The organism is Hymenobacter lapidarius (genome assembly GCF_001816145.1).
In the GTDB taxonomy this organism is placed as follows: domain Bacteria; phylum Bacteroidota; class Bacteroidia; order Cytophagales; family Hymenobacteraceae; genus Hymenobacter; species Hymenobacter lapidarius.
The window spans coordinates 1-57,671 of record NZ_MDZB01000067.1 but is presented as its reverse complement, the minus strand read 5'-3'; the positions used below and the strand labels follow the sequence as shown (position 1 = coordinate 57,671).

Annotated in this window: 47 protein-coding genes (1 of these 47 running past the window's edge); 6 read left to right on the top strand and 41 right to left on the bottom strand. The window is 60.1% G+C overall.

All coding sequences use genetic code 11. The features are described 5' to 3' along the window. Window positions 1-131, top strand: the end of a protein-coding gene (locus BEN47_RS03570) for a hypothetical protein (protein ID WP_070725176.1). It extends 454 nt beyond the left edge of the window; only the last 131 of its 585 coding nucleotides appear in the window; the start codon falls outside the window, past its left edge; it ends in the stop codon at window positions 129-131. Window positions 132-170: 39 nt separating this feature from the next. Here BEN47_RS03570 and recJ read toward each other — a convergent pair whose 3' ends face one another. The 12 genes from recJ to pdhA form a co-directional block, all read right to left on the bottom strand. Beyond that, window positions 171-1,910 carry a single-stranded-DNA-specific exonuclease RecJ gene (gene recJ / locus BEN47_RS03565; protein ID WP_070725174.1) on the bottom strand — a complete coding sequence of 580 codons (1,740 nt, stop codon included), beginning with the start codon at window positions 1,908-1,910 and terminating at the stop codon, window positions 171-173. A 231-nt stretch (window positions 1,911-2,141) separates the two neighbouring features. Next, window positions 2,142-3,968 (bottom strand): tetratricopeptide repeat protein, encoded by a 1,827-nt coding sequence (locus BEN47_RS03560; RefSeq protein WP_070725172.1) that lies wholly within the window; start codon window positions 3,966-3,968, stop codon window positions 2,142-2,144. 193 nt (window positions 3,969-4,161) lie between these two features. Further along, window positions 4,162-6,288, bottom strand: coding sequence for a peptidylprolyl isomerase (locus tag BEN47_RS03555; protein WP_070725170.1), 2,127 nt, complete (start codon window positions 6,286-6,288; stop codon window positions 4,162-4,164). Window positions 6,289-6,523: 235 nt separating this feature from the next. Beyond that, window positions 6,524-6,787, bottom strand: coding sequence for a hypothetical protein (locus BEN47_RS03550; RefSeq protein ID WP_070725167.1), 264 nt, complete (start codon window positions 6,785-6,787; stop codon window positions 6,524-6,526). 61 nt (window positions 6,788-6,848) lie between these two features. Next, on the bottom strand, window positions 6,849-7,433 hold the full coding sequence (lptC, locus tag BEN47_RS03545; RefSeq protein ID WP_158010822.1) for an LPS export ABC transporter periplasmic protein LptC: 585 nt from the start codon (window positions 7,431-7,433) through the stop codon (window positions 6,849-6,851). Window positions 7,434-7,461: 28 nt separating this feature from the next. Then, window positions 7,462-8,796: a BamG family beta-barrel-assembly machinery protein gene (bamG, locus tag BEN47_RS03540; protein ID WP_125921473.1), complete on the bottom strand. Its 1,335-nt coding sequence runs from the start codon at window positions 8,794-8,796 to the stop codon at window positions 7,462-7,464. Next, window positions 8,783-9,523: a type III pantothenate kinase gene (locus BEN47_RS03535; protein WP_070725163.1), complete on the bottom strand. Its 741-nt coding sequence runs from the start codon at window positions 9,521-9,523 to the stop codon at window positions 8,783-8,785. Before BEN47_RS03535 ends, bamG begins: the two co-directional genes overlap by 14 nt. A gap of 171 nt (window positions 9,524-9,694) precedes the next feature. After that, window positions 9,695-11,065: a pseudouridine synthase gene (locus BEN47_RS03530; RefSeq protein WP_070725161.1), complete on the bottom strand. Its 1,371-nt coding sequence runs from the start codon at window positions 11,063-11,065 to the stop codon at window positions 9,695-9,697. Between the two features lie 836 nt (window positions 11,066-11,901). Continuing rightward, window positions 11,902-12,285: a TraR/DksA family transcriptional regulator gene (locus BEN47_RS03520; RefSeq protein ID WP_070725157.1), complete on the bottom strand. Its 384-nt coding sequence runs from the start codon at window positions 12,283-12,285 to the stop codon at window positions 11,902-11,904. A gap of 185 nt (window positions 12,286-12,470) precedes the next feature. Next, on the bottom strand, window positions 12,471-12,947 hold the full coding sequence (gene ribH / locus BEN47_RS03515; RefSeq protein ID WP_035559585.1) for a 6,7-dimethyl-8-ribityllumazine synthase: 477 nt from the start codon (window positions 12,945-12,947) through the stop codon (window positions 12,471-12,473). Window positions 12,948-13,072: 125 nt separating this feature from the next. Further along, window positions 13,073-13,846 (bottom strand): tetratricopeptide repeat protein, encoded by a 774-nt coding sequence (locus tag BEN47_RS03510; protein ID WP_125921472.1) that lies wholly within the window; start codon window positions 13,844-13,846, stop codon window positions 13,073-13,075. 117 nt (window positions 13,847-13,963) lie between these two features. Continuing rightward, a complete protein-coding gene (gene pdhA / locus BEN47_RS03505) occupies window positions 13,964-14,995 on the bottom strand; it encodes a pyruvate dehydrogenase (acetyl-transferring) E1 component subunit alpha (protein WP_070725235.1) in 1,032 nt (343 codons plus the stop codon). 221 nt (window positions 14,996-15,216) lie between these two features. On the opposite strand from pdhA, the gene recF reads away from it, so the two are divergent. Together recF and BEN47_RS03495 are read left to right on the top strand one after the other, a co-directional pair. Continuing rightward, entirely contained in the window at window positions 15,217-16,329 is a 1,113-nt protein-coding gene (gene recF / locus BEN47_RS03500; protein WP_070725155.1) for a DNA replication/repair protein RecF, read from the top strand. A 69-nt stretch (window positions 16,330-16,398) separates the two neighbouring features. Continuing rightward, window positions 16,399-16,710, top strand: a complete 312-nt coding sequence (locus BEN47_RS03495; RefSeq protein WP_070725153.1) for a DciA family protein — start codon at window positions 16,399-16,401, stop codon at window positions 16,708-16,710. Between the two features lie 600 nt (window positions 16,711-17,310). On the opposite strand, the gene BEN47_RS20070 is transcribed toward BEN47_RS03495, so the two are convergent. Next, window positions 17,311-17,697 (bottom strand): helix-turn-helix domain-containing protein, encoded by a 387-nt coding sequence (locus tag BEN47_RS20070; protein WP_083322074.1) that lies wholly within the window; start codon window positions 17,695-17,697, stop codon window positions 17,311-17,313. 281 nt (window positions 17,698-17,978) lie between these two features. Then, entirely contained in the window at window positions 17,979-18,842 is an 864-nt protein-coding gene (locus BEN47_RS03490; protein ID WP_070725151.1) for a glycerophosphodiester phosphodiesterase family protein, read from the bottom strand. Between the two features lie 173 nt (window positions 18,843-19,015). Between BEN47_RS03490 and BEN47_RS03485 the strand changes: the two genes are divergently transcribed. Further along, complete coding sequence (locus BEN47_RS03485; protein ID WP_070725149.1) at window positions 19,016-19,639, top strand: hypothetical protein; 624 nt, start codon at window positions 19,016-19,018, stop codon at window positions 19,637-19,639. A 110-nt stretch (window positions 19,640-19,749) separates the two neighbouring features. Here BEN47_RS03485 and BEN47_RS03480 read toward each other — a convergent pair whose 3' ends face one another. The 12 genes from BEN47_RS03480 to BEN47_RS03420 form a co-directional block, all read right to left on the bottom strand. Then, window positions 19,750-20,019 (bottom strand): PLD nuclease N-terminal domain-containing protein, encoded by a 270-nt coding sequence (locus BEN47_RS03480; protein WP_070725147.1) that lies wholly within the window; start codon window positions 20,017-20,019, stop codon window positions 19,750-19,752. Window positions 20,020-20,114: 95 nt separating this feature from the next. Further along, window positions 20,115-20,768 carry a rhomboid family intramembrane serine protease gene (locus tag BEN47_RS03475; RefSeq protein WP_239691491.1) on the bottom strand — a complete coding sequence of 218 codons (654 nt, stop codon included), beginning with the start codon at window positions 20,766-20,768 and terminating at the stop codon, window positions 20,115-20,117. A 92-nt stretch (window positions 20,769-20,860) separates the two neighbouring features. Further along, window positions 20,861-21,832: a polyprenyl synthetase family protein gene (locus tag BEN47_RS03470; RefSeq protein WP_070725142.1), complete on the bottom strand. Its 972-nt coding sequence runs from the start codon at window positions 21,830-21,832 to the stop codon at window positions 20,861-20,863. A 250-nt stretch (window positions 21,833-22,082) separates the two neighbouring features. Continuing rightward, a complete protein-coding gene (gene rnr, locus BEN47_RS03465) occupies window positions 22,083-24,563 on the bottom strand; it encodes a ribonuclease R (RefSeq protein WP_070725139.1) in 2,481 nt (826 codons plus the stop codon). A 227-nt stretch (window positions 24,564-24,790) separates the two neighbouring features. Beyond that, window positions 24,791-26,869, bottom strand: a complete 2,079-nt coding sequence (locus BEN47_RS03460) for an ABC transporter ATP-binding protein (RefSeq protein WP_070725138.1) — start codon at window positions 26,867-26,869, stop codon at window positions 24,791-24,793. 515 nt (window positions 26,870-27,384) lie between these two features. After that, the gene (locus BEN47_RS03450; RefSeq protein WP_070725134.1) at window positions 27,385-28,056 is read right to left on the bottom strand and encodes a lipoprotein signal peptidase; all 672 of its coding nucleotides are present in this window, start codon (window positions 28,054-28,056) and stop codon (window positions 27,385-27,387) included. 273 nt (window positions 28,057-28,329) lie between these two features. Further along, a complete protein-coding gene (locus BEN47_RS03445) occupies window positions 28,330-28,992 on the bottom strand; it encodes a lipoprotein signal peptidase (protein ID WP_070725132.1) in 663 nt (220 codons plus the stop codon). Window positions 28,993-29,159: 167 nt separating this feature from the next. Further along, the gene (ileS, locus tag BEN47_RS03440; RefSeq protein ID WP_070725234.1) at window positions 29,160-32,648 is read right to left on the bottom strand and encodes an isoleucine--tRNA ligase; all 3,489 of its coding nucleotides are present in this window, start codon (window positions 32,646-32,648) and stop codon (window positions 29,160-29,162) included. Between the two features lie 191 nt (window positions 32,649-32,839). Further along, window positions 32,840-35,284: an efflux RND transporter permease subunit gene (locus BEN47_RS03435; protein ID WP_070725130.1), complete on the bottom strand. Its 2,445-nt coding sequence runs from the start codon at window positions 35,282-35,284 to the stop codon at window positions 32,840-32,842. A 41-nt stretch (window positions 35,285-35,325) separates the two neighbouring features. After that, the gene (locus tag BEN47_RS03430) at window positions 35,326-35,661 is read right to left on the bottom strand and encodes a DUF5615 family PIN-like protein (RefSeq protein ID WP_070725129.1); all 336 of its coding nucleotides are present in this window, start codon (window positions 35,659-35,661) and stop codon (window positions 35,326-35,328) included. A 61-nt stretch (window positions 35,662-35,722) separates the two neighbouring features. Continuing rightward, a complete protein-coding gene (locus BEN47_RS03425) occupies window positions 35,723-35,959 on the bottom strand; it encodes a DUF433 domain-containing protein (protein WP_070725126.1) in 237 nt (78 codons plus the stop codon). Window positions 35,960-36,023: 64 nt separating this feature from the next. After that, window positions 36,024-37,526, bottom strand: coding sequence for a glycine--tRNA ligase (locus tag BEN47_RS03420; protein ID WP_070725124.1), 1,503 nt, complete (start codon window positions 37,524-37,526; stop codon window positions 36,024-36,026). Between the two features lie 279 nt (window positions 37,527-37,805). On the opposite strand from BEN47_RS03420, the gene BEN47_RS03415 reads away from it, so the two are divergent. After that, window positions 37,806-39,209: an inorganic phosphate transporter gene (locus BEN47_RS03415; RefSeq protein WP_070725121.1), complete on the top strand. Its 1,404-nt coding sequence runs from the start codon at window positions 37,806-37,808 to the stop codon at window positions 39,207-39,209. 185 nt (window positions 39,210-39,394) lie between these two features. Here the strand turns inward: BEN47_RS03415 and BEN47_RS03410 are convergent, their stop codons facing one another. The 12 genes from BEN47_RS03410 to BEN47_RS03355 form a co-directional block, all read right to left on the bottom strand. Continuing rightward, window positions 39,395-39,880 (bottom strand): hypothetical protein, encoded by a 486-nt coding sequence (locus BEN47_RS03410; protein ID WP_070725119.1) that lies wholly within the window; start codon window positions 39,878-39,880, stop codon window positions 39,395-39,397. A gap of 41 nt (window positions 39,881-39,921) precedes the next feature. Further along, window positions 39,922-40,416 (bottom strand): DUF4385 domain-containing protein, encoded by a 495-nt coding sequence (locus BEN47_RS03405; protein WP_070725116.1) that lies wholly within the window; start codon window positions 40,414-40,416, stop codon window positions 39,922-39,924. Between the two features lie 873 nt (window positions 40,417-41,289). Further along, entirely contained in the window at window positions 41,290-43,053 is a 1,764-nt protein-coding gene (locus tag BEN47_RS03400) for an Ig-like domain-containing protein (protein ID WP_070725114.1), read from the bottom strand. A gap of 242 nt (window positions 43,054-43,295) precedes the next feature. Further along, window positions 43,296-44,201 carry a class I SAM-dependent methyltransferase gene (locus BEN47_RS03395; RefSeq protein WP_070725112.1) on the bottom strand — a complete coding sequence of 302 codons (906 nt, stop codon included), beginning with the start codon at window positions 44,199-44,201 and terminating at the stop codon, window positions 43,296-43,298. A gap of 106 nt (window positions 44,202-44,307) precedes the next feature. Continuing rightward, entirely contained in the window at window positions 44,308-46,176 is a 1,869-nt protein-coding gene (mnmG, locus tag BEN47_RS03390) for a tRNA uridine-5-carboxymethylaminomethyl(34) synthesis enzyme MnmG (protein ID WP_070725110.1), read from the bottom strand. 116 nt (window positions 46,177-46,292) lie between these two features. Beyond that, window positions 46,293-47,015, bottom strand: a complete 723-nt coding sequence (locus BEN47_RS03385) for an arginine-tRNA-protein transferase (RefSeq protein WP_239691490.1) — start codon at window positions 47,013-47,015, stop codon at window positions 46,293-46,295. 141 nt (window positions 47,016-47,156) lie between these two features. Then, a complete protein-coding gene (gene ybeY, locus BEN47_RS03380; RefSeq protein WP_083322071.1) occupies window positions 47,157-47,651 on the bottom strand; it encodes an rRNA maturation RNase YbeY in 495 nt (164 codons plus the stop codon). A gap of 6 nt (window positions 47,652-47,657) precedes the next feature. Beyond that, window positions 47,658-48,104, bottom strand: coding sequence for an ATP-binding protein (locus BEN47_RS03375; RefSeq protein WP_070725109.1), 447 nt, complete (start codon window positions 48,102-48,104; stop codon window positions 47,658-47,660). Window positions 48,105-48,269: 165 nt separating this feature from the next. Continuing rightward, entirely contained in the window at window positions 48,270-51,782 is a 3,513-nt protein-coding gene (locus BEN47_RS03370; RefSeq protein WP_239691489.1) for a DUF4175 family protein, read from the bottom strand. A 163-nt stretch (window positions 51,783-51,945) separates the two neighbouring features. Beyond that, on the bottom strand, window positions 51,946-52,716 hold the full coding sequence (locus BEN47_RS03365; protein WP_070725228.1) for an exodeoxyribonuclease III: 771 nt from the start codon (window positions 52,714-52,716) through the stop codon (window positions 51,946-51,948). 135 nt (window positions 52,717-52,851) lie between these two features. Next, window positions 52,852-53,244, bottom strand: coding sequence for a hypothetical protein (locus tag BEN47_RS03360; RefSeq protein ID WP_094122996.1), 393 nt, complete (start codon window positions 53,242-53,244; stop codon window positions 52,852-52,854). Next, window positions 53,241-53,621, bottom strand: coding sequence for a carboxymuconolactone decarboxylase family protein (locus BEN47_RS03355; protein WP_070725105.1), 381 nt, complete (start codon window positions 53,619-53,621; stop codon window positions 53,241-53,243). The genes BEN47_RS03360 and BEN47_RS03355 overlap by 4 nt, the downstream gene beginning before the upstream one ends. A 200-nt stretch (window positions 53,622-53,821) precedes the next feature. Between BEN47_RS03355 and BEN47_RS03350 the strand changes: the two genes are divergently transcribed. After that, window positions 53,822-54,523 (top strand): ComF family protein, encoded by a 702-nt coding sequence (locus BEN47_RS03350; RefSeq protein WP_083322069.1) that lies wholly within the window; start codon window positions 53,822-53,824, stop codon window positions 54,521-54,523. Between the two features lie 82 nt (window positions 54,524-54,605). Here BEN47_RS03350 and gldJ read toward each other — a convergent pair whose 3' ends face one another. The 3 genes from gldJ to BEN47_RS03335 all read right to left on the bottom strand — a co-directional run. After that, complete coding sequence (gldJ, locus tag BEN47_RS03345; protein ID WP_070725103.1) at window positions 54,606-55,862, bottom strand: gliding motility lipoprotein GldJ; 1,257 nt, start codon at window positions 55,860-55,862, stop codon at window positions 54,606-54,608. 69 nt (window positions 55,863-55,931) lie between these two features. After that, window positions 55,932-56,945, bottom strand: a complete 1,014-nt coding sequence (locus BEN47_RS03340; protein WP_070725101.1) for a PorP/SprF family type IX secretion system membrane protein — start codon at window positions 56,943-56,945, stop codon at window positions 55,932-55,934. Between the two features lie 127 nt (window positions 56,946-57,072). Further along, window positions 57,073-57,671, bottom strand: a 599-nt coding sequence (locus tag BEN47_RS03335) for an OmpA family protein (RefSeq protein ID WP_139147341.1), incomplete at its 5' end; no start/stop codon positions are given.

Below are 57,671 nucleotides of genomic sequence, written 5' to 3'. Positions count from 1 at the left end.
ATAATGCCCCTGCCGCCACGTGGGTGTTTGTGCGCGGCAATTACCTGAAGCGCACCAGCAACCGCGCCTTCAACAGCGGCAAGGGCCGCAAGACCAGCTACTTCTTTAACCCCCTTCCCGCCACCAAGTAGCCCGACCAGAAATGGCCCGGCTTTTTATGGCACCCGTACCTACTCCCAGCGCACGTCCAGCAGGCGCAGCTGCACGCTACGCTGGCCGCGGTACTCGTTCAGCTCCACCGTGTAGCAGGCGCTGAAGGGCTGGCCCTGCTCGATTTCGGGCAGGTAGTCGGCCAGGCCGAAGCCGATGGCATCCACGGCCGGGCCCTGGGCATCGGCCGAGGCCAAGCGGAGCTTGAGGTGGCCCTGGCCCACCACGCGGGCGCTGTTGGGCACGGCCAGCAGACGTTTTGAGGCGAATACCGGGTTGGGGTTGCCGGGGCCGAAAGGCTCCATGCGGCGCAGCTCAGTAAAAAACTCCTCGTTTATCCGGCTCAAGGGCAGTACCGCCGCTATTTCCACCGGGCGCACCAGGTGCTCGGTGGTAAGTGTTTTGGCCACTATCTCCTCAAAACAGCGCTGGAAAGCGGGTACGTTTTCTACCTTCAGGGTGAGGCCGGCCGCCGCGCGGTGCCCACCAAACTGGTCGAGCAGGGAGGAGCAGGACTCCAGGGCTTCGTGCACATCGAACCCGGCCACCGAGCGGGCCGAGCCCGTGGCCTTGCCATCGCGCTGGGTGAGGATGACGGTGGGGCGGTAGTACTGGTCGAGGCAGCGCGAGGCCACAATGCCCAGCACGCCTTGGTGCCAGTCGGCCTTGTAGAGCACGGTGGCGCGGGCGTTTTGCAGCGTGGTGCTGCCGGCAATCATATCCAGGGCTTCCTGGGTGGTGTGCTGGTCGGAGCCGCGGCGCTGCTGGTTCATCTGGTCCACCACTTCGGCGGTGTAGCGCGCTTCCTGCTGGTCGGGAGCCAGCAGCATGGCCACGGCCCGGCGGGCGTCGCCCATGCGGCCGGCGGCGTTGATGCGCGGCGCAAAGCCGAATATGAGGCTGCTGATGCCCAAGGGGCCCTCGCGCAGGGTGGCCAGCTCGCGCAGCGCGGCCAGGCCGGGGCGCAGCAGCTCCGCGTCTTCGTTGAAGCGCTTCAGGCCGTGGGCCGCCAGAATGCGGTTTTCGCCGGTGATGGGTACAATGTCGGCCGCAATGCTGACCGTGGCCAGGTCCAGCAGGTCGTGCAGCGGGGCCTCGGGCAGACCCAGGTGCTCGCCCAGGGCCTGCATCAGCTTGAAGCCCACGCCGCAGCCCGACAGCTCTTTGTAGGGGTACTCGCAGTCGGCCCGCTTGGGGTCGAGCACGGCCACCGCAGCGGGCAGCTCCTCACCGGGCAGGTGGTGGTCGCAGATGATGAAATCGACGCCTTGGCTGGTGGCGTAGGCCACCTGCTCCACGGCCTTGATGCCACAGTCGAGCGCCACAATGAGGGTGAAGCCGTTAGTGGCCGCAAAATCAATGGCTTTCTGGGAAATGCCGTAGCCCTCGGTGTAGCGGTCGGGGATGTAGTCGCGCAGCCGCTCCACGCCGAAGAGCGGCGTGAGGTAGCTCATCACCGTGGCCACGGAGGTGATGCCGTCCACGTCGTAGTCGCCCAGTACCATCACCTTTTCGCCCGCGCTGAGGGCGTGGCTGAGGCGGGCCACGGCTTGCTCCATGCCACGCATCAGCAGCGGGTTGGGCAGCTGGCGCAGGTCGGGATTGAAGAAGGCGGCGGCGGCTTCGGGCGTGTCAATGCCGCGCTGCACCAGCAGGGCGGCTATCTCGGGGGCAATGAATAAGGCCTGGGTGAGGCGGTGAACCGGTTGAGGGTCTGAGTCGGGGATAAAATTCCAGCGCTTACTAGCGGATATGGGCATTTGATACGTCGTAGAAATGGCCCCAAAAGTACGACCAAACCCCTCCCCCACGCCAGCCGGCTTATCTTTGGACCCGGCTCTCCCGCTGCCGTTTTCTATGCACAAGCTCCAGGAATTTTACCGCAAATACCGCCAGTACATCCTCTCCGATGGCTTGATGTACGGAGTATTTATCCTGGCGCTGGCCCTGATGTTCGTGTTTTTCGGGTAGGAACGCGCCTTGGTGCGTTCCTACACCCCGTCGCCGCGCAGCTTGCGGAAGCGCTTGCGGGCTTCGGCCACGTAAATGCTGCCGGGGTATTTGGTAATTACCTGGTTGTAGAGCTCCTGGGCCTTGGTTTTGTCCTTCACGTCCTCTTCCTGAATGCGGGCGAGCAGAAACAGCGCGTCGTCGCTCAGCACGTCGTATTTGGGGTTGCCGGTGATGCGCTCCAGCGTAGCAATGGCGCCGGGGAAGTCGCCGGTGCGCCGCTGCATCTGGGCTTTGAGGTAGTAGGTATCGTCGGAGAGCGAATGGCCGGGGAACTTGTCCAGCAGCGCATCCAGGCCCATGATGGCCTCTTTAATCTTATTCTGGAACACCAGCTGCTCCACGGCGGCGTAGGCGCGCAGGCCCAGGCCCAGCGTGTCTTCCACGGTGTTGTCCTGAATGAGCAGCGAAAGCTGCATGGCGTCGTTGGCAATTTCGCGGGTGGTGGCCTCCTTCAGAATATCGAGGTGACTTTGGGCCAGCTTAAAATCGCCGGCGTAGTAGCTCAGGCGGGCATTGCGCAGCTTGGCTTCGTAGCCCAGCGGCGAGTCTTTGTGGGACTTTTCTACCTGCGAATACAACAAGGTGGCCTCCCAGGGCTCGGCCTTCAGCAGGTACAGGTCGCCCTGGGTCACCTTGGCCTCGTCCACCACGTCGCTACTCACGCGGGGCATGTCAATAACCTCTTGCAACAGGGCCATGGCCTTGGCGCGGTCATTCAGCTGGAAAGCGTGCAGGTTGGCCAGGTTGCGGAGCACAGGGGCCGTTTCGGGCGTGCGACCCAATTCGGCCAGGAGTTGCTCATAGTCGGCCACTAGGGCGCGCACCTTGGCGGCATCCACGGGATAGGTTTCGCGCACCTGGGCCTCGCGCACTTGCAGGAGGCGCTGCCGGGCGGCGTTGCCGTAGGGGCCGCCGCGGTATTCTTTGGCCACGTAAGCATAGCCCTCAATGGCGCTTTCGTAGTCCTTGTTTTGCTGGGCAATGCTGGCCAGCTCCATCACGCGTATGCCTTCGCCGCGACTGCGGCGGTCTAGGGCCCGCGCCTGCACCAGGGCCCCGCCAAAATCCTTGCGCTGCACCTGCAGCCACAGCAGCAGCTCGCTGTAGGACGCCTGCTCGGGGTGCTGCTGCACGGCGGCCAGCAGCAGCTTTTCCAGCGCATCAAAGTCCTTTTCCTCGCGCAGAGCGTTCTGCAGCATGTTGCGCACAAAGGGCAGCTGCTTTTCATCCTGCGCCACTAGGCGCAGGGTTTCGGCCAATACCTGGGGCTGGTTCTGGCTCTGGGTGTAGAGCTGAATCAGCTGCGGAGCGTACTCGGAGTCGTTTTTGGCCAGGACGCGACCGCGCAGATAGGTGCGCTCGGCCCACTGGGGCAGCTCGCGGCGGCCAAATTCGACGGCTACCGGCAGCACCTGCGGGGGCGTGAGCTGGGCCAGCACTTTTTGCCATTGCTTTTCGGCGGCGGGGGCATCGCCGGCGGCGGCGTACACTCCCCCCAGCGCCACGCCCATGCCCGCATCTTCCGGCCGCAGCTTCACGGCTTTCCTGGCTAGCTTTTCGGCTTCCTTGTGGCGCTTCAAGGCCTGCAGCGACGCGAGGTAGACGGGAAATACCGCCAGGCTGGTCTGCTCCTCAACTGATAGCCGCTCAAACAGAAACACCACTTTCTCGTGCTCGCCGCGGCGGGCGTAGTCGTTGGCCAGGGCGGTACCGCTCACGGGTGCCCAGCCCTTGGGGGGCGCCTGGGCGTGCACTGGCATGGCCAGCAACAAAGAGAACGCCACTGCTAGGGAATGCGAACGCATAGCGGGTATTGAGTAGTCAGTATTCAACAAAGAGCCGTGAGGCTAGGGCTTGAACGCTGGCGTTGCGGCCGTTCGTTCAACGTACAACCGGCCTGCGTAGTGCACTTGTTTGCGCGGCATTTGCAAAGTCGCTGAGAACGGAAAAGGGCCGCCCCCGAAGGTACGGCCCTTTTCAAACGAAGGGATTGACTTCCTAGAAAAACTTCGTGCGGTTGTCTTTCACGTTGGCGTGGGCCTTGATGGCCTCGTAAATCTTGCCGTCCTGCTGCTGGGCACGCTGCTGCGCGAGCTGCGTCTGCAGGGCTTTCAGGTCGGCGGCAGGCGCCTGGGGCGCGGCCACGTTCACGGGCTCAATCACCAGCACGCCTTGCTCGCCCTGGATGGCGGCCGACTTCTGGCCGGGCTTCAAACCGAAGGCTTTGCCCACGGCCAACGGCTCGAAGCCGATGCTGGGGAAGTTGCCCTGGCCGAGAACGATGTCAGTAGAAGTACCTACCTGAGCGGTAGAACCGTACTTGGCGGCCATTTCTTCCAAAGTGCCGGTTTTCGGCAGCTTGGCCATAATCTGTTTGGCCTTCTCCTCGTTGCGCACCATAGCCGACAGCTCGGGCTTCAGGTTGGCCACGCTGGCGGTGCCTTTGGCACGCTGGTCGGTGAGGGCAGCAATTACGTACTGGTCGCCCATCTCGTACACTTCCGAAACGTCGCCAACTTTGGTGTCGTCGCCGGTTTGGTTGAAGCCGAAGGCCCAACGCACCAGCTCGCGCGCGTTCTGCAGGTTGTTGACGCTGCGCGCGGCGCGGTCCAGGTTTTTGGCTTCCTGCCGCACCAGGGTCTTGTCCTTGGTCGACAGGGCCCGGAAGCTTTCCAGGTTGGTGGCTTCGCCTTTCAGCTGCTGGGCTTTGGCATAAGCCACCTCGCGGGTAGCGTCGCTGGGCACAATGGTTTTCTTCACCTCGGCTACTTGGTAGGTCTGCTTGGTGGGAGCCGCCGTTATCTTGATGACGTGGTAGCCAAACGAAGTTTCTACTACGTTGGGGAGCAGGCCGGTAGCACCAGCGCCAAAAATGGCTTTTTCGAACTCGGGTACCATGCGGCCCTGGCCGAACCAGCCCAGGTCGCCGCCCTGGTCCTTGGTGCCATCCGTACCGAACTGACGGGCCATGGCGCCAAAATCAGCCCCGGCTTTGATTTTGCTCAGGATGTCCTGCGCCTTGGCTTTCGCGGCGGCTTTGGCTTCGGGCGTTGCGCCATCGGCCTTGATGAGGATGTGGCTGGCGCGAGCAGCCGACTGCGTGCCGGTACCCACGGCGCTCACTTTATAAAGCGAGTAGGTGCCGTTTTCGGCGAAAGGACCGTAGATGCGGCCCTGGGTCAGGGGCAGCTGCTTGCGCAGCTCTTCGGGCAGGTCGGCGGGGCTGCGGAGGGCCTTGTTATAGGGCTGCTCCGAGTTAGCAGTCACAAACAGCGAGTCTACCGGAGCCGAAGCAAACTGGGTGGCCAGCTCGGCAATGGTGGTCTTTACGCTGGTGCTGTCCTCTTTCGACGCCAGCACCGGTATGGCTACGTACTCCACCGAGCGGCCGTCTTCTACTCGGTACTTGCTCTGGTTCTTGTCGAGGTAGGCCTGCAGCTGCGCGTCGGTCACTTTCACGGCCGAGTCGGAGATGCTGGCGTAAGGCACAAACAGGTACTTCACCGTGGCCTTGGTATTCTGCATCGTGTTGTAGCGCTTGGCTTCGGCCGTGGTCACGTACACCGAGTTTTTCAGCAGGGCGTTGTACTTGTTGGCGAGGCGCTCGGCGGGCAGGTTGGCTTCAAAGTTCTGCCAGGCGGCCTGATTTTCGGGGGGCAGCTTGTCGAGGTTTTTCAGGTACTCAATCAGCCGTGCCTTGTCGAACTGGCCCGTCTGCTGGTCGGTGAAGGCCTGCTTGATGCCGGGGTTGATGTTGTCGCCCTGCACCATGTCCACCAATTCGTCGTCTGACACGGTCAGGCCCAGCTTCTCCCACTCCGGCTGAAACGCCAGGCGGTAGATGGTCTGGTTCCAGGCCTGGTCGCGCAGATAGCCCAGGGCCTGGTCGTCGGGCTGGCGCTGCTGCTGCGTGATGAAGGCCTGCTTGGCCTGCTCCAGCGAGTTGTTATATTCGTCGAGCTCCACCTTCTGGCCGGCTACCTCGCCCACCACAGTTTGGTTGCGGTTAAAGAGGCGGCTGTTGCCGCCCACTAGGTCGCCGCCCACAATAAAGAGCACCATGCCTACCGCCACGAGGCCGACTGCCACGCCTGATTTTTCTCGAATCGTGTTAATTAAAGCCATTTACTGGGTATCCGTTATTGAGTATCCGTTGTCAGGGCCGGGCAGCGGTTCAGCCTAAACTGACAACTGGCAACCGACAACCGTTGTAGGTGGTCAAAAGAGGCGCAAAATAACCAGAATTTGACCGGCAATCAAAGTTTTACCTGATTTTAAGTACCGAAGCCGGCTGGTAAAACCGCTGGGGTCTGCCTGGTTGCGGCCACGGGCGGGGGGCGGGGGGCGCGCTCAGCCGCGTCTAGCGGCGCTTTTTAGTTGATTTGGCCGGCGTTCTGGCTTGGGCCTTCTTCGCCAATTTTGCTTGTTCCTCGGCCACTTTCGCGGCCAGCCGCTCCTGCTGCCGCCAGTACAGCAGCGGCAGCCAGCAGAACATCGAAATCATGAAAATCCAGTAGTTACGGGCGATGTCGTTGTACAGAATGGTCTCGTACACGCCGATAACAAACGAGACCACGCCCAAGGCGAAAAGCACGGTGCGCAGGAGGGATTTGTCGAAAGTCATGGGGCTGAGGGGTTGGGGCAATAAGCGGATTACCGCCGAAGAAAGTGCCGGCCTGGGTGCGCTATTTCACCGGCTGCGGCGCGGGCGCGGCCTGGATGGCCGGCGCTGCAAATACGCCCTTGGGGTCGATGATGCCGTAGCGGGAGAAGTCCTGGTTGGCCGTCAGGCCGTAGCCGGTCAGCAGCTCGGTGGGCGTGGTGACTTTCACGTACATGGCCGAGTCGGTGTAAATGAGCTGCTTGTTCTGGTCAAAGAACAGCTCTTCGGTATCCAGGCGCTGGGCCTGCGGCACGTTCACCACCTCCACCTGGCCGCGCATGGTGTAGATGTTGGTGGCCTTGTCCGACTTGCCGTACTTCGCCGTGAGGGTGTTCACCACGTTCCGCTTGCCATCCGACGAATAGAATATCACCTTCACGCCCTTGGGGTAAATCACATTCCCGTTTTCGAACTGTTGCTGCAACGGGGCGGTCAGCTGGAATTTCAGCTTGGCCGAGTCGCTGAATAGCGTCTTCACGTTGGTGGTTTCCGTGAGCGGGCCGTTGTAGACCAGCTTGGGGCCGGTCGCGGTTTTTTTTTCGCAGCCGGCCAGGGCCAGCAATGCCACCACCAGTGCGCTTCCGGCCAGTTGTCTGAAATCGTGCAAGGTGCTGAAGCTGGTTAAACCCGGTGGACTACTGCAAGCGCCGCTTGATGAACCAGCGGTTGTTGAGCGTGACGCCCAGCTGCCCGCGGATGTAGGTTTCCTGCACGTTGCTGCTGCCGGTGGCCGCATTCAGGATGTCGGTGTTGCCGCGCACGCCGTAGGTGAAACCCAGGCTGAACGTAGTAGCCTCCAGTGCCGTAGCCGTGGGCAGCGGGAACGCAAAGCCCCAGCTCACGGCCCGGTCATACAGCATTTTGCCGCCGGGCTGGTAGGGCAGTTGGGCCACGTTCAGGCCGGCCCGGTACGTCACGCGCTGGAAGTAATGGTCCACCGAACCCGGGTCGGGCGTGATTTCGCCGCCTAGGCCCACGCGCATCGTATTATTTAGCGGTACGCCTTCCGAGCCGAAGGAATTGAATTTCGACCACTGCTGCTGCGAAGCATCGAGGTTGAGGCTCCAGTTCTTGTCGTTGTCGAAGCTGACGCCGACCTGGGCCAGCGCGGGCACATAGGTGCTGCCGCGTTCGTCGCTCACCGTGGTGGGCGTGCTAATCAGGCCCCCCGAGCTATTTTCCTGCTCCTGCGTGATGGTCTTCTGCCCGTTGAGGTTGTGGCCAAAGCCGTACACGCCGGCCACGTTCATGTTGAGGGTCTTGCCCACTTTGCGGCGGTAGTGCACGCCGGTGCGGAAGGCAAAGTCTGAGTAGCGCGTGTGCGACCGGTTCACGGCGTTCACCAGCGTGTCGACGCGGTTATTAATCTGCACCGTGGAGCCGCTGGTTTCGTCGATAACGCCGAACACGTAGGAGGCGGTAAAGCCCGCCGTCAGGCCCTTGGCCAGGCGAATGCCCTGGCCTAGGTACGCCTCCGAAATACCGCCTTCGCCCTTCGATTGAGTGAAAACCCGGGTAGGCACCGGCGTACCGGCCACGTCCTGGATGCCGTTGGTTTCGTAGTCCACGGCGGTCAGGGACTTCAGGCCCACGGCGGCGCCCCAGCGGGTGCTCAGCGGCACCGATAGCGCGAGGTAGCCTAGGTTGCCGCTGCCGCTCTGGTTGGACGCTCTGGCATTTTTAATGGTTTTATACTGCCCGTTGAAGCCGGCTTCGAACGTGGTTCGGCCGGTGTAGTACAGCAGCGCCGGGTTCAATTCGTTCACGTTCGTAGCGTTGGGTGCCGCCAGGCCCACACCGCCCATGCCCATCTGGCGTACACCGCCGGTGTTGGGAGTGAATTCGCCCAGGCCGATGCGCGAGTAGGGCGAATTGCCCAAGCCTTGCGCCTGCACGCCACCCATTGCAACTACTACGCCCGCCACCACCAAGCCCAAACGCAGGCAACCCATCTCTTTATTTGACAACATGATAAGCTAAAATCCGATTAAGGCCGAGCAGCACCAGCTCAGGCACCACAAAGATACGAGCCGGGAGCCGGGCCGCTAGAAAAGCAGCATCGCCTCCCGTCAGCAACACCCCGAGGCCGGGATAGAGTTGCTGATACTGAGCAATAAACTCCCTGATTTCGGCCACCATGCCGTTCACCACGCCGCTCAGCAGGCTTCCCGTAGTGGAGTCGCCCACGAGCGGAATCGTTGCATCGGCGGCGGGCCGCTCCAGCAACGGCAGCCGCCCCGTAAACGTGTGCAACGCCCGAAAGCGCATGCTCAGGCCCGGCGCAATGCTGCCGCCGTGGTAGGTCTCATCGGCCGTGACTACGTCAAACTTTAAAGCCGTGCCCGCGTCGATGATGAGCGTGGGCCGCCCCGGCCGCAGCCCGGCCGCTCCTACTGCTGCCGCCAGCCGGTCGGCGCCCAGGGTGTGGGGCGTGGCGTAGGCGTTGCGCAGCGGGACGGCCGTAGTGGCCGGCGAAAACGTCAGGATTTCCCCCGGCACCAGTTTTCGCAGCTCGTCGGCCCGCAAAGCCGCATCTTCCGCCACGGAGGCCACGATGACGTGCGCCGGCTGCCACCGCCGCACGAGCGCCAGCACGTCGGCGGCCGGGAGGCCCGCCTGCATCTCGCGGAGCAACGAGCCCTCAAAGCAGCCGGTTTTCACCGCGGTATTGCCAATGTCGAGAGCGAGGGTACGCAAATATTTTTTTTTACAAAGGTGAGATAAAAGAAGAACGTCATGCTGAGCGAGCCGAAGCATCTCTACCGGGTAAGTAATCCTGATGAATGGATTTACTATTGCAGTAGAGATGCTTCGACTTCGCTCAGCATGACGTTCTTTTTGAGTTCTTCCAAACTCATTTTATACTGGCTACAGGAAGTACTTCATCCGAATAACCTCCTGCTCGCTCAGGAAGCGCCACTTGCCGCGGGGCAAGTCCTTTTTGGTGAGGCCGGCGTACTGCACGCGGTCCAGGGCCACCACTTCGTAGCCGAGGTGCTCAAAAATGCGGCGCACAATGCGGTTGCGGCCAATGTGGATTTCGATGCCCACGAAGTGCGGGTTGCCGGCCACTACGGCCACGTCGTCTACCACGGCTTTGCCGTCTTCCAGCTCGATGCCGGCGGCAATCTGGCGCAGGTCCTCTTCGGCCAGGGGCTGGCTCAGCTCAACCTGGTAAATTTTCTTGTTTTTGTGCGAAGGGTGCGACAGTTTTTGGGCTACTTCGCCGTCGTTGGTGAAGAGCAGCAGGCCCGTGGTGTTGCGGTCGAGCCGGCCCACAGGGAAAATCCGCTCCTTCGAGGCGCTGGCCACCAGCTCCATTACCGTGCGGCGGCCTTCGGGGTCTTCCGTGGTGGTGATGAAGTCCTTGGGCTTGTTCAGCAGCACATACACCGACTTCTCGCGGTTGAGGTTGGTCTTGCCGTACTGCACGGTGTCTTCGGGCTGCACTTTGTAGCCCATTTCCGTCACCACTTCGCCGTTTACCTTGATTTCACCAGCAGCAATCAGCGTATCGGCCTCGCGACGCGAGCAGATGCCGGCGTTGGCGATGTAGCGGTTCAGGCGCAGCTCGTCGGTGCCGAAATCTTCCTCTTCCTCGCGGCGGCGCTTGTTGCCGCGGGTTTTGTCGTTTTCGTAGTGCTTCAGGTTTTTGTAATCAGGCGCCTCACCGGGACGCTCGCCAAAGCGGGGCTTGTCGGCGCGGTTTTCCTGCACGGCCGGGCGGGCGGCGCGGGGCTTGTCGGCGCTGGCGCCGTAGCCGGTGCCCGAGCGGCGCACGCCGCGCTCCTGCGCCTTCAGGGCCTCGCGGCGCTCGGCAAAGCTGCCGGGCGCGGGCGCCCACTTCTCGGTGCTGCGCTTCTCGTAGGCACCGGGGCGTTCGCCGGTGCTGCGGCTGGCGCCGAAGGTGGTGTTCTCGCGCTTGCCAAATGCCCCGGGCGTAAACTTCCGGCCAAACGCGGCTTCGTCGCCGCGGCGGTCGGCATCGCTGCCCCCGGCAAAGTCGGGGCGCCGCTCGCTGCGCTCCTCGCGGGGCTGCGGCGGGTTGGCCTCAAAAGGACGGGCCGACCGGATGGGCCGGTTCGGGCCGCGCTCCTCGCTGCGCTGGAAATCTTCCGGCTCGCGGGGCGTGCTCCGGCCAAAGCTGCCGCTGTTGCGGGGCGCGCTGGTTTCGGGCTGCTCGTTGGGGTTGCTTTTCTCAAACTTGCGGTTGCGCTCGCCGGGCTGGCCGCGGGGCACGGCCTTCTCGCCGTCGCGGCGGTAGGGCTGGCCGCTCCAGTTTTCTTTGGCCTGGTACGGACGGATAGGACGGGCATCGGGCGATGCCGGGCTACGCTGCTCGCCACGGTCATTGCCGAAGCCACCACGCTCGCCGCGGTCGTTGCCACGCTCGGGGCGCTCGGCCGTGCGGCCGTAGCTGGTGCCGGTGCGCTGCTCCTTGCCCAGGCGCGGGGCGCTCGGGGGCGGTCGCCGCCGGGGCGGAAGCCACCGGGCTCGCGCTGGCTGTATTCCTTATTGCCGCCGAAGCTCTTACCACTAAAGCCGCTGCCGCCTTCGCGGTTGCCACCGCCATAGCTGCTGCCGTAGGGGCGCTTCTCGCCGTCGCCGGAATTGCTGCGGCCACCACCGAAGGCGCCGTTGGTAGGGCGGCCAAAGGCGCCATTGGTGGCCGGACGGCCATTGCCGGGGCGGGCCGCGGAGTAGCCGCCGCGGTCACGGTCGCCGCCGCGGTCGTTACCACGGTCACGGTCGCCGCCGCGGCCTGCGGGGCCACCGGGGCTCGAACGCTCGTTTTTGTTGCCGCCGAAGCCTCCGGGGCCGCCTGCGTTGCGGCCGCCGCGACGGTCCGACTTATCGTCTGAAAAATGTTTCTTGCCCATGGCTTGAAGAGGTGCTTGCCGTATCGCTACGGTATGATGAAAAACGTGGTTGTCGGAGTTGAATTCTCAGCTGCTGACCGGATAAAGCCCCCAGTAGCCGAAATGATTCACTTAAGATAAAAGCAAAAGCCCGAACCTGCCAGCCGGCCGCCGCAGCGCCGGCCCACAGATTCGGGCCTCTAGCCTTCGCGAGGACTAGTCGCGACGCGCCATTTTGGCTTCGATGGAGTGCTGGGTGTGGGGCACGGCCCGCAGGCGCTCCTTCGGAATAAGCTTGCCCGTGCCGATGCACACGCCGTAGGTGCCGTTTTTGATGCGAACCTGGGCGTTTTCGAGCTGCTGAATGAACTTCATCTGGCGCGAGGCCAGCTGGTTCATGCTTTCCTTTTCGGCGGTGTCGGCGCCGTCCTCCAGCACTTTGGCCGAAGACGCGGTGGTGTCGGTGCCGGAATCGTTGCTGCGGGTCAGGGTTTCCTTGATGAACGCCAACTCTTTGCGGGCCGCCGTCAGTTTATCCTGAATAATCTGGTCGAACTCGCTCAGGTCTTCCCGGGAATAGCGGATGTTTTCTTCGTTCATCGAAAGGGTAAATAGTAATTATGAAATTGAAAAGGAAGCGCCATTCGGCAATGGAGCGGCAACATCGCCAGCTGCTAAATGGTTTGGGAGCACTTGTATGCGCCTGCCGCCTCAATTTAAAGCATTTGCGGGCTTGTTTTTGCGGCTGCAAAGTTAGGGATTTAGGGCCGCTTTTCCTTCGAATGCTAAAAACCTAACATTTGGATGGCCGCCACGGCGGCTTCCACACCCTTGTTGCCGTGCTTGCCGCCGGCGCGGTCCCAGGCTTGCTCCAGGGTATTGGTGGTCACGAGACCAAAAATGACGGGTTTGTTGAACTTCAGCCCTACCTGGGTAATGCCCTGGGCCACGGCGTGGCAGATGTAGTCGTCGTGCTTAGTCTCGCCCTGAATGACGACGCCGAGGCAAATCACGGCGTCCATTTCGTCGTGCTGCGCCAGGAACTGGGCGCCCAGCGTTAGCTCGAAGCTGCCGGGCACAGTGTTGCGGTAGATGTTGTCGGCGGTGGCGCCGTGCTTGAGCAGGGTGTCGTAGGCGCCGGCGCTCAGCACGTCGGTAATCTCGCGGTTCCAGTCGGCCACCACCAGCCCGAAGCGCTTCTCGCTGATGTCGATGAAAGTAGAGGCGTCGTAGTCGCTGAGGTTTTGAAGGGAAGTAGCCATGGGAGTGGGGTTAAAAGCAGTCATCCTGAGTGCGGCGGCGGACCTTGGCACAATGGAACGGGTTGCGTTCTGGTGCGGTAAGGTCCTTCGCTGCGCTCAGGATGACAAGTAGAGGGACTGGTTGGTTATTTGGCGCCTTCCAGCTTAGCCTTGAACTGGCGGGCTTCCGCTACCTCCTGGGCCGTTGGGAATTCGTTGATGATGCGGTCGTAGGCTTTAATGGCGCCTTCGTTATCGTTGGCCAGCTCGCGGGCCGTGCCTTCCTTCAGCAGGTAGCCGGGCGAGAAGTACTCGTTGGCGTTGTGGTCGGCAGCTTTGGCGTAGAGGTCGGCGGCTTCCTTGGATTTGTTCATCTCCAATTGGGCGTCGCCCATCAGGGCGTAGGCGCGGCTCTGCACCAGGTAGTCGTCGGAGCTGAAGTCTTCGAGGTAATCGAGGGCTTCTTTGAACTTGCCCTGCTTCAGCGAGGCCACGCCGGCGTAGAAGTTGGCGAGGTTACCGGCTTTGGTGCTGCCGTACTCGTTGGCCACGGTGGTCAGGCCGGGGGCCTTGCCGTCGCCCTTGATGGCTTTGCTGAGCGAGTCGGCTTCCCAGTTGTTCACGGCGCGGAACATGGTGGCCTGTGCTTTCTCGTTCTGCGTGGTGCGCCAGTAGTAAAAGCCGAAAGCTCCCACCACCGCCAGCACCACCACCGCCAAAATGCCCAGGAGCACGTTGCGGTTGTTGCGCACGAAGTCTTCCGACTCCACCAAGCGGGCGGCCAAGGCGTCCGGGTCTTCGAGCAGCGGGTTTTCCGGTGCCAGGTTTTCGGCGGGCGCCAGCGGGTCGGCCGAAACGTCCTGAACGGGTTGCCCCTGGCGGGCCTGCTGGCTTTTGCCAGTAAATGGAATCTTCGACATAGTTAAGAAGCTGCTAGCTATTAGCTGTCAGCTGCTAGCTTTTTATGGGGGAAATCAGGATTATTGGCGTCTGCAGAAGCTAGTGCCCAACGGCTGGTAGCTTGTAGCTATTCCAACTTAGTCGTGGATGTAAGGGTAGTCGGCTTGCACGTAAACGTCCTTGTACAATTCGTCGGGCGTGGGGTAAGGTGAGTTCTCGGCAAACTCCACCGACTCGGCTACCTGGGCTTTGATTTTTTCGTCGATGGCTTCGAGGTCGGCCTCGGTGGCCATGTTGTTGGTCAGAATGGTGTGGCGCACGCTTTCGATGGCGTCGCGGTGCCGGTAGTCTTCCAGCTCCTCTTTGGTGCGGTACTTGGCGGGGTCGCTCATGGAGTGGCCCTTGTAGCGGTAGGTTTTGAACTCGAGCAGCGTGGGGCCTTCGCCGGCGCGGGCGCGCTCGGCGGCGCGGGACACGGCCTCGTGCACGTCTTCCACGCGCATGCCGTTCACCGCCTCCGACGGCATGTCGTAGCTCAGGCCAATCTTGTAGAGGTCGTGCACGTTAGAAGTGCGCTCCACCGACGTGCCCATGGCGTAGCCGTTGTTCTCAATCACGAAGATGACCGGGAGCTTCCACAGCATGGCCATGTTGAAGGCTTCGTGCAGGGCGCCCTGGCGCACGGCGCCGTCGCCCATCGAGCAGATACAAAGCTTGCCGGTCTTGTTGTACTTCTCGGCAAAGGCAATGCCCGCCCCCATTGGCACCTGGGCACCCACGATGCCGTGGCCGCCCATGAAGCCCACCTCTTTGTCGAACATGTGCATCGAGCCGCCCTTGCCTTTCGAGCAGCCGGTGGCTTTGGCATACAGTTCAGCCATCACGGCATTGGGCGAGGTACCCAGCGCCAGCGGGTGGGCGTGGTCGCGGTAGGCGGTGATGTACTTGTCGCCTTTTTCCAGCGCCGACACCTGCCCCGCTACGCAAGCCTCCTGGCCAATGTAGAGGTGGCAGAAACCTTTAATCTTCTGCTGGCCGTAGAGCTGGCCGGCCTTGTCCTCGAATTTGCGCATGAGCTGCATTTGCTCATACCACTGCAGATAGGTTTCCTTGGGAAAGGAAGTACCGGCCTTGGCCTGCTTCGACAAGTCGGTGCCGGAAGCGGCCATTTCGGGCGCGTCGGTGCCGGGCAGCACGGGGTCGGGCTGACCGCCGGTAGCGGCCGCTTTGCTCTTGGCTTTGCCGTTGGTCGCAGGTACTGCGCCCTTGGTTGCCGTCGATTTTTTAGAAGCAGCTTTTACTTTCGTATCTGCCATAGCTCGTTAAAGGAAAATAACATTTCGCGTTGGGAGGGCGAAATTACGTAAAAGTGCTGGCAATACCGAACCTTATGACCCTTGACTCCCTGCAGCTGCTTTTTTTTAAAAATTACGACGACGCGGCGCTGCGTTTATCTCCCGGCCTGAACTGCTTCATCGGCGACAACGGCAGCGGAAAAACCAACTTGCTGGATGCCATTCACTATTTGTCGCTGACTAAGAGCGCAATAACTGCCTCGGACGCCCTTTGCATAAAGCAAGGTGCTGATTTCTTTGTAGTTAAGGGCAATTTCTCTTCAGGTTCCGATTCCGAACCGGAAACCATTCAGGTGAGCCTACGCCTGGGCCAGAAAAAGACGCTCACTCATAACAAGCAGCCGTACGAGCGCATGGCCGACCACATCGGCAAGTACCCCGCCGTACTCATCTCGCCCTACGACACGGACCTGATTCGGCAGGGCAGTGAGGACCGCCGCAAATATTTCGATAGCCTGATGGCGCAGCTCGACCACGAATTCCTGGAGCTGCTCATCTCCTACAACGCCCTGCTCCGCCAGCGCAACGCCGTGCTTAAGCAGGGCGAACGCCCCAGCCATGGTTTTGACCGCGACTACTTATTGGCGCTTGATGAGCAGCTGGCTCCCATCGGCACCCAGCTAACTGTTCTGCGTGAAGCCTTCCTGGCTGGGTACGTTCCCCTGTTCCAACGCCACTACCAGCAGCTGGCCGATGGCCGCGAAGCCGTTACCCTAACGTATAAGAGCCAGCTCCCCGGGGCTGATTTTGCTCAACTCCTTCGAAATAATGAACGCCGCGATTTCGCCCTTCAGCGCAGCACCACTGGTTCCCACCGCGACGATTTCGTATTCTTGATGGATGAGCAACCAGTGAAAAGCCACGCTTCTCAGGGCCAGCAAAAGTCCTTTGCCATTGCCCTCAAGCTGGCCCAGTTCGAGATGCTCGCGGCTATCCAACACCACAAGCCCCTGCTCCTGCTCGACGACATCTTCGACCGCCTCGACGACAAGCGCATTGCCCGGCTGCTGGAATTGGTAGCCAATGAAACCTTCGGCCAGGTTTTCCTCACTGATACCAACCTGGAACGAACCGACCAGGCGCTGGCACGGGTAACCATTCCCATCCTCCGGTTTCGGGTGCAGGATGGAACCGTAGCGCCGGTTTAGCCGCTGCGCAGCGCTACCTTTGCAGCACCAAAAGCAGGATGTTCTGCCTGCTCCTTTTGGTCTGTCTGCATGGTAAAAAAGCCCTCATCCCCTTCTCGCTCCGGCGACATTTCCCTCAAGGAGGGGCTTGAGGCATTGGTGCGGACTTACCGCCTCCAGGGCAAGCTTAATGAGGTGACGGTGGTATCGAGTTGGGAGCGGGTCATGGGGAAGGCCGTTGCTCTAAAGACCAAAGAAGTCTACGTTAACCAAGGCAGGCTTTTTGTCCGCCTCACTTCCGCGCCCCTCAAGCACGAGCTACTCATGGCCAAGACCCGAGTGGCTGAGCTCATCAACGCTGAGGTCGGCGAAACAGTCATTAAAGAAGTCATTTTCCTGTAGGCTGCTTAGCTTTCATCGCTTGCCCTACCCCCAGATTTGGGAATTTTTGCGCAGCTGCTTTGCTCTTGCCCTGCATGTCCTGCGCCTTGGTGGCGTATTCAGGCTACAACGTTTTCTTATTTAAGAGAATCATTCGGTGTGTAGCAATTGGCAGAGGTGGCAGCACCCTGCTTCTGCCGCAATTGGAAGTCCTGCTCTGCGGCTACTTGGCTTAGTGCGCACTCACTTTCACTGTGTACTTAGGCCTATCCCGCAAGTGGAGAAAACCACCTCCTCCGAGCAGAGCCAGTCGTTCCGCAGGTTAGCTGCTTCACATAACAGTTCTTATTCGGGCAGGCTTATAAGGCCTACGCGCCTGGCGCTTGCATCGCCGAATCATAGGAACCCAAAGTACGCACCCTACCTAAGTACCACAATACGTTCGGCGGCGACAGCATGCTTTATTGGGCTTGTCCTTATAAACCCAATTAGACTCTGCTCTTCGTTTTTTTGAATTTCGACAAGACATCGAAATCGCCTTTCACACGTGAATAGTCGCCCTTTTCGCGGTGAAACTCTAGCCAACCCGTGAACAAAAATGTTTCACGTGGAACATTTTTGTCACTTAGGACCATACACTTTTAGCAGGAGCTCATTGTAGGACTCCAAAAGGGCTATGTACTTGGACTGAAGCACTAAAAGCTGCTTAGATGAGTCAGATTCGATGTTTGAGGGAAATGTTACACGAGGTGTAACACTACTTGTAACAATAGGTTTAACACCAGTTGGTACAAATGGAAGAGACGATTGCTGAACAACTGTAAAGTCATTTGAAAAGTCGTGATTAATAATCTCGCCTATTCTTTTTACGAAGTTGTAATCAATTGTTTCCTCTTTGAATTTACGATAGATTGTTGGACGTGTAATGCCCAGTTCCTCTACGATACGCGTAATGGAAATGCCGCTGTTTTTGATGGCTTCCTGAAGGATTTCCCCTTGATGTGGCATAATGAACGCAGTGTGTAACGCTTATGCAAATATGTACAGTGTTCATCAATTAAACAAATTTGGTGTTGTTTTTAGGTTACATAATTATAGCATTACAGTATAATGTAAAACATATTTTACGTAAGTACAATGTATAATTTATGTATCATTACTGTGTTACATATTTTATTTGTAACTCTTTTTTAGCATTGTGTTACAAAAAGAAAAAGGCGTGCTGAATACAGCAGGCCAAGATTAGGAGGCATATATAACTGTTTGTACCACGCAGGGAATTCCGTTTGCTAAGCAGGAAGCAGTGAGAGCAACCGGTCCGGGTAATCGGTTGTCATGCCGTCCACGCCCAAAGCCAGCAGGCGTAGCATATCGGCAGGGTCGTTTACAGTCCAGGGCACTAAGCGGAGGCTGGGAAACTCTCTCCGCAAAGCATGAACGGCGGCGGGAGTTATGGTCGCTGCATTGGGGCCAAAAGTGGTGGGAAGGTAGCCGAGTTGGTGCAGGCTTGATGCCCACGGCAACTGGTCTTCGACCAGGAAGCAAGTGGCTAAATCAGGCTGTAGGCGGTGGGCCAGTTGGAGGATGCGCGCATCAAAACACAGCAGTGTAGTACGCTCCAAAACCTCGGCTGCGGCAAGCTCGGCCAGCACCAGGGCAAGAAATTCAGGTGGTGGCGGGTGGGACAGGCTGTCTCCCGCTGGGCTGGATTTTATCTCGACGGAGTATTTGGCAGGCGGCCGGCCGAGGCGGAGTGTGGCGCTTTCCAAGGCAGAAAACACCTCGCTCAGCAGAGGTTTATGGGCAGGCTGAGAGACCTGCTCCGGGAAGCTGGGGTGACGAAGCTGGCCGCAGTTGCAACGTCGGATGGTGGCGTAGGGCAGCTGGTATAAGTTGTAGTTCCGACCATCAGCCAACGGGATGGATTCGCCAGTGGGGTCGAGGCAAATGAGCGGGTTGAGCCAGGGTTCGTGGGATACGACGACTTGTTTATCGGCCGAGATGACGACGTCTAGTTCGATAACATCGACCCCTAGTGACAGGGCGTGCAGGAAGGCAGGCAAGGTGTTTTCGGGGCGCAGGCCGCGACATCCGCGGTGGCCGTGCACTTCCGGGTGCGAAGGCGCAGGGAGGTTATTGGAGGGGGGAAGCATGGCGCAAGGATAAGGCTTCAAAAGGCAACAAATACGCCCCACCCCTATGGTATGCCCGGACTTATTGCCGCTTTCTATCAATCAGCAACTGGAGGCAGGATGCCATACGACAGCACCGTCTAAACCCAAGGTTTGAAGTAATTTTGTGGCTCAACTTTATTGCTTAGGCATCCATGAAAAAACTACTATTGCTTGTATTGCTGATAGCCCTGGGGGCCGGGGGATACTACTACTACCGGAGCGTGAAGAACGGGCCAGAAGGCGCGCTGGTGATGGCGGCGGCGGCCGTGCAGTCGCACGACATGGCCGCATTTAAGAAGTACGTGGACGTGAGCAGCGTGACCAGCCACTTGATGGACGACGTGGCCCAGCAGGGCTCGGCGCTAGCGTCGCTGGTGCCGGGCGGTGGGATGATGATGGGCGGGGCATTGCGAATGCTGAAGCCGGCCCTGGCCAAAGCGGCTCACAAAGAGGTGGAGCGCTACGTGGAGACGGGCTCGCTACAAGCGGCGGCTGAGGCAGCACCGAAGCGCGTGATGAACCTCTCGCTGACCGGGCTGGCCAGCCGCGTGGTGAGCGCCGACAGCGAGTTTAAAGGCATCAAGTACAGCCGCGAGGAAGGCGACAATGCTTACGTGGGCCTGGAAGTATCGCAGCCCAAGTACGACACCACGATGGTGGTGGAAGTGAAGCTGCGCCGCCTGGGCGACCATTGGCAGATGACCCAGATTACGAACAGCGGCGAACTGCTGCGCGGCGTGGCGCGGCTCGAAAAAAAGCGGCTGCTCAATCAATAGAAAGAGTCTGCCTAGTGCTTGGGCTGCAGTGCCAACCCGTAACTTCAACCCAGCAAAAAGCCCCGGCCAAGTGACTGGCCGGGGCTTTTTATTGGTATTCTTTTGAGCGATTACTTCCGACCTGAAAACAGGAAGTAGATAATAGAACCGCCAAAGGGGAAGAACCAGATGATGGCACCCCAAATAAACTTTTTGGTGAGGCTCCAGTCCTGCTTGAGCAGGCTAACCAAGGCTGCAATGGCCATGATGACGTAAAGCACGCCAAAGATGGAAAGGCTACCGTTGTCATTGCGACCATCACAGGAAGTGAACAGTAGCATCAAAGGGAGCATCAGAGCCGCGAGCGGCAAACGCGAAGTGAAGTGACGAAGGGTTGTCATGGTGAAAGGGTCAAATGAAAGAAACAACTTGCCCCAAATACGCAGCGCCCTGAAAATAGATATAATAAAGCAGATTCAATAACACAAAGTATTGATTATGAAAGCTTTGACTGAATAAACATGCTTATCTGGCTGACAAACTCTGGGGCGGCAGCAGGCATGAGGGCCAGCAGCAATACCACGCCGTAGAGCGCGCCGTAGAAGTGGGCGTCGTGGTTGATGTTGTCGCCCCGGCGGCGGCCCATGTACCAGGAATAGGCCAGGTAGAGGATGCCGAACACGAAGGGCTGAATGGGAATCGGGATGGGGAAGATGATGATGCCGCCGCCGTTGTTGTTCACCGGGAACAGCAGGATGCTGGCAAACAGCACCGACGATACGCCGCCCGAAGCGCCGAGGCTGCGGTAGCCGGGGTCGTTGCGGTGGCGGAAGTAGGTGGGCAAATCGGAGATGATGATGCCGCCCAGGTAAAGCAGCAGAAACAGGCCGAGGCCCGCGCCCTCGCCGTAGCCCTCCACCAGCGTGCGGAGCACCACCGGACCGAAGGAGTAGAAGGCAAACATGTTGAAGAGTAGGTGGGCCCAGTCGGCGTGCAGGAAGCCGGAGGTGAGCAGGCGGTGCCACTGGCCGCCGGAGCGGGCCATGCGGTAGGGCTCCAGTATCCAGGCGTTCATGAGCTCGTCTTTCGACCAGGCGTAGGCGGATATGGCGACCGTGAGGCCGATGAGAATGATAATAGGGTCGAGCACGGAATTGGGGATATAGCACATGCTTCAGCTTGTGCGTAGTGAGGGAGGGCACAAGCGAAAGCATGTGCTACAGGCATAAGTAAACGGGGCGCCTAGCTCTCGCGGTCCATGAGCTGGAGCGCCAGCTCATGCAAGGGCACCTTGCGCTCAACGGACGCTTCTACGCGCTCCAGGTGCTGCAGGGCATCCTGGAAGTAGTCGTTGATAAGCGCCTCCGTCTGCGGGCGTATTTCGAGCTCGTCGTAGATGGCGCGCACGGCCGCTACCTTGGCGTCGGCATCGGTCACGGGCTGGGCCATGAGCTGGCGCAGGATGGTCTGCTGCGCCTCGTTGGCCTGGGCCTGGGCGGTGAGCAGCAGAAAGGTCTTTTTGTTGGCAACGATGTCGCCGCCCACGCGCTTGCCGAAGGTGGCAGCGTCGCCGTACACGTCCAGCAGGTCGTCGCGCAGCTGGAAAGCCAGGCCGATGTCGGTGCCGAACTGACGGAGGTGCTCGGCATCCTCCTCTGTGGCGCCGGCCAGGCGAGCGCCCAGCTCCAAGCAGAAACCCAGGAGAACGGCCGTTTTCAGGCGAATCATGTCCAGGTATTGGGCGATGCTCACCTGGGCTTCGGTCTCGAAATTCATGTCCCACTGCTGGCCCTCGCAGACCTCGGCCGCCGTCTGACCGAAGCGCTGCAGAATGGTGGGCAGCAGCGCCGGCGGCACGTCCAGGAACAACTCGTAGGCGCGCACCAGCATCACGTCGCCCGAGAGGATGGCCACGTTGGGGTTCCACTTTTCGTGCACGGTGGCCTGGCCGCGGCGCAGGGGCGCTTGGTCCATCAGGTCGTCGTGCAGCAGGGTGAAGTTGTGGAAGACTTCGGTGGCCAGAGCGGGCTTGATGATGCCGCCAAGCTCATCGGTGAAGAGGTGGGCGCCGAGCAGCGTGAGCAGCGGGCGGATGCGCTTGCCGCCCAGGCCCATGATGTAGCGGATGGGCGCGTAGAGGGTTTCCGGGGCTTGGCCGTAGTCGAGCTGGGCGAGGGCGGCGGTGATGTTAGCGGGGAAGTCGGCTGGGGTCATAGGTGGTGCAAAGAACGGGCTTACCTGGCATTGCGCGGGCGAACCCACGCGGGCAAACCTCACCCCTGCCGGGCACGGCCCCACCCCCTCTCCAAAAGAGAGGGGAGCCGAGAGGCATTAGAGTGGGAGGTTTGGTTTTGCTGGCATTAACAAAAAAGTCCCGACTCTGGGTTGAGTCGGGACTTTAGAAATCATGAGGCTCCCCTCTCTTTTGGAGAGGGGCCGGGGCCGTGCCCGGCAAGGGTGAGGTTTACCGGCGCTTGCCCTTAAAGCCGCCCTTACTTCCGCCCTTGCCGCCGCTGTGGTCGCGGTAGCCGCGGGGCTCGCTGCCGCGCTGCTTACGCTCGTCGGCTTCGCGCTTTTTCACGTCGTCGGGGCGGTCGTCGACCAGCTCGAAGTCGATGGTGCGGTCGAGCAGGTTGGCGGATTTTACGACCACCATCATCTCGTCGCCGAACTGGATGATGCGCTTGTTGTTCTTGCCAACAATGCGGTAATTGTCCTTGTCGAGCTCGTAGAAGTCGCCGGGAATGTCGCTGATGCGGACCATGCCTTCGCACTTGTTCTCCTCGATTTCAATGTACATGCCGCGCTCCGTCAGGCCCGACACCACACCCTTGAACGTGTTGCCGATTTCATCGGCCATGAACTCCACCTGCTTGAACTTGATGCTGGCGCGCTCGGCGTTGGCCGCGAGTTTTTCGCGGGCCGAGGAGTGCTTGCACTCTTCCTCCACAGGGTCGATGGGCACGTTCTTGCCGCCCAGCAGGTAGTGCTCCAACAGGCGGTGAGCCATCATGTCGGGGTAGCGGCGGATGGGCGAGGTGAAGTGCGAGTAGTGGTCGAAGGCCAAGCCGAAGTGGCCCAGCGGCTCGGTGCTGTAAATGGCCTTGGCCATGGTCCGAATGGCCAGGCCCTGCAGCACGTTCTGCTCGGGCTTGCCCATCACCTCGGAGCTGAGGTTGTTGAGCTCGGTGCTGATTTTTTTCGGGTTTTCCAGCTTCAGCTTGTAGCCGAATTTCTGGGCGAAGAGGGCGAAGGTCTGGAGGCGTTCGGGCTCGGGCGCGTCGTGGGTGCGGTACACCATGGTGAAGCGCGGCTTGGTCTTTTTGAGGTTGAACACGAACTCGGCCACCTTGCGGTTGGCCAGCAGCATGAACTCCTCAATCATCTTGTGCGCGTCCTTGCGCTCCTTCACGTACACGCCCAGGGGCTTGCCGGCTTCGTCCAGGCGGAACTTCACCTCCTGCGTTTCGAAGGTGATGGCCCCCTGCTTGAAGCGCTGGGCGCAGATTTTGTGCGCCATGTCGTTCATCACGTTGATGTGCTCGGCATGGTCGCCGGCTTTGCTCTCGATGCGCTCCTGCGCCTCCTCGTAGCTGAAGCGGCGGTCGGAGTGAATGATGGTTTTGCCAAACCACGACTCGTAGAGCTTGCCGTCTTCGTCCAGCTCAAACACGGCCGAGAACGTCAGCTTGTCCTCGTGGGGCCGCAGCGAGCACAGGCCGTTGCTCAGGCGCTCGGGCAGCATGGGAATCACGCGGTCGACGAGGTACACCGACGTAGCGCGGTGCTTGCCCTCGCGCTCCAGCTCGGTGCCGGGGCGCACGTAGTGGGTCACGTCGGCGATGTGCACGCCGATTTCCCAATGACCGTTTTCCAGCTTCTCAATGCTCAAGGCGTCGTCGAAGTCCTTGGCGTCGGCCGGGTCGATGGTGAAGGTGGTGACGTTGCGGAAGTCGCGGCGGCGGGCAATTTCGTCCTCCGAAATTACCTCGCTGATGCCTTCGGACTCGGTCTGCACTTCCTCCGGGAATTCAAACGGCAAGCCGAACTCGGCCATGATGGCGTTTATCTCGGCCTCGTTGCCGCCGGCCTGCCCGAAGTTGCGGACGACCTCGCCGGTCGGCTGCCGGTTCGGGTCGGTCGGGAACTCAGTGATGCGAACCAGCACCTTGTCGCCGTTGCGCGACTCGTGCAGCAGATGCGGCGGCACAAACACGTCGAAATACACCTTGCGGTTGTCGGCCTTCACGAAGCCCAGCGTGCCCTGAATCTGGATGCGGCCCACCACTTCGGGGCGCACGCGCTTGAGCACTTCCACCACGTCGCCCATCGGGCGGCCGTCGCGGGAGCCACTGCGCAATCGCACCCGCACCACGTCGCCCTGCAGGGCAAACTTGAGCTGGTCGGTGAACACGCGAATGTCGTCGCCACCATCGACGCCCTCGGGCACCACAAAGGCGAAGTTGGGCGTGGCCAAATCCACGGTGCCGATGATGGTGTTAGACGGCGCGCGCTCGGGACGGTCGTCGCCGTCCACGTAGTCAAAGCCGGCCGCGCGACGGCGGTGCACAATGGGGTCTTGGCCAAACTGCGCCTGCACCGAGCGGTTGCGGGGCGGCTCCACCGGCGGGCTGGCTTTTTTGGTCGGTTTGCGGGCGTTAGAAGGCATGAGGGCCGTAGTCACCGCTTCGGTATCAGCCAGCCGGTATTCGTCGTTCTGCAGCAGCGTAATGAGACCCTGCTTGCGCAGCACCTTGATGTGGGCGAAGATTTCCTCGCGCTGGCCCTTGGTCGTGACGCCGAGACGGCGCGAGAGCTGCCGATAGGCGAGGACTTTGGTGGGGTTTTCGGTGAAGGCGCTCAGCACCTGTTCCTGGCTGATGGCCGTTGGTTCGGACTTTTCGCGCTTGGCGCGGGGAGCCTTGGGGTTTTCGGGGGTATTCATGTAAAAAAGCGGCCGCCGAAAAGTTGATTGGTCGCAGGCGGCGAGAGCGGAAAAATGAGGTTGGCGGCGGGGCCGCGCCACTTAGTGAAACGCGAGCCGGGCCGGGAGGTTGTAGCGCAGGCTTCAGCTTGCGCATTTGGTAATATTAGAAAAGCCGAAGCCGGGCCTCCCTGGAGCGGGCGCATCGGGTTGAAGCCCGTGGCTCGGGGCGCAAGCTAAAGCCTGCGCTACAATCTTGAAGCCACGGCGGCTTCGATGTCGGCCAGACTATCCTTGGGAATAGCGGCCAGCAGGCCCTGGGTGTATGGGTGCTGCGGGTTGGCGTAGATAGCCGCAGCCGGGCCGCTCTCCACGATGCGGCCCTGGTGCATGACCAGCAGCCGGTCACTCATAAACCGGGCCACCGACAGGTCGTGGGTGATGAATAAATAGGTGATACCGAACTCGCGTTTGAGGTCGTTGAGCAGGTTCAGGACCTGCGCCTGCACCGAGACATCGAGGGCCGAAACCGACTCGTCGCAGACAATCAATTTGGGCTGCAAAGCCAGCGCCCGGGCTATGCAGATGCGCTGCCGCTGCCCGCCGCTGAACTCGTGCGGGTAGCGCTGGAAATGCTCATCGCGCAGCCCCACGGTGCGCAGCAGCTCCAGCACTTTGGCCTTTTGCTGCTGGCGCGTGCCGCCCACGTTATGTACTCGCATGGGTTCCCAAATGGCTTCGCCCACGGTCAGCATCGGGTTCAGCGCGGCGTAGGGGTCCTGGAACACCAGCTGGAATTCGCGCCGACGGCGGCGCAAGTCCCCGCTCGACAGCTTCGCCAAATCGGTGCCTTCAAACAGGATGCTGCCCGCCGTTGGTTCCGTGAGGCGAAGCAGGGCCCGGCCAAGGGTGGTTTTGCCGCAGCCGGATTCGCCCACAAGGCCGATGGTTTCGCCGGGGTAGAGCGTGAAGCTGACGTTGTCGACGGCACGGACGTAATCGGTGACGCGGCGGAAGAAGCCTTTGCGGAGGGGGAAGTAGACTTGGAGGTTCTGGACTTCGAGGAGGGGCGCGGTCCCGTTCACCTCATCCCCCAGCCCCCTCTCCCGCAGAGAGGGAGAGCCTGACGACTGAGTTGGAGTTTGAATCGGAAGATGGGGAGAAGCCAGAGCAGAATCTGAAACAGAAGAATCAGCAGCCGCCGAAGCTTCTTCTGAAACGGCTGCTGGTTCGTCGCGCAGAGCCGGTGCCCCCTCTCCCGTGGAGAGGGGGTCAGGGGGTGAGGTGAACGCCTGCGCGGAACCGCCCACCCGTGGAACATCACCCAAAACGCCATGTTCCACGGGGAACGTTTTGGTGGTACCGGAATTATCCCGTAACTGCTGGGCTTCGATTTCGGGCGAGGAATCCGTAAGTGCCTCATCTTCCAGCGCAACCACGGGCGCGGGCTGGGCGAAAAGCTGCCCGCTGGCGTCCTCACTCATGAAATCGGCCACTACGGGGAGGCGTTTTTTGCCCACCGAGAGGCGCGGACGGCACGCCAAAAGGCCTTTTGTATACGGATGTTGCGGATTTGAAAAAATATCCAGCACCCTCCCCTGCTCCACCACCTTGCCCCGATACATCACCAGAATGCGGTCGGCGATTTCGGCCACCACGCCGAGGTCGTGGGTGATGAAGAGGACCGCCGTGTTGCGCTGGCGGCGCAGGTCGTCGATGAGGCGCAGCATCTGGGCCTGCACCGTCACGTCGAGGGCCGTGGTGGGCTCGTCGGCGATGAGCAGGGCCGGGCGGCACGCCATAGCCATGGCAATCATGACGCGCTGCTTCTGGCCGCCCGAGATTTCGTGCGGGTAGCTGCCGAAGATGCTTTCGGGGCGCGGCAACTGCGCCTCGCTGAACAGCTCGATGGTGCGGGCCTTTGCGGCGGGCGCGCTGAGGTCGGTATGCAGGCGCAGGGCTTCCACCACCTGGCTGCCGCAGGTGTACACGGGGTTCAGCGAGGTCATCGGCTCCTGGAAAATCATGCCGATGTCGTTGCCGCGCACCTGGCGCAGGTCGGTTTCGGAGAGTTTCAGCAGGTCGGTTTCGCCCAGTTTTTCGGATTGGAAGAGGGCCTGGCCGCTGGCAATGCGGCCGGGTGGCATCGGAATGAGTCCGAGCAGCGCCAGCGAGGTTACGGATTTGCCCGAGCCGGATTCGCCCACAATGGCCAGCGTTTCGCCCCGGTGCAACTCAAACGACACGTTGTCCACGGCCCGCACGTCGCCGCGGTGGCTGGAGAAATCAATGGTGAGGTTGGAAACGGAGAGCAGCGGGTTGGGCACGGAGGGAATCTAGGGTTTCGGAAATGTTTGAGCGGCGTATCTATCGTTGCAAAGAATCAACAACGACGCTTCCAATTATGCCCACTGCCAAAGCTGAAAACAAGTAAATCATTGTGCTTTTTGACCTGTTGGCGAATGCTGCAAATTCTTGATTTGTGTAGAGACGCGGGTAATATTTCTTGCTTGGGGAGAATGAAGAATAGCCCAGAAAAGAAGTGTAATTGTCCAGAAGCTCTAGAAACTCATGTTCTGACAGTTCTCTGCCCCTGCTTAAACTTATGTATTTGATGAGCTGCTTAACTCGGTATTTGTTATAGATGACGAGGGCAAAGGTGTGAGTGAACCAAATGCTAAGCAGAAAAAGGGTAAGCGTCTGCATGTATGTAAAACGTGGTTTTTATTAAGCAAGAACGTCATGCTGAGCGAAGTCGAAGCATCTCTACCACAGATTGAATAGGATTAGTCACGCGATAGAGATGCTTGACTTCGCTCAGCATGACGGCCTACCTCCCCTACTACGCCAGCTTCTCAGCGTCTGGCACGACTAAGGGCGCGCTTTCGTGGTGCGGGGCGGCTACCGGCTGCGATTCGTTAAAAAAGCGGCTCTGGTTGAGCAGAATCAAGGCTACGCCGATGAAGATGGACGAGTCGGCGATGTTGAAGATGGGGAAGCCGCTACTGTAGCTGCCGCCGATAAGGGGCCAGGATTCGGGGAAATACCCCACGTACAGCGGCACGAAAATCATGTCGATGACCTGGCCGTAGAACCAGCGCGTGGGCGAACCCAACGGGGCATTATCGTAGATGACGCCGTAGAAAATCGAGTCGATGAGGTTGCCCAGCGCCCCGCCGAGGATGAGGGCCATGCAGGCAATGTAACCGGCTGCCACACGCTGCCGGCAGAGGCGGATGATGTAGTAAATCAGCCCCACCACGGCCACGCTGCGGAAAGCCGTGAGCACCAGCTTGCCGTATGGGGCGGGCAACTCGGCCCCGAAGGCCATGCCGGGGTTCAGCGTGTAATTCAGCTTGGCAAACTGGCCGAGCACGGGGATTTCGCCAGCCGAACCGGGCTGCATATAGGTGTGCACGGCCCATTTCGAGAGCTGGTCGAGCGCAATGATAATGAGGGCCAGCAGGAAGAATTTGAGGGCGGAATGCGGGCGGGAAGCAGTAATTGGGTGCATTGCGGAGCGAGTTGGGGCTGCAAAGAACGGCAAGAAGTGTCGCCCTCCACGTTCACCTCACCCCCTGCCCCCCTCTCCCGCGGAGAGGGGATACCGGTCTTGCTTCTGACGAACTCCAGAGCGTAAAAAAAGCCTAGCGCAATGCGCCAGGCCCTTTTTTACGCTTGGTCCGAACCGGTGTCCTCTCTCCGCGGGAGAGGGGGTCAGGGGGTGAGGTTGACGCGGAGGGCGACCGGCTCACGCGCAGACTCGCAGAGTCCACGGTACAGCCCGCTACGCCAGATTTTCTGAATCATGAGCTACCAGCGGCTCGCCGGGGGCAGTCATCGGCTCTTCCTGCTTGAAAAAACGGCTCTGATTGAGCAGAATCAAGGCCACGCCGACGAAAATGGAGGCGTCAGCTATGTTGAAGATGGGCCAGAGCGAAACGTACTTCCCTCCCAGCAGCGGCCAGTTTTGGGGCAGGAAGCCTTCGTAGATATCCACGTAGAGCATGTCAATCACCTGGCCGTAGAACCAGCGCGTGGGCGAGGCAAAAGGGGCATTGCTGTAGACGATGCCGTAGAAAATCGAGTCAATCAGGTTGCCCACGGCACCGCCCATAATCAGGGCCATGCAGGCGATGTAGCCGCCCGAAGCGCGCTGCTTGCAGAGGCGAATAATGTAGTAGCTCAGGCCAAAGACGGCCACCAGGCGAAAAGCCGTCAGCACCAGCTTGCCGTAGGGCGCCGGCAGCTCGGCCCCAAACGCCATGCCCGGATTCAGCGTGTAGTGCAGCTTGAACCAGTTGCCGAAAACGGGGATTTCGCCCGCCATGCCGGGCTGCATGTAAGCGTGCACGGCCCACTTCGAGAGTTGGTCGATGATAATAATGAGCAGAGCCAGCAGGAAGAATTTAGCGGCGGATTGCTGGCGATTGGAGAGGGTTGGGTGCATTCAGGCGGTGCCGAAAATGGCAGTAGCGGCGGATGATATTATTATCGCTTTTTTATACCTTTTATAACTGATTATCTGAGGTTTTATACGGCCAAAGACGAGCTTATTAGGTGTTTGTGCGGCTGAGGACTCGCTGGAGTTTTGCGGCTCCAACGAGTCACTCATTATCAACTAGTTGCGACCTCCAATAGAACCAGCACGGAGTAGTCGTCAAATTCGAGCACCGAGCCGCCGCTCACATCGGCGGCGAAGGTGAGGGCGAGGGCCTGCGTTTCGGTGCGGATGTAGTCGCCGAACGCGGCTACGGCGGCGGTGAGCTCAGGCTGCTGGTCGGCCAGCGTGACGCGGATTTTGTCCTGCACTTCCAGGCCCGAGTCTTTGCGCAGGTTCTGGAGGCGGTTCACGAGCTCGCGGGCCAGGCCTTCCTGGCGCAGCTCGTCGGTCAGGGTCACGTCGAGAGCCACGGTGAGAGGGCCGTCGGTGGCTACGAGCCAGCCGGGCAGGTCGTCGGTTCGAATTTCCACATCGTCGGGGGCCAGGGTAATGGGCTGGCCATCAACCTCCACGGCGAGGCTTCCCTCCTTCTCCAGCTTGGAGATTTCGGCGGCCGTCATGGCCTGGATGCGGGCACCCACGGCCTTCAGACGCGGGCCGTATTGCTGGCCGAGGCGCTTGAAATTGGGCTTCACCGACTTCACCAGCACACCGCTTTCGCTGGAATCATCCAGGAATTCGACGTGCTTCACGTTGATTTCGGCGCAAATCAAGTCCTCCACGAGGCCGACTTGCTCCTTGGTCGTGTCGTTCAGCACCGGCACTAGGATGCGTTGCAGGGGCTGGCGCACCTTCAGCACCGACTTTTTGCGCAGCGAGTGGGCCAGCGAGCTGATGCGTTGGGCCAGCTCCATGCGCTCTTCCAGCTTGGGGTCGATGCGGGTGGCATCGGCTTCCACCAGCAGCGTTAGGTGCACGGATTCGGGGGAGTTAAGAGTTAAGAGTTGAGAGTTAAGAGTTGTGGAATTTTCAACTCCTAACTCTTCACTTTTAACTCTAAACTCACCAAAGGTCAGGTTGCGGTACAGCCACTCAGCGAAGAAGGGCGCGATGGGCGACATGAGCTGCGCCACGGTTTGCAAGCACTCGTTTAGGGTCTCGAAGGCGGCGCGTTTATCGGTCGTCAATTCGCCTTTCCAGAAGCGGCGGCGCGAGAGACGCACGTACCAGTTCGAGAGCTGGTCGGTCACGAAATCCTGGATGGCGCGGGCGGCTTTCGTGGGGTCGTAGCTATCCAGGTGGCCGCGCACTTCGGCAATCAGCGACTGCAGTTTGCTCAGAATCCAGCGGTCCAGCTCGCTCAGGTCGGCGTGCGGGACGCGGGATTTCTCGTTCATTTCGAACGCATCCAAATTCGCGTAAAGCGCATAGAATGAGTACGTATTGAAGAGCGTGCTGAAGAAACGGCGCTGCACTTCGGTCACGCCGGCCGGGTCAAATTTGAGGTTGTCCCACGGTGGCGCGTTGGCGATGAGGTACCAGCGGGTAGCATCGGGTCCGAACTGCTTGATGGTGGCAAACGGGTCGACGGCATTGCCGAGGCGCTTGCTCATTTTCTGGCCGTCTTTGGCTAATACCAAGCCGTTGGCAATCACGTTTTTGAAGGCCACTGAGTCTTCCAGCATCACAGCCAAGGCGTGCAGCGTGAAGAACCAGCCGCGGGTTTGGTCCACGCCTTCGGCGATGAAATCGGCGGGGAAATTCTTCTGGAATTTCTCGGCGTTTTCAATCGGATAGTGCCACTGCGCGTAGGGCACGGCTCCGGAGTCGAACCACACGTCGATGAGGTCGGCCTCGCGGTACATAGGCTGGCCGGTGGGGCTGACGAGGAAAATATCGTCCACGTATGGCCGGTGCAGGTCGATTTTCTCGCCGTTGGCGTAGGGGTTGTGGGTCATGATTTCGGCCGCCACGGCCTTGTCAATCTCCACCTTCAGCTCGGCGATGCTGCCGATGCAGATTTCCTCGGTGCGGTCCTGCGTGCGCCAGATGGGCAGCGGCGTGCCCCAGTAGCGCGAGCGACTTAAGTTCCAGTCTACCAAGTTCTCCAGCCAGTTGCCGAAGCGGCCGGTGCCGGTGCTTTCGGGCTTCCAGTTGATGGTTTTGTTGAGCTCGATGAGCCGGTCCTTCACCGCCGTGGTCTTGATAAACCAGGAATCGAGCGGGTAGTAAAGCACGGGTTTGTCGGTGCGCCAGCAGTGTGGGTAGGTGTGCTCGTACTTCTCCACTTTAAAGGCCGTACCGTCGCCCTTCATCTTGATAACAATGCTCTCGTCCAGCGTTTTGTAGTCGGCGCCGGACTCGTCGTGGCCGTCGTAGTTCTTCACCCAACGGCCCGCAAACTCGCCCATTTGGGGCACATAGCGGCCCGTCCGGTCCACGATGGGACCGAGCGTGCCTTCGGCATCCGGCACCATCAGCGCCGGGATATCCGCCAGCTGCGCGGCCCGGAAGTCATCGGCGCCAAACGTGGGCGAGATGTGCACGATGCCGGTGCCGTCCTCTGTGGTCACGAAGTCGCCGTTGATGACCCGGAAAGCCCGCTCCTCCCCTTCGAAATTGGGGAATCCCTCTTTGGTACCGAACAGTCGCTCGTAGTGAATATTGATGAGGTCAGCGCCAGTGAATTCGGCTTCGATTTCCCATGGAATCTGCCTCTCCGGACTTCCCCAATCTGAATAAGTTGATGGGGTAGTCTTACCTTTTTCAGTGAATTCAGAGAAGTAACTCTTTACCCGTGCTTTCGCCAAAACAACCCGGATATACTCCTTCGTGTATGGATTAATGGTACGAACAACGACATACGGAATGTTTTTACCTACCGCTAGTCCAGTATTAGCAGGCAAGGTCCAAGGGGTTGTCGTCCAAGCCAAGATGAATACATCTGTTGGAGAATCGCCATTTGGTCTTTCCCAAACTGGAGCTGCGAAAAGCTTCTCAGAAGCCGCATCCCGCTTCACCTTGAACTGCGCTACTACGGTCGTGTCCTTCACGTCCTTGTAGGTGCCGGGCTGGTTCAGCTCGTGCGACGAAAGGCCAGTGCCTGCCGCCGGCGAGTAGGGCTGAATGGTGTAGCCTTTGTAAAGCAGGCCCTTGTCGTAGAGCCGCTTGAGCAGCGCCCAGCAGCTCTCGATGTACTCGGGCTCGAAGGTCACGTAGGGGTCGTCGAGGTCGACCCAGTAGCCCATTTTCTCGGTCAGGTCGTCCCACTGCGCCTTGAAGCGCATCACGGTTTCCTTGCAGCGCTGGTTGTAGTCGGCAATGCTGATTTTGTGGCCGATGTCCTCCTTCGTGATGCCCAGCTCCTTTTCCACCTGCAGCTCGATGGGCAGGCCGTGGGTGTCCCAGCCACCTTTGCGGGGCACCTGCTTGCCCAGCAGCGTCTGGTAGCGGCAGAAGATGTCCTTCACCGTGCGCGCCATCACGTGGTGGATGCCGGGCGCGCCGTTGGCCGAAGGCGGGCCTTCGTAAAACACGAACGTGGACTGGCCTTCGCGGCTGCTCACGCTCTTTTCAAAGATGCCGTGCTCCTTCCACCAGGCGAGGATGTCCTCGCCGAGCTGACCGTAGTTGAGCGGCTGCTTGTATTCGGGGTATTTCATGAATTGGGTTATTTTCAATTCTTCAGCACGTCATGCTGAATGCAGTCGAAGCATCTCGCCCGCCAGAACCTCACCCCCGGCCCCTCTCCAAAAGAGAGGGGAGACTGACGAGGCAAGAGGCGCGGGCAAGATGCTTCGGCTGCGCTCAGCATGACGTGCTGTTGGGTGGTTTTCAGATAATCCGAGTGTTTTTAAATCTCATAAGTCCCAACGTCGCCTTCCTTTTTCATGCGGGCCAGGTTCAGTTCGGCGTCGTCGTCTTCTTCGTGATAAGACTCGTCGTAGTGGCGAATCAACGCGTTGTTGTCTATCAGGTTGCCTTTGCCGTGGTCGAAGGTGATGAGCATGGCGGGCAGCAAAATCAGGTTGGAGAAGTTGGTGATTAACAACGAAGCCGACATTAACAATCCCAACGCCTTGGTCCCGCCGAATTCGCTGAAGGCGAAGATGCTGAAACCCACAAACAGCACGATGCTGGTGTAAATCATGCTGGTGCCGGCCTCGCTCAGCGTCACCGATACGGCTTCGCGCACGCGGTGGCCGTTGAGGGCCATTTCCTGCCGGAATTTGGCCAGCAGGTGAATGGAATTGTCGCCGTCGATGCCCAGCGCAATTACGAAAATCAGGGCCGTGCTGGGCTTGAGCGGGATGTTGAAAAAGCCCATGATGCCGGCCGTGAGCACCAGCGTCACGGCGTTGGGAATGAGGGCAAACAAGACTGTTTTGAATGACCGGAAGAGCACCAGCACCACCAAACCCACCAGCCCAAAGGCTAGAAACAGGCTTTCGCGCAGGGTGTGAATGATGTATTCGTTGCCCTTGGTGAAGAGGATGGTGGTGCCGGTGGGGCGAATATCCATGCCCGAGCCGTTGAAAATGCGGTTCATCTCAGGCAGGATACGCTTGTTCATCAGCGAATCGAGGTTCTGCGAGCCGATGTCGGCGATTTTGAGGCTGATGCGGGCCCGCTGGCCGGTGCTGTCGGCGAAGGAGCGCAGGAGCTTGCTGTTCATGCCCGCCTCGTTGCCGGCACCCTTGGAGTTGGCCAGGGCGGTGAGGATGTAGGGGCGCTCAGAGTTATCGGGCAGGCGGAAGAACTTCGGGTCGCCGTTGTAGAAGGCCTGGGTGCTGGCCTTGAGGAAGGTAACGAGGCTGACGGGCGGCGACAGCTCCGGCTGGGTGCGCAGAAACTTCTCGAACTGGTCGATTTTTTCCAGGTTCTTAAGCTTCAGCAGGCCGCGCTTTTTGTGGGTATCCACTTCGAATTCCAGCGGCATCACGCCGTTGAAATGGCTTTCGAAGAAGGCCAGGTCGGCGTTAACGGAGCTCTTCTTGGGCAAATCGTCCACCATGTAGGAGACGGATTCGATGCGCGAAATGCCGAAAGCGGCGCCCGCCACCAGCACCAGAGCCGCCACGTACACCGTGGGCCGGCGGTCAAGCACGAGGTGGTCGAAAAACTCCAGCAGCTTGGTGAGAGGCGCGGCATCGAGGTGCTCCAGTTGCTTGGGCGTGGGCGGCGGCAACATGCTGAACACGGCCGGAATCAGAATAAAACTGATGACAAAGGCCGCGAAAATGTTGACCGTGGCCACCAGCCCGAACTGGTACAGAATGGCAATATCGGTGAAGGCAAACACGACGAAGCCCACGGCCGTGGTCGTGTTGTTCATGAGCGTGACGAGGCCGATTTTGCGGATGACTCGCGTCATGGCCAGCATCTGGTTGCCCGATTTTCGGTAGTCGTAGTGGTAGCGCGAGAGCAGATAAGTGCAGTTCGGAATGCCGATAACGACGATAATACTGGGAATCAGGCCCGTGAGTAGGTTGATTTTGAAGCCCAGCAGCACAATGGAGCCGATGCACCACACGACCGTGACGCCCACCACAATGAGCGGAAACACCACCGCCGACCACGTCCGGAAGAATACCAGCAGCGTCAGGCCCGTCACCACCATGGCCAGGATGGTGAAAAACTTCATTTCCGAGGCCACCTTGCTCGTCATCGTGGAGCGCACATAGGGCAGGCCGGCGTAGTGCAGCCGTATGCCCGTTTTCTTCTCAAACTGCGTAGCGAAGCCCAGAATGTTATTCATCACCGCCTGCCGGCGCGACGAGTTCAGGTACTTCGGGTCCATGGTGAGGGCCAGCAGCGTGGCCCCGGTGACGGGGCTGATGAGCTGGCCCTTGTAGAATTCCACGCTGTTCACCACCCGCATCAGGCTGTCCAGCTCGCCCTGGGTGCGGGGCGCCGTGCCGAAAATGGGGGTGGCCCGGAAGCTGTTATTGGCGGTGTCTTTGCTGATGTTCAGCAGCTTGCTTACGCTGAGCACGCCGTTCACGCCTTCTATTCGGGCAAGGGTATCGGTGAGCCGGCGCAGCTCGTTGAAATTGCCCAGCTTGTATACGGAGCTGTCCTGCAGGCCCAGCACCAGCACGTTGCCGTCTTCGCCGAAGGTCTTCTTAAAGTTCTGGAAGTACACCATGTCCGGGTCGTTCGGGCTCACGACCTGGGCGAAGTCGTAGGTCATTTCCACGTCCTTGGCTTTCCAGGCCATGAACACGGTGATGACGGCCAACACCGCAATCAGCGACAGACGAAACCGGATGATGAAATAAGCGAGACGCTCCCACATAAAACCCTGCAAAAAGGCAAAGTTACGTCAAGGGCCCGCCGTCAGAATGATTCCAAGTGCGTGCGGTAGACGCGCACCAGCCGAATGCCCGGCTGTTCCACGGCATTCACCACTTCGGGCCAGACGTTGGATAGCAAAATCCACAGGTCGCGGCGCTTCATGTTGCCCACGCACAGGCGTACCACTTTGGGTGGTGTACCGTTGGCTACCAGCACTTCATAGTCAACGTCTTTGGTGATAACAGTCAGCTTGTGCTCAGCGGCATAAGCCCACACTTTATCGTCGCCCCACTCGTCATTGGGCACCGGCTCATAATCGGCGTTATTCCAAAAGGAGAAGCGGTGAGGTAAGTTGGCGTCAATCATAAATTTAGGCATGAGCCAAAACGTGGAAGTAAGATATGTCCGCTTTACGACATCTATACCCTACCCGTTACCACTAAGCGGCAAACGCCACGAAATTCTGACGTGCTAGATTCTCAGTAGCAAAGTGGAGGCAAGCTTGAATATCAGCCAGTTCCAAGAATGGATAACTCTCCAGTACCTCTGCCGGCGAATCACCGGCAGCCAGAAACTCTAGCACGGTTTGCACCGTCAAGCGCTTCCCCCTAATAGTGGGCTTGCCACCGCACAAATTGGGGTCTACCGTAATTCGGTCGTGGATGTAGTGTAGCATAAGGATGAAATTTGAGCCTGAAATCTCAGAACGGCCAGCGCGTATTAAAGATACAATCCCACGGCTACAGCTGCTCAAAAATCCGGCGGAAGCTCACCGCCTCACCGATGTAGGCGCGCAGCTCCGAAATCGGCATGCGGATTTGCTCGCGCGAGTCGCGGTGGCGCACGGTTACGGTTTCGTCTTCCAGCGTCTGGCCGTCCACCACGATGCAGAAAGGCGTGCCGATGAGGTCCTGGCGGGTGTAGCGCTTGCCGATGGCGTCGCGCTCCTCCAGCACGAGGCGGAAATCGAACTTCAGCGCATCGAAAATTTCTTGGGCCTTCTCGGGCATGCCGTCTTTGCGGACGAGCGGAAAAATGGCCGCCTTCACCGGGGCCAGGGCCGGGTGCAGCTTCAGCACGGTGCGGTTTTTGGTGGTCTGGGCGTCGCCCTCCCCTTCCGTGATGGTTTCCTCCTGGTAGGCGTTGCAGAGCGTGGCCAGGAACAGGCGGTCGGCGCCCACTGAGGTTTCTACCACGAAGGGCACATAGTTGCCGTAGGCTTTGCCGGTGGCAGGGTCAATGTCGGCGTCGAAATACTGCTGCTTTTTGCGGCTCAGGTTCTGGTGCTGGGTCAGGTCGAAGTCGCCGCGCGAGTGGATGCCTTCCATTTCCTTGAAGCCGAAGGGGAATTCGTACTCAATATCGACGGCGGCCTTGGCGTAGTGGGCCAGCTTGTCGTGGTCGTGGAAGCGCAGCTTGGCGGCGGGCAGGCCAATGGCCTCGTGGAAGCGGCGGCGCGAGGCTTTCCAGGTGTCGTACCACTCGCCTTCGGTGCCGGGACGCACGAAAAACTGCATCTCCATCTGCTCAAACTCCCGCATCCGGAAAATGAACTGCCGGGCCACAATCTCATTCCGGAACGCCTTGCCGATTTGGGCAATACCGAAGGGAACCTTCATGCGGGCCGATTTCTGCACGTTCAGGAAGTTCACGAAAATGCCCTGGGCCGTTTCGGGACGCAGGTACACGGGCGGCGCGTCCGAGTCCACGGCCGAGCCTTGCGTGCTGAACATCAGGTTGAACTGACGCACGTCGGTCCAGTTGCCGGTCTTCGACACGGGGCACAGGATTTTTTCGTCCAGGATGAGCTGGCGCACGCCGGCCAGGTCGTTGGCCGTGAGCAAGCGGCCCATCTCGGCGGTGAGGGCGGCACCGCGGGCGGCGTCGCCGGCGTTTTCGTACTCGGCGGCTCGTTCTTCGAGCAGCACGTCGGCGCGGTAGCGCTTCTTGCTGTCGAGGTTGTCAATCAGCGGGTCGTTGAAGCCGGCGATGTGGCCGCTGGCCTCCCAGGTTTGTGGGGCCATGAAAATGGCGGCGTCGATGCCCACCACGTCGGCGTGCAACTGGGTCATGGTTTCCCACCACAGGCGCTTGAGGTTATTTTTCAGCTCCACGCCGTTGGGGCCGTAGTCGTACACGGCGGCCAGGCCATCGTAAATTTCCGATGATTGAAATACGAAGCCGTATTCCTTGGCGTGGGCCACAATATCCTTCAATTGGGTGGTTTCGAGTGCTGGGTTCATGCCCACAAAAGTAGGCCGATGCGGCCCAAGCTGAAACTTGTGCGTACAAGGCGCGAAATCTGACGAGTTAGCAGAACGTCATGCTGAGCTTGCCGAAGCATCTCTACTGCTGTAGTAAACCCAATTACTTGCGCGGTAGAAATGCTTCGGCAAGCTCAGCATGACGTTCCAACTTATGCCTGCGCCGGTGTACGTCACAATTCGGTAACATAGCGTCCGTAAGCTGCCGCCCTACCTTTGTCCCATGATTCAATCTAAGTACCCACCAACCCCTTTTTTATGTTTGGTTTAGAACCTCACGTACTCTTGCTTCTTGGCGTGTGCCTGCTGGCGGCCTGTGCGTTCGAGTTCGTCAACGGCTTCCACGACACGGCCAACGCCGTCGCCACCGTTATCTACACCAATACGCTGCGGCCCTGGGTGGCCGTGGTGTGGTCGGCATTCTGGAACTTCATCGGCGTGTTTGCCGGCGGCATCGGCGTCGCCATGGGCATTGTGTACTTGCTCCCGGTCGAAAGCCTGGTAGATGCCAACGTGTACCACGGCATTGCCATGGTGGGCGCCCTCATCCTGGGTGCCATTATCTGGAACGTGGGCACGTGGTACTACGGCATTCCGGCGTCCAGCTCGCACGCGCTTATCGGTTCAATTCTTGGCGTGGGCATTGCGTTTTCCCTGCTGCCCGAATCCCGCGGCTCGGCCGTGAACTGGGGCAAAGCCGGCGAAACAGGCCTGGCCCTGCTTGTGGGTCCGCTGCTGGGCTTTGCCCTCACCATCGGCATGATGTTCCTATTCAAGCGTTTTGTGCCCAACAAAGCCATTTTTAAAGAGCCGCACAAGCGCAAGCCCCCGCCCCTCTGGATTCGGCTCATGCTCATTGTAACCTGCACGCTGGTGAGCTTCTTCCACGGCTCCAACGACGGCCAGAAGGGCGTGGGCCTCGTCATGCTGATTCTCATCGGCATCGTGCCCAGCTTTTTCGCCCTCGACCAATCCAAAAATCCGCTCGACCTGCGCGAATCCCTCGGCCAGGTAGAGCAGGTAATGTCCCGCGTGAACCGGAACGAACTCAGCCCGGCCGACAGCAAGATGCTGGCTGAAATCCAGACCCAAACCAACGACCTCGACCGCATCTTCGCCAATACCACCCGCATCGAAGACCTGCCCCGCCAGACCCGCTTCGAAATCCGTCGCGACATTCTGCTCATCGGCAACCGCGCCAAAAAGCTGCTCGGCTCCGAAAAAGTAAGCCTGAGCACCGAAGACCGCAATACCTACGACAAGGCCATCAAGGAGATGCGCACCTTCACGGACTACGCCCCGTGGTGGGTGCTGCTGATGGTGAGCTTGTCGCTGGCCATGGGCACGATGATAGGCTGGCAGCGCATCGTTAAAACCATCGGCGAACGCATCGGCAAGGAGCACCTGAGCTACGCCCAGGGGGCTTCGTCGGAGCTGGTTACGGCCGCCATGATTGGCGTCAGCACCCAGTTTGGCTTGCCGGCTTCTACCACGCACGTGCTCACCTCGTCCATTGCGGGCAGCATGGTGGCCAGCCGCGGTGTGAAAAACATCAACCCCGGCATGGTCCGCAACATTGCCCTGGCCTGGGTGCTCACGCTGCCCGTCACCATGGTGCTGTCGGGCTTGCTGTTTCTGCTATTCCGCGCCATCCTTGGCTAGCGACCCTCACCGCCCAAAACACAAAAAAGGCTGCTCCTCACTGGGGCAGCCTTTTTCATTTCCGGTTCATTAGCAAAACGACTGCTTGCTACTAAAATGGTAAATCCGGGGGATAACCCCACCGTTTTTAGTGACTTGTCCACTTATACACAGTGAAAACCGCGACAAATGTGGATAACCTGGACCTATTTGGGCCACTGCACTTCCATGTCGTCGTTGATAAAGACCCCGAAGTTCACAAACTGCAGCTCGCCTTCTTCGAAGTATAAGTCAATCATCGACTTCTCGTAGGACAGGCGCACTGCTCCTTCTTCCATGGTTTCCAGCTCGGGCTCCAGCTGGTTGTGGCGCTGCATAAGGGCCTTGATTTGGTCCACGCTCTGGCCGTAAATGGCCTCGCCGTAGAGGCGCATGCCGGGGTTGTCGGTCTCGATGCAGCTCAGGCGGAAGTCGTCTTCGCGGTCGAAGTAGAGCGAGAGCAGGTAGTCGTCTTCGTGGTAGTTCCAGGCTTGGTGCTCGAAGTCGTCGTCGTCGTCGGACTCTTCAATCTCCTCGGGCTCGCCCACCAGGGTGCGCACCTCGTCCATGGTGGCGCCAAAGCGCAGGGGGCCCATGCCGGTGCCCAGAATAATTTCGTTTTCCTCGATGCTGGAGGGTTGAGTAGTGCTCATGGGGTTGGGGTGTAGGGAAGGCGTAAAGGTAAGGAGTAGCGCTACTTCCCATATTGCTCGATGAAAGCTTCTTTCTGCCGGACATACTCGGGGTGGACTTTGGCCTCGTCCCACTTGCGCTTGAAAATGGCGGCGGCCTCCACCTTATCCACATCGGGGTGCGTGGTGCGCGGGAGTTCGGCGCGGCCGTGGGCGCCGCTCTGGCCCTTTTTGTCGTCGGGCACGGGGCCGTCGTACTTCTTGCCGCCGCGGTGGTTGGCGTAGCGCCGGGCTCGGGTAAAGCCCATCTGAATGAATTTCCGGGCCATGTCGGCGCCCACAAAATCCCCGGCCTTCAAATAGGCTTCAAACAAGCCGTAAATCGTCTCCGACGACTCGGTGGCTGCCGCCGCGTCTTTGAAGCGCCAGTGGGGCAGGATTTCGCCCTTGTAGGGCTGCACAAGCAGCACGCCCTGCTCGCCGCGGCCCACACGGTACAGCTCGGGGTGTTTTCGGAAATCAACGGTGTGGAAATCGAGGGTGTAGTCGAAAGGCATGGAGTGCTATACGCAAAGTGCCCAGCGTGGGGATAACCAAGCCTGCTTTCCACTTTTCCAGCCGGGTTGCAAAGCGAGGCTTTTTTGGTGTGGCGTTTTTTTGGTCAAAGCTTGAAGCGAGGACCGAGCTTTTGAACCGGGACCAAACCCTTGACTCAGGTTTTCCCCAACCTTAATTTTTTGTTGAATCTTTTTTCTAAAAAACCCTTTTTATTTCCACTCATTAGGTCGGTTGATAAGTGGATAAGCTCGATAGGTTATCCCCAGCGTGGAAAACGTGGGGGTAAGCAAGGCCTTATCCACCCGCTATCCACCGGGATTGTGGAAAATAAAATACTTTCCATCAACGCTTTAACTAGTTTTTCAACAGCCCGACTCTCTGTCCACATTTTCGCTATCCCCCGGCAAATGGCCGTGTGGGAAGGCGAAATGAGGTGGAGAAGTTATCCACTGGTATCCCCGCGGCTTTTGCCCTGTACGGGTCCGGAAAACACCAAAAAAACTTGTGCCCCACTTATCCCCGTGTGGCCGTCGTGTTTCCCCCAGGTTATCCCCGAAATTGCTCACAGCGCAAAATCGATGTGGAAAAACCAGTGGAAAACTAGTGGATTACCCCTGAAAAAGGCCGTCAGTAACTGGATTCAATGGTTAGTTATCCACGTATGGGGGTAACTGAGGGTAAAGCGGTGGTTTTTGAGCTGCCAATAGGATTGATGAATGGCATAAAGCTGGCGCGCGTCTGCGACGCGTTGCCGACTGGCTTCGAGCCTGTGGCTCGGGCAAGCGGCTTCAATGGCCCGGACGCACGTCGTTCACCAGCGAGCCACAGGCTCGGGACCATTCGGCAACGCGTCGCGGACGCGCGCCAGCCCACTACCTATCAAAGGGTATCAATTGGTAATGAAACCCGCGCACCACAACGCAAACGGCTCTTCCAGGCTGCAGAGGCAGGCAGAAGAGCGTTGGGACTTGGGTTGGCGGCACACGTCGCGTGCTGCCGTTAGAACTGAATGGGTTCGACGATGTCGAAGCGGCCCGCACCTGCTGGGGGCGCGGGTGCAGGTACACGGGCTCAGGGAGCACCAGCAGGTTGGGGTCGCCGCCCCGCCAGCGGCCGTCGCCGTTGCTGTCTATCAGCACCCGGAGGCGGTAGGTACCGGGCGGGATACTGGCAAAGGAATACGTGCCCTTGGGGCTAGCCAGCGTGGATACCACCTGCAGCTTATCGTCAAGTAGCTGCAGCTCAAAGCTTTTGGCAGTGGTGGTAATGGTGCCCGACAAGCTGGTGGACACGTCCTGCTCGCTGATGACCAGGCGCAGGGGCCGCAAGCGCAGGGGCTGGCCCGTAATGGCGGTGATAACCGTGCTATCGAGCACCACAGCCAGCTGGTTTTTTGCCCGGGCATTGAAGCGCACGGTGAGTTGCGTGCGGTCGGGGCTGAGGGTGCCATCGGCGGGCAGGCGCAGGGGGCGGCGCCGGATGGAGTCTTCCACGAGCGTGCCGAAAGGCTTGCCCGCGGCCAGCCGCACCGGCACCGCAAACTGAAACACCACCTGGCCCTTGGGGAACACCGAGCGCGGCCCGCCCTCTACCGTGTACAGCGGCGGGGCGGCAGACTTCTTAGCCGCGGCCGGCGGGGCCGGGAATTTCACTTGCAGCGTGTCGCGGCCCACGTTCCCGGTGCTGTCGGTAGCGGTGAGCAGGTAGCGCCCATCCCCCACTTCCGGGGTTTTGAACAGCACCACCGTCCGGCCGCGGTCGGTAAGCTGCAGGGCTTCGGCCACGGCGGGCGCGGCTTGGCTGGTGCCCAACGGCGAGAGTTTAGCATCGCGCAGGCCTTCATTGAAGCTCAGGCGCAGCTGCGTGGGGCTGGCCTGCCGGGAGGTAGCCGAGGGCGCGCGCTGGTCGGGCTCGGTGAGCAGCAGCGCCACGGGCGGGCCGGCGGGGCTGCCCGCAATGGTGATGGGCGCGGGCAGGTAGGCAATTTTCTCGCCTTCGTCGTAGCGGCCGTTATTGTTCTTGTCAGCCAGGGCGTAGATTTTGTACGGCCCGGATTTGAGGAAGCTCAGTTCGAATTTGCCCTCCTTGTCGGTGAGCACGCTGTAGTAGGGGCGGCCGCGTTTCACCCCGGCGGTATCGGCCGCGCGGTACAGCCCCACGCTGGCTTCGGCCACGGGCTTGGCCGTGAGCACATCGGTCACCACCCCGTTCACCTTGCCCGAATCGAGTACGGCGCCGGTGCTGAAGTTGAGGTAGGCATTCTTGGCGGGCAGGCCTTCGGTGATGTCCACCACCGCTTCGCGAAAATTGAAGCTGTAGGTGGTGTTTTCGTCCAGCGGCTTCTCAAAAAGCAGCGTGATGGTGTTGCGGTCTTCCCGCAGCTTGTAGGGGTTGTCGGGCGGGAGCTGGGGCGTAATGAGCAGGTTCTTGCTCAGGTCCTTGGTGATAACCGGCTCCGAAAATTCCAGCCGCACAAACTTCTGCTTCACGTTGCGGGCCGCGCTGTCGGGCGAGCTCGCAATGCGGCGCGGGGGCGTGCGGTCGCGCGGGCCGCCCAGGGGCGGGGCCACGGCGGCGCAGCTTTCAAGCAAGGCAACCAGTGCCAGCAAAGCCAGCAGTTCAGCGCGAACGGACATTAGACAACAACTGCGTGGTGAACATAACAACAAAGGATGGCCGCGCCGATGCGCAACGCCCACAGGCGCAACGCGGCAGTGCCCGGCCCCAACGACGAGACCCGCCCGGGCAGTATCGGCCACAAAGGTGGGCGGCATAGTTTACAGTAGCGGCCGCCGCGCTCCGGGCGAAGCTACGGGAGCCGGCGGTGCGCCCGTTCGGGCCAGCGCAAATGGCCGCCCGGCGCGGGCCACCCACCGCATCAGGCCGCCGGGGTGCGCCGCCCGGCCACGTAGAGCAGGCTCGAATACTGGCCGTCGTGCTGCTGCGCGTATTGGTTGGATTTGTAGCCGGCTTTGAGCACCGTGAGCAGGCCGCCGGCCCGTTCCGCCTTGTGCTTTTCGCTGAGCATGCTCACGTAGTAGGCATCCAGGGGCATGGGCAGGGTGTGACGGATGACCAGCTTGTGCTTTTTGAGCAGCTGGGCCATGGTTTTGGGTGCGAAATGGTAGAGGTGCCGGGGCACGTCGTAGGCCGCCCACAGCTCGCGGTAATGCTGGGCATCCAAGCTTTCCACGTTGGGCACGGCAATGAGCAGCACCCCATCGGGCTTGAGCAGCGCCAGCAGTTGGGTCAGCGTTTCATTGAGCGTATGCACGTGCTCCAGCACGTGCCACAGCGTAATGGCGTCGAACGTGCCGGGCTGAAACGAGGTCAGGCTCTCCTGCCCAATGGGCTGGCCCAGGCGCTGGCTGGCCTCTTCCCGGGCGCGGGCGTTGGGCTCCAGCCCCGCTACCTGCCAGCCCGCCGACTTGGCCGACGCCAAAAAGTGGCCCGTGCCGCAGCCGTAATCCAGCAGCTTGACGCGCCGGGGCGCCAGCTTGTTGAGCAGGCCCACCTTGCGGCGCATGGTGAAAAACCGCGCCACTTTGTAAGCCTGGTTGGTGAGCCCCGCCGCCGCGCTGTTGTGCGACACGTAGGCATCCGACTCGTAATACTTGCCAATTTCCGCCTCGCTCGGCCGCGGGTTGGTGAACTGGAAATTGCACTGCGCGCATTGCACAATGGCGAAACTCTCGTGGCTCACCGTGCGGTCTTCCACCACCAGCTTGTTGCGGAACTCGTCTTTGCCGCACACCGGGCAGCTCTCTAATCGTTCGTAGGACACAGGTAAGGAGTTATGAATTATGAGTTATGAATTATGAGTTATGGATGGCTGAAAGCACACAGAAAAGGGCCCTGCCAATTCATAACTCATAATTCATAACTCATAATTACCTGCCCAAATATACCATCAGCACCGACACATCGGCCGGGGAGATGCCGCTGATGCGCGAGGCCTGCCCAATGGTTTCGGGCTGAATCTTGAGCAGCTTTTCGCGGGCTTCGTGGCTGAGCGCGGGCATGGCCCGGTAGTCGAGCCGGCCCTGAATCACGAAGTTTTCCAGCTCCTGCTGGCGCGCGGCCTGCTGGTGCTCCTTCTGCAGGTAGGTCTCGTACTTGATGTTGATGATGGCCTGTTCCAGCGCCTCGGCATCAAAGGCTGTCAAGGCGTCGTCCAGCGCGGGCAGGGCCCGGCGCAGGTCGGCCAGTTCCACGTTGGGCCGGCGCAGCAGGTTCACGGCGCGGGTTTTTTCGTGGATTTCAGCTGAGCCCAGCTCCGTGAGCAGCGGGTTGATTTCCGCCGTTTCGATGGCGAATTTCTGGAGCAGCTCGGCCAGCTCGGCGGCCTGCGCTTCCTTCATCCGCACCCGCGTCAGCCGCTCATCCGAGGCCAGGCCAAGCTTGTGGCCCAGCGGCGTGAGGCGCAGGTCGGCGTTGTCCTGGCGCAGCAGAATGCGGTGCTCGGCCCGGCTCGTGAACATGCGGTAGGGCTCGTCGGTGCCCTTGTTCACCAAGTCATCGATGAGCACACCGATGTAGGCCTCGCTCCTTTTGAGCACAAAGGGCTGCTTGCCGTGCACTTTGTTGTGGGCGTTGATGCCGGCCATCAGGCCCTGGCAGGCGGCCTCCTCGTAGCCCGTAGTACCGTTAATCTGGCCCGCGAAATACAGCCCGGCAATCAGCTTGGTTTCCAGCGTGAGGCTGAGCTGGGTGGGCGGGAAAAAGTCGTACTCAATGGCGTAGCCGGGGCGAAACATCTTGGCCCGCTCAAAACCCGCTATTTCGCGCAGGGCGCGGTACTGCACGTCCTCGGGCAGCGAGCTGCTGAAGCCGTTGATGTAACACTCCACTGTGCTCCAGCCTTCAGGTTCCACAAAAATCTGGTGGCGGTCCTTGTCGGCGAAGCGGTTGATTTTGTCTTCCACGCTGGGGCAGTAGCGTGGCCCCAGGCCCTTGATGCGGCCCTGGAACATGGGCGACTTCTCGAAGCCTTCGCGCAGGATGTCGTGCACCCGCTCGTTGGTGTAGGTGATGTAGCAGGGGCGCTGCTGGGTGAGGCGCGGCGTGTCGAGGTAAGAGAATTTGCTGGGTAGCTCGTCGCCGCCCTGCACTTCCATTTTGGAGTAGTCCAGGCTGCGGCCGTCCACGCGGGGCGGGGTGCCGGTTTTCATCCGGCCGGCTTCGAAGCCCAACTCCAGCAGCTGCTCCGTAATGCCGCGGCTGCCCTTCTCAGCGGCCCGGCCGCCGCCAAAATTCTTCTCGCCAATGTGGATGAGTCCGTTCAGGAAGGTGCCATTAGTGAGTACCACCGACTTGCCCCGGAACTCGATGCCGAGCTGGGTTTTCACGCCCACGCAAGTGTCGTTTTCCACCACGAGGCCGGTCACGGCTTCCTGCCAGAAGTCCACGTTGGCGATGCCTTCCAGGGTCAGGCGCCAGGCTTCGGCGAAGCGCATCCGGTCGCTCTGCGCGCGCGGGCTCCACATGGCGGGGCCTTTCGAGCGGTTCAGCATCCGGAACTGAATCATGGTCTGGTCGGTGATGATGCCCGACTGGCCGCCCAGCGCGTCGATTTCGCGCACAATCTGGCCCTTGGCCACGCCCCCCATGGCCGGGTTGCACGACATCTGGGCGATGGTGTTCATGTTCATCGTCACAAGCAGCACCTTCGAGCCCAGGTTGGCCGCGGCGGCCGCAGCCTCGCAGCCGGCATGGCCTGCGCCCACTACAATAACGTCGTATTCTTCTTGCTGAAACATATAGCGCGAGGTTTCGCTAATTTTTAAAAATCAAGTCTCGCAAAAGCTACATGCGAGGCTAGTGTGAACCACACTTAGCGAAACTTGATTTCAACTCAGCGAAACTCTCCGCAAAATTACGCCATTCCCCGCAAGTCTTCCGGTAGCCAGTCGGCTAGCAGCTCAGCTGATTGTGCGGCCACAGTTTCCCGGGAATAAGGCACCCACAGGCCGCTCACGCTGTCGTACACTTCGGTAGCGGCGGGGCAGGCAAACAGTTTGTAGTCGAATTTTGGGTAATTGTGCACGACGTAGCCGGGGTAATAATAGTCGAGCCTCAGGCGGCGGGCGTGGTCGGTTTTCAGCAGCAGCAGGTACTTGCCCAGGCTGAACTGCCGGTAGGCCGGGTCGTAAAAATTGAGAATACCGGCCAGGGTGCGCTCGCCGTGGTCGAAAATGCCGACGGCTATCAATCGGTCGCCGTCGCGCAGCTCAATGGCGTACGTGTTGAATACGTTGTGGGCTTCGCCGCCCAGCAGCACGGCTTCGATGGTAGGGGCAGCATCAAAGGTGATGGCTGCGCGGTAGCGGGTGTAGAGCTCCTCGTATTCTTCGGTGAGACGGAAGGGACGCACCGCGGCGCTAAACCGGGCATTGCGGCGAAGCAGCCGGCGCTGCTCCGGCCCCCATGCTATGCGGCTCATTGTCAGGCGCAGCCAATGAGCGGTGTAGAGGCGCCCATCGAAGGGCACAAAATGGCAGGTAAACAACTCCTGCTGCATGCGGTAGTAGCCCAGAGCAAGGTAAAAATCCAGAGCGTCGCCCCGAATGATTGGTAGCGCAGATGAGGAGGCGGACATAAATCGGAGGTGGGCAATGAAAACAGCAACGTGTTCCGGACGGGCAATGCGCTGAGGGAAGGCGCGTCCCGGCGCCCCGTACATGCCAAACGCCCGCTAAAAGCGGGCGTCGGGTGGGATTGTTTATAAACAGCGGAAGTGCTAAAAGGTGCGCAGCGAAAGGCAGTGGTCTTCTTTGGCGCGCATGGCCGTCTGGCTCAGCAGGTCTTTGTCGTGGTAGCCCAACAGGTGCAGCACGCCGTGAATCATGACGCGGTGCAGCTCGTCGCGGAAGCTGATGCCAAGGTCCTGCGCATTTTCGCGCACACGCTCCACGCTGATGAAAATGTCGCCTTCCAGCATGTCGGCATCGTCCGAATTATCGAAGGTAATGACGTCCGTCAGCGTGTCGTGGTCGAGGTACTCCACATTGAGCTGGTGCAGGTAGTCGTCGGAACAGAAAATGTAGGTGAGCTGCACAATGCGGTGCTCGTGCACCTCGGCCACGCGCTCAATCCAGCCGATGAGCTCCTCGGCATCGGAGAGCTCGAATTCGGGCGCGTCTTCCACCATGAACTCGATGCCGGGAGCCTCGTGGTGCAGGTCGCCGGGCGGGGTTTCGTGGTGGGGAGGCCCCACCGGCGGGTGGCTGTTCATGCGGATTTAGGCGGCGATTTGGTCGGCAGTTGGGGTCTCGTCGGCCGGGGCCGGGACAAGCTGGAAGGTGAGCTGCACACAGCGGCCGTCCTTGCTGAACTCTACCTCATCGGCCAGGTGGCGGATGAGGAAAATGCCGCGGCCGCCGGGGTTTTCCAGGTTTTCGGGTGCCGTGGGGTCGTCGAGGTTGTCGAAATTAAAGCCCGCGCCCTCGTCTTCTATTTCGAATTTGAGCTTCTGCGGCTCCACGTAGAGCGACAGGTAGACGTTTTTGTCCTTGTCGAACTTGTTGCCGTGGCGAATGGCGTTGTTCACCGCCTCGGTCACGGCCACCATGATGTTGCCGTAGATATCGTCCTCAATCTGAAAGGTATCCTTGGAATTATCGATAAAACTCTCCACCACGCGGATGTTTTCAACGAGTGACGGAATCTGAATTTTTACCTGCTTCATGGGGTGGTTTGATGGGAAGAACGGCGGCGAGTTCGGGGCGGCAAAAATACTCTTTTAAATGGCAAAGCGCCACAATAATTTCCGCTGACTTGCAGTGCAGGGTTTCGGTAGAACCCAAAGAGGTTAACGAAAAACCAGCTGCTTTGGATGGTCTACGACGCGCTGCTACTTGATTTTCTGGAAATATTCCCCAACTTCCCGTTGGTAATAGGGGGTGAGGTTGGGAGGACTACTACGTAATAATTCGGTCTGGCGTTCTTTGCTAACTCGGTATTTATCAAAAGCTGGCGGAAAAACCGGCGGCTTATACTGAGCCGTCTGGGCTTCGCGCTTGGTGTCCTGGTCGCGTTCGCGGGCCGACTTTTCTACTTCGAGCAGGCGAGTGAGGATTTGCTGCTGGCGTATGATGGTTTCTTCACTCAAACGCTTGTTTACGAGGTCGGTTTCGGTCTGTTCCATCATTTTTTTGATGTCGCCGGTGCCGCCGCCGCCCTGTTCGCCCTTGCCGTCTTTGCCATTCTGGCCTTCCTTGCCGCCCTCCTTACCGTCCTTACCCTCGCCGGCCTGGGCGCCGCCGGGCTTGCCGCCCTGCTGCATTTTGTCGAGCTGCTGCATGGCCTGGCGCAGCATCTGCTGCTGGCCGGCCAGCTTGGCCAGCTCCTGCGACATTTCCCGGCCCGACTTGCCGCTCTGCGAGAGCTTCTGAATCTGCTCGTTGAGCTGCTGCTGCATCTTGCCCATGTTGCCGGGGCCGGGCTTGCTGCCCTGGCCCTGCCCTTTGCCCTTGCCTTTTTTCTTGCCGGGCTTGCCCTGGCCGTCTTGGGGCTGGCCTTTGCCGGCCTGGGCCTCCTGCTGCATCTGGTCAAGTGAGCCTTGCAGCATCAGGGCCAGGTTGTTCATGCTGGTCATGGCCTGCTGCTGGGTGGCGGTGGCGCGGTTGGGGTCGCGCTGCTGAATGTGGGTGAGCGACTCGTCCATGCGGCCGTTCATTTCACCCACCTCGCGGGTCACAAAGCTCTGTATTTTAGGTTCTTTCTTCGCCAGGGCGTATAGGGAATCCTGAATAATCTTGGCGTCGTCGCGCAGCTTGCGCTGGGTCTGGCCGAGCTGCACGAAGCGCGGGTCGCTCTGGTTCACCTTGCGGAAATCCTTCATCAGGTTTTCCTGGTCGAAGCTGAGCGTGAGCAGGTTTTCGAGGATGTCGCGCAGGTCGTCGATGTTCTGCTGAGCCTGGTCGCTTTCCTCCTCGCTCATCTGGTCGCGCATCTTCTGCGCCATCTTTTTCATGCGGTCAGCAGCGCTTTTCTGCTTGGCGGCAGCCTTGGAGTTCTTGTTTTTGCTGAGCTCCTGCTGGCTTTCCTGCATGTCCTGGTCGGTCTGCTCCTGGTCGGGCTTCTGCTCGTCCATGCCGTTCTGGTCGCCCAGCTCCTTGTCCATCTGCTTCAGTTCCTGCAGTTCCTTTTTAAGGTCCTCGAACTCCTGCTGGTTCTGGGCCTGCTCCTGTTTCAGCTGCTCTTGTTTGGCTTTCTGCTCCTGGTTCGAGAGCTTGTTATCGGGGTTTTCTTTGTCGTTCTGCGCGGTTTTTTCGGCCAGCTTTTCTTCGTCCTTGGCTAGCTCTTCTAGCTTGTTAGCGGTTTCTTCGGCCTTCTGCTCCAGTTGCATTTGCTTGAACATCTCGAGCGCGCGGTCCAGCTCCTTCTGCAGGGTGTCTTCCTTGTTTTCGAGCTGTTGCAGTAGTTTTTGCATCTCCGCATCGGGCTGTTTCTGCTGCTCCAACAGCTTTTTCAGCTTCTCGTACAGCTTCTTGGTCTCGGGGTCGAGTAGGTCGTTCATGAGCTTTTTCAGCTCCTCAGCTTTCTTGGCCAGCTCCTCGCTTTTGGGGTTGAGCTGGTCCTGCTTCTGCTGCAGCTGGTCAAACATTTTCTGCAGCTGCTCTACCTGCTCGTTCATCTGCTGCTTCTGGTCGAGCATGTTTTCCAGCTGCTTGCGGTCCTGAAAACTCAGGTCGCGCTTGGTTTTGAGCTTGTCCTGGGCCTTGGCCAGCTCGCGCTCCAGCTTCTCGCTTTGCTTGGCGGCCTGGCTCATTTCGCTGGCCACCGACTGCGCCTGAGCGGTGAGCTCGGCACGCATTTCACGCTTGCCGGGCAGGCGGAACTCCGCGGGCCGGGTCCGGGCCGACTTGGGGCCGCGCACGCCGTCGTTGTCCCAGGCCTCCACGTAGTATTCAAGGCGGTCGCCGGGTTGCAGGTTTAGCGGGTTCAGGTTCCAGGTGTAGGCGTAGGTGCCGGCGCTGCCTTGCGGCAGAGTTAAGAGTTTTGAGTTTTGAGTTTTGAGTTGAGAATTCGGCCCCTGGCCGGCGCGGCGCAGGGCGTAGTGTAGCTCCAGGCGGGTGAGGCCGTAGTCGTCGCGCACGGTGCCGCCCAGCGCCAGGTAGCGCCGCGTCACGGTGTCTGGAAACGCCTCCAGCGTGAGGGCCGGCACCAGGTCGGGCACGGCGGTCAATTGATAAGAAATGGGGTCCTTGTTCAGGCTGACCGGGTTTTTCAGGCGCAGCAGGTAGGGCTGCGACCGCATGATGCGCCGCGAGGCCACGAAGGTGCCTTCAGCGCCGCTGGCCGTTAGGGTCTCGTCCGGATTTTGGAACACCAGGGACAGTTCGTCGGTGGCTGCCGTGGCAAATTCCCAGCGCACGGTGCTGCCCTCGGGCACCGTCAGGTTGCCGCCGTTTTCGATGGTTTCGGCGGCCTTGCCGGTGTAGGCCGGGTAGGTGATGTTGACCTTGAAGTCGCGCAGATTGGGCCGCTCCAGCACCGTGAGCTGGTACTCGGGCGAGTTGAAACCGGCGCCCTTCAGCTGAAAAGTCACGTCCTCCTGCGGCTGCTCAAACGTGTAGCGGAACTGGTCGCCCCGGCCGGCCACTTTGCTCAGCCGCCGCTCGCCCTCGCCGAAGGCAATGCTGACATCGGCGGGCAGGGCCGCGCCGGCCACGCCCACATCCAGCGTAAAATCCTCGCCCCGAAACGCCGTCAGCTTGGGGTTCTTGATAACAAATTGAAACGGCGCCGGCGGCGAATAAGCCCGCTTGTAGTGCCAGATGCGCTCGGTGCCCTGCACCAGAAAGCTGGGATAGAATGCCAGCAGCGCCAGCAGCACGGCCACCGGCACGGCGGCGTATTTCCACAGCGGCCGGCTTTGCTGCTTGATGTCGATGCCCTGAGCAAATGAAATGCTGCCCATCTGGGCGGCGCGCTGCTCCAGGCTGGCCGCCACCAACTCGTTTTGCAGGGCCTGGCCCTGCAGCTGCAGCGCGTTCAGGAGGCGGTCCTGCACATCGGGGAACAGCTCCCCTACCCGGCGGGCGGCCTGCTCATCGCTCAGCAGCCGGCGCAGATTGGTGAGAGCCGCCAGCGGCGTCCAAATCCAACGCACAAAGCTGTACATCACCAGCGCCAGAAACCCAAACAGCAGCCCCGCCCGCACCGCCGTGGGCAGGTACAGAAAGTATTCGAGCACGTTGAACACCACGAAGAACGTGAGCAGCAACCCGCCGGCCACCAGCAGCCCGCGCACCAACAGGTTGAGGTAAAACTTGCGCTTAAAAGCTTCCAGCTCCGTTCGGACCCGCGCCAGGGCCGGGTATTGGCCCTTAGCAGCTCCGCCCTCCATCGTCATCTCCATAAGTGAGGTCTTAGTCAGGAAAGATACAACGTAGCACACGCTTTAGCTTGTGTCGAAACCACTCACTCAAACGATTGTAAGCCCAAGCGTAGCGCAGTTCCCACCGCCTTAACCAGCGAAGCGGGGCAAGTAGTTTCCCGGCGGGCACAAGCTAAAGCATGTGCTACCTCACCTCCACCCAGGCCGGGCAGTGGTCCGAGTGCACCACGTCCGGCAACAGACCCGCCCCGGCCAGGCGGGGTTGCAGGGCGCTGTCGGCCAGCCAATGGTCGAGGCGCCAGCCCACGTTGCGCTGGCGCGAGCCCGCCCGGTAGCTCCACCAGGAGTAGTGCCCCACCGCCTCGCCGTGGTAGTGCCGAAAGGTGTCCAAAAACCCATCGGCCAGGAGGTCCTTGAACCATTGCCGCTCTTCCGGGGTGTAGCCGGGGCTGTTCTGGTTGGCCTTGGGGTTGTGCAGGTCGATGGGCGTCTGGCAGCAGTTAAAATCGCCGCCGATAAGCAAGGGCGGCGTGCTGCCGTCGGCCCGCAGCCCGGCCACGTAATCGCGGAAAAAATGCAGCCATTCTACTTTAAACGCCTGCCGCTCCGGGCCGCTCGTGCCCGAGGGCATGTAGGTATTCAGCACCGATAGGTTCTCAAAATCGAGCCGGAGCACGCGGCCTTCGTCGTCGTAGCAGCGCTGGCTGCAGCCGTGAATCACGGCCTTGGGCGCCACCTTCGTGAAGGTGGCCACGCCGCTGTAGCCCGGTTTTTGGGCCGGATGCAGGTAGGCGCGGTACCCCAGGGCTTCGAAACCCGAAACGTCCATTGCCTCGCGGCCGGCCTTGATTTCCTGTAGGCACAGCACATCCGGCGCAGCTTCGGCTACCCAGTCCAGCAAGCCTTTGCTCAGGGCCGAACGCAGGCCGTTGACGTTGTAAGAGATGATTTTCATGTTGTTGCCGTGTGAGAATAAGAACGTCATGCTGAGCGCAGCCGAAGCATCTCTACCGCGTGAGTAATTTGTTTACTATTGCGGTAGAGATGCTTCGGCTGCGCTCAGCATGACGTTCTACTGGTAGCCAGTAGCTCACAGACTGTCGCCCGGGTCGAGTGCGAAATACTCCAGCACGTGCCACTTCAGCATGCGTTCCTGCTCCTTGAGGTTGGCGAAGGGCACGGGGCGCAGCAGCTTGTAGTGCGGCCAGCCGTCCTCGTCCGCGCGCTCCAGCTCGTAGTGGCCGCTCAGGCTGAAAAGCCGGCAGGTGGCGATGTGCATCAGGTCCTGCTTCTGCTCTTTGGTGAACGTGGTGATGCCCTGGTTCAGCTCCTGAATGCCGATGAGCAGTAACAGCGCATTCAGGTCGGGCCGCTTGCCGAAGCGGGCCTCCATCTCCTGCATCAGCTCGTCCCAACGCGCTTCAAAACCGGCTTCCGATTCGTGGTTTTCGGCGGGAGGCGTGTGGTTCAGGTCCTCGCTCATGCGGCGTGCTCGGCGTGGGGTGGAGCGGGCGCTACGGCCTCGGTCTTCAGGATTTCCCAGTACTCCACCGCGCGGCGGAAGTGCGGAATCACGATGCTGCCGCCGATGATGTTGGCGATGGCAAACACCTCGTAAATCTCCTCGTCGTTGATTTTCACCTCAAAGCACTTGCCGAGGTGGTACTTAATGCAGTCGTCGCAGCGCAGCACCATGGAGCAGGCCAGGCCCAGCATTTCCTTGGTCTTCACGTCGATGGCGCCGGCCGCATACGTATTGGTGTCAAGGTTGAAAAACCGTTTGATGACCTTGTTGTCAGCCGCCAGGATGGTTTCGTTCATCCGCTGGCGGTACTCGTTGAATTCGGTTACTTGGGACATTTGGGTATAGACAATCTGAGAAAAAAGAACGTCATGCTACTGAAGGCGCGTCATGCTGAGCTTGCCGAAGCATCTCTACCGCGCCAGCTGTTTATTTACTGTTGCGGTAGAGGTGCTTCGGCTGCGCTCAGCATGACAACCGGATTTGGTTACATTGCTCTTCCAAAATTACTCCCCAAATCCTCCCCTTCCCTTCTGCCGTGCTTCGCTCCCTGGCTGCTGATTTTGTGGGCCTGATTTTCCCCCGCCTGTGCCTGGCCTGCCGCGAGCCCCTGGTGACGGGCGAAACCCACCTGTGCACCGGTTGCCGGGCCGAGCTGCCCTACACCGATTTCCACCTGCTGCCACCCGAGCAAAACCCCATTGGCCGGCGTTTCTGGGGGAAGCTGCCCATTCGGCACGCCCTGAGCTACCTGCGCTTTGTGCGCCACGGCCGCGTGCAACACCTGCTCCACGAACTCAAGTACCAGGGCCAGCGCGACGTGGGCACTGCTCTGGGCCAGCTCTACGGCGCCGAGCTGCACGCCGCCGGCTTTGCGGCCGACTTCGACCTCATCGTGCCCGTGCCCTTGCACCCCAAAAAGCTGGCCCGGCGCGGCTACAACCAGGCGGCGGCCTTCGCCACCGGCCTGGCCACCGGCCTGAAAGTGCCCGCCAGCGCCACCGCGCTCCGCCGAAATGCCAACACCGAAACCCAAACCAAAAAGAACCGCGCCCAACGCTGGGAAAACGTGGCCACGGTATTCGAAGTAGAAAACCCCACCTTGATTACTGGCCGCCGCATTCTCGTGGTTGATGACGTGCTGACCACCGGTGCCACGCTCGAAGCCTGTGGGGCCGCACTCCTGGCCGCCGGAGCCGCCGAGGTCAGCATCGCCACCATCGCCTGCGCCGACCGATAGGACCACGGCTGGCCTTACGCTACAAGGCAATAAAAAAGCCGCTCCTGATGTAGGAACGGCTTTTCTTGTTTTGTAACTCGAATTACTTGTTCGAGCCGGCGTTAATCATAGCGCAGCGGAAACCAATGGTAGCCGTAGCCGAATCCTCGTCCATGAAACGACGGGTGCCGGGCGAGAGCCAGTAGGCCACATCGCGCCACGAGCCGCCTTTGTACACACGCACGTGGTCGTCAATCAGCGACTGGTAGCCTTTCTTGTCGTACTTGTCGGCGGGGTCAGCCACGCCGTTGCGACGGAAGGGATTCAGGTCTTCCACGTCCTGGTACGAGAGGGGGCGGTACACGTCCTGCACCCACTCGTTCACGTTGCCGGCCATGTTGTAGAGGCCGTAGTCGTTGGGGGGATACGAGTAGATGTACTCCGTAATCATGGCGCCATCGTTCAGGCTGCCGGCGATGCCGGCGTAGTCGCCGCGGCCCCGCTTGAAGTTAGCCAGGAACTGGCCTTGCTTTTTGCCGTAGGCGTTGCGGGTCGACTTGCCGTCCCAGGGGTAGATGCGCTTATCTTCCTGGTTCTCGTTACCCGTTTCCTGGGTTCCCACGAGGGCTTGAGCAGCGTATTCCCACTCGGCCTCGGTGGGGAGGCGGTAATTGGGCAGGGTGTTGCCGTTTTCAATAGAAGCAACGGGTTTGCCATCGCCGGCGTTAGCCGTGCCTTCGGCGCCGTCAGCCGCCTTGTTCTTTTTCCGGCCAAACAAGCCTTTCTTGCCTGCGGGCTTGCTGTCGCCGCCGCCGGCCAGGCGCTGGTTCACCTGCGCGGTGCGCCAGGTGCAGTAGTCGTCGGCCTGCAGCCAGCTCACGCCCACCACGGGGAAGTAGCGAAAGCCGGGGTAGCGCAGGTAGTACGTTACGTAGGGGTCGTTGAAGGAAAGGTCGCGGGCCCACACGGTGGTGTCGGGCAGGGCAGACTCATAAAATTCCTGCACCGAGTCGGTGCGGATAAAGTGCAAGTATTCCAGCCAGTGAATGTTGGCTACTTCGGCTTCGTCCATGTAGAACGAGGCGATGGTCACCGTGCGCTCGATGTTGTCGTGCGTCATGGTCACGTCTTCCGACTGCGAGCCGAGCACCGTGCGGCCGCCTTCAATAAAGATAAGACCCGGACCCTCAGGCACCGACTTGAAGTTGGCCACGGCCATTCCCTTCTCGGTATTGTATTCAATGCCCGTAGTAGAAGAATACTTACCTGGCTTTTGAGCAGTGGGCGGTCCGCCTTTGCCGCAGCCGGCCAAGGTCACGAGGCCCACCGCGGCCAAGCATAGATAATTAGTTAATTTCATAACAAAGTTAAAATGAGTATGAGGGCTGGGAGGTTATCTAGGGCAATTAGGACACAATAGTACAAAAAATTAGAATGCCGGACAAGGGGCCTTCGGGTAAACACGCCTTTTTAGGCGACGATAGGCATTTTCTAATCGGTCAAATGAGCTAAGTGCAAGTGTGAGTTCGTGCGCGCCCCCCAAATCGGCGCTCAGGGCGCTCAAGCCCACGTCGTAGCTGTAGCCCACGCGCAGGCCCCCCGCCTGGATGCCCGCTACCACAGCCAGCAGGTGCTGAGAACCAACGTTGCCGGGTAAAAAAATATTGCGATACACGGCTCCCAATGTCACGGGCGAAGCCGTGAAATAGGCACCCGTTTCGGTGCGCTGCGAGCCGCCCTGTCGCGTATAGGCCCCCACAGGCGTGAAACTCACTTCGCGGGTGTCCTTTCCCGTTGATGGCTGCACCAAAAAGAGCTTGTAGCCCCCGGAAATACTGAGCAAAACAGGTAGCTGGGTCTGCCGGCGAAAGCCCAGGTTGGGCTGGTTGAGGTGCTGGCCGGCCAAGCTGAGCCACGCCTGCTCGGTGTAGAGCACGGCCCCGGTACCCAGGCTCAGGTAGTTGACGGGCTGGAAATCCAACGATTCGGCGCTGGGACCCACGACGCTGCCGTCTTCCAGAATCTGGTCGCCGAACACGAAATTGTCATATCCCACGCGCTGGCGGCCGTAGCTGGCGCGCAGGCCCCCGCTCAGGGCCAGGGTTTGGGTGAGGCGGGTGTGGTAGGCGTAGAGCGCACCGGCTTCGAAGCGCGTGTAGCCCACGCTGCCGCTGCGGTCCTGGTTGAGGAGCAGGCCCAGGGCGTGGTGCTGGCCGGGCGTGTTCAGGCGCACATCGGCCCCGAGCTGGGTGCTCACGAAGGAGCCCGCCAAGCTCGGGAACTGGTTGCGGTAGCTGAGCGTAACCCCGTAGTCGTCGAACAGGCCGGTAAACGCCGGGTTGGTGTGCAGCCGCGTGGCAAAGGGCTGGGAAAAAAAGACGTCCTGCGCCCGGACCCCGATTGCAGTGCCCAGCAGCAAGCCGGCCGCAAGACCAAGGCGCATTCGGGCACGCAACAAGAGGAATAGCACTGGCATAGTGAATGGCATAACGCCGACGGCCCGCAACCTAGTACGAACGGCCGCGCGAAGGTACGGCCTCAACTACAGCGCCCCCCAGGCAAACAGTTCCTTACTTCTGCAGCACCTTCACGCTCAAGCGGCGGTTCATGGCCCGGCCCAGGTCGGTGGTGTTGGGCGCGATGGAATAGCGCGGGCCGTAGCCGCGGGCGTCCACGCGGCTGGGGCTGATGCCCATGTCAACCAGGGTGGCCCAGGCGGTGCGGGCACGGGCTTCGCTCAGCTGCCAGTTTACCTTGCTGGTGCCGGTGCTGTCAGTGTAGCCCCCGAGCTTAATGCGGGCATTGGGTAAGGCGCGCAGGATGATGGCGATGTTGCGCAGCTGCGCCACCGATTCTTGGGTGAGGGTGGCCTTGCCGGTGTTGAAAAACACGCGGTCGAAGTTGTACCAGCCTCGGGTGAGGTCTACGGTGTCGACTTGAATATTCGGGTTGGAGAGGAATTGGTAGAGGTTGCTCTCGGTGGAACTGACGCCTACTCCCTGGATGGCCTCGCCGGAAGGCAGTTTCAGGGTGGTGGGGGCGCCGGTCTCGTAGATGTAGTTGTCGCTTTTGGCGTCGAAGTGGCCGGGCACAATGGGGTCTTTGGCAGCGGGGCGGCGGGTGGGGGTACCGGTTATAGCGCGCCGCAGGGGCCGGAGCGGGGGGCGGG

Excerpts from the sequence above, each read along its gene's own strand:
- recJ (WP_070725174.1), bottom strand. The coding sequence starts at position 1,910 with ATGCCCATATCCGCTAGTAAGCGCTGGAATTTTATCCCCGACTCAGAC.
- BEN47_RS03560 (WP_070725172.1), bottom strand. The coding sequence starts at position 3,968 with ATGCGTTCGCATTCCCTAGCAGTGGCGTTCTCTTTGTTGCTGGCCATG.
- BEN47_RS03555 (WP_070725170.1), bottom strand. The coding sequence starts at position 6,288 with ATGGCTTTAATTAACACGATTCGAGAAAAATCAGGCGTGGCAGTCGGC.
- BEN47_RS03550 (WP_070725167.1), bottom strand. The coding sequence starts at position 6,787 with ATGACTTTCGACAAATCCCTCCTGCGCACCGTGCTTTTCGCCTTGGGC.
- bamG (WP_125921473.1), bottom strand. The coding sequence starts at position 8,796 with ATGTTGTCAAATAAAGAGATGGGTTGCCTGCGTTTGGGCTTGGTGGTG.
- BEN47_RS03520 (WP_070725157.1), bottom strand. The coding sequence starts at position 12,285 with ATGAACGAAGAAAACATCCGCTATTCCCGGGAAGACCTGAGCGAGTTC.
- ribH (WP_035559585.1), bottom strand. The coding sequence starts at position 12,947 with ATGGCTACTTCCCTTCAAAACCTCAGCGACTACGACGCCTCTACTTTC.
- BEN47_RS03510 (WP_125921472.1), bottom strand. The coding sequence starts at position 13,846 with ATGTCGAAGATTCCATTTACTGGCAAAAGCCAGCAGGCCCGCCAGGGG.
- pdhA (WP_070725235.1), bottom strand. The coding sequence starts at position 14,995 with ATGGCCGCTTCCGGCACCGACTTGTCGAAGCAGGCCAAGGCCGGTACT.
- recF (WP_070725155.1), top strand. The coding sequence starts at position 15,217 with ATGACCCTTGACTCCCTGCAGCTGCTTTTTTTTAAAAATTACGACGAC.
- BEN47_RS03495 (WP_070725153.1), top strand. The coding sequence starts at position 16,399 with ATGGTAAAAAAGCCCTCATCCCCTTCTCGCTCCGGCGACATTTCCCTC.
- BEN47_RS20070 (WP_083322074.1), bottom strand. The coding sequence starts at position 17,697 with ATGCCACATCAAGGGGAAATCCTTCAGGAAGCCATCAAAAACAGCGGC.
- BEN47_RS03490 (WP_070725151.1), bottom strand. The coding sequence starts at position 18,842 with ATGCTTCCCCCCTCCAATAACCTCCCTGCGCCTTCGCACCCGGAAGTG.
- BEN47_RS03485 (WP_070725149.1), top strand. The coding sequence starts at position 19,016 with ATGAAAAAACTACTATTGCTTGTATTGCTGATAGCCCTGGGGGCCGGG.
- BEN47_RS03480 (WP_070725147.1), bottom strand. The coding sequence starts at position 20,019 with ATGACAACCCTTCGTCACTTCACTTCGCGTTTGCCGCTCGCGGCTCTG.
- BEN47_RS03470 (WP_070725142.1), bottom strand. The coding sequence starts at position 21,832 with ATGACCCCAGCCGACTTCCCCGCTAACATCACCGCCGCCCTCGCCCAG.
- rnr (WP_070725139.1), bottom strand. The coding sequence starts at position 24,563 with ATGAATACCCCCGAAAACCCCAAGGCTCCCCGCGCCAAGCGCGAAAAG.
- BEN47_RS03450 (WP_070725134.1), bottom strand. The coding sequence starts at position 28,056 with ATGCACCCAATTACTGCTTCCCGCCCGCATTCCGCCCTCAAATTCTTC.
- BEN47_RS03445 (WP_070725132.1), bottom strand. The coding sequence starts at position 28,992 with ATGCACCCAACCCTCTCCAATCGCCAGCAATCCGCCGCTAAATTCTTC.
- ileS (WP_070725234.1), bottom strand. The coding sequence starts at position 32,648 with ATGAAATACCCCGAATACAAGCAGCCGCTCAACTACGGTCAGCTCGGC.
- BEN47_RS03435 (WP_070725130.1), bottom strand. The coding sequence starts at position 35,284 with ATGTGGGAGCGTCTCGCTTATTTCATCATCCGGTTTCGTCTGTCGCTG.
- BEN47_RS03430 (WP_070725129.1), bottom strand. The coding sequence starts at position 35,661 with ATGCCTAAATTTATGATTGACGCCAACTTACCTCACCGCTTCTCCTTT.
- BEN47_RS03425 (WP_070725126.1), bottom strand. The coding sequence starts at position 35,959 with ATGCTACACTACATCCACGACCGAATTACGGTAGACCCCAATTTGTGC.
- BEN47_RS03420 (WP_070725124.1), bottom strand. The coding sequence starts at position 37,526 with ATGAACCCAGCACTCGAAACCACCCAATTGAAGGATATTGTGGCCCAC.
- BEN47_RS03415 (WP_070725121.1), top strand. The coding sequence starts at position 37,806 with ATGTTTGGTTTAGAACCTCACGTACTCTTGCTTCTTGGCGTGTGCCTG.
- BEN47_RS03410 (WP_070725119.1), bottom strand. The coding sequence starts at position 39,880 with ATGAGCACTACTCAACCCTCCAGCATCGAGGAAAACGAAATTATTCTG.
- BEN47_RS03405 (WP_070725116.1), bottom strand. The coding sequence starts at position 40,416 with ATGCCTTTCGACTACACCCTCGATTTCCACACCGTTGATTTCCGAAAA.
- BEN47_RS03400 (WP_070725114.1), bottom strand. The coding sequence starts at position 43,053 with ATGTCCGTTCGCGCTGAACTGCTGGCTTTGCTGGCACTGGTTGCCTTG.
- mnmG (WP_070725110.1), bottom strand. The coding sequence starts at position 46,176 with ATGTTTCAGCAAGAAGAATACGACGTTATTGTAGTGGGCGCAGGCCAT.
- BEN47_RS03385 (WP_239691490.1), bottom strand. The coding sequence starts at position 47,015 with ATGTCCGCCTCCTCATCTGCGCTACCAATCATTCGGGGCGACGCTCTG.
- ybeY (WP_083322071.1), bottom strand. The coding sequence starts at position 47,651 with ATGAACAGCCACCCGCCGGTGGGGCCTCCCCACCACGAAACCCCGCCC.
- BEN47_RS03375 (WP_070725109.1), bottom strand. The coding sequence starts at position 48,104 with ATGAAGCAGGTAAAAATTCAGATTCCGTCACTCGTTGAAAACATCCGC.
- BEN47_RS03370 (WP_239691489.1), bottom strand. The coding sequence starts at position 51,782 with ATGGAGATGACGATGGAGGGCGGAGCTGCTAAGGGCCAATACCCGGCC.
- BEN47_RS03365 (WP_070725228.1), bottom strand. The coding sequence starts at position 52,716 with ATGAAAATCATCTCTTACAACGTCAACGGCCTGCGTTCGGCCCTGAGC.
- BEN47_RS03360 (WP_094122996.1), bottom strand. The coding sequence starts at position 53,244 with ATGAGCGAGGACCTGAACCACACGCCTCCCGCCGAAAACCACGAATCG.
- BEN47_RS03355 (WP_070725105.1), bottom strand. The coding sequence starts at position 53,621 with ATGTCCCAAGTAACCGAATTCAACGAGTACCGCCAGCGGATGAACGAA.
- gldJ (WP_070725103.1), bottom strand. The coding sequence starts at position 55,862 with ATGAAATTAACTAATTATCTATGCTTGGCCGCGGTGGGCCTCGTGACC.
- BEN47_RS03340 (WP_070725101.1), bottom strand. The coding sequence starts at position 56,945 with ATGCGCCTTGGTCTTGCGGCCGGCTTGCTGCTGGGCACTGCAATCGGG.